Origin of the sequence: Photobacterium carnosum, assembly GCF_021236965.1 — a bacterium.
Classification (GTDB): domain Bacteria; phylum Pseudomonadota; class Gammaproteobacteria; order Enterobacterales; family Vibrionaceae; genus Photobacterium; species Photobacterium carnosum.
In genome coordinates, this window is sequence record NZ_WMDN01000005.1 from 1 (window position 1) to 57671 (window position 57671).

Below are 57671 nucleotides of genomic sequence, written 5' to 3' on the forward strand. Positions count from 1 at the left end.
CCGATAATGATTGATATGCCAATTATGTTAATTGCTGCACCCATTATATTATCCTCAGTGAGTTTATGTTTAAAGCATTGAATGTTTAATTGAACAATAGTGTTATTTAGACATCAATGAATTAGTCATAACGAAAAGACAAACATCTTCTGAATGACGAATCATCAAATACAGTGTGCTCAATAATAATGATCAATAAACGACCAAATGTCGCATTTTTGATTTTATTTTGTTAATTTTAAGATGTTCCATCTATAAAACAGTGTTACATCTTGTTTTTACAAATAATTACATACTCTGTAGGTTAAAAAGAGTAGTTTAAGATAGTTGGTATAATGAACAATAAATAAACAGCAATGTGCGGTTAATCCACAGATGTGACGATGTTTGTTTCTGTTTTCTGTAAATTCCGCTAAATTACTCATAACATAAGCCGTGAAAGGTGTGCCTATTAAGGCTGAAATATGCTATATTATTGCACCTTGCACGTATAAAAATACGACAGAAATTACCTGAGGGATATTGGCTCCATGAGCGATCTTGCAAAAGAGATCACGCCCATAAATATTGAAGATGAGCTGAAAAGCTCTTATCTCGACTATGCGATGTCAGTTATCGTTGGTCGTGCTCTTCCTGATGTGCGTGATGGCCTTAAGCCTGTGCACCGCCGCGTTTTATTCGCGATGAATGTGCTAGGCAATGACTGGAATAAAGCATATAAGAAATCTGCCCGTGTGGTAGGTGATGTTATCGGTAAATATCACCCTCATGGTGATAGTGCTGTATACGATACTATTGTACGTATGGCGCAACCGTTCTCCCTACGCTACATGCTCGTAGATGGCCAAGGTAACTTCGGTTCAATCGATGGCGACTCTGCCGCTGCGATGCGTTATACCGAAGTTCGTATGTCTAAAATTGCGCATGAACTACTCGCAGATTTAGACAAAGAAACGGTTGACTTTGTTCCTAACTATGACGGAACCGAGCAGATACCTGCAGTATTACCAACGAAGATTCCTAACCTATTGGTGAATGGTTCTTCTGGTATTGCTGTTGGTATGGCAACGAATATACCACCCCATAACCTTGGCGAAGTGATTGACGGCTGTTTAGCGTATATCAATGATGAGAGCATCACTATTGATCAGCTAATGGAATATATTCCAGGCCCTGACTTCCCAACAGCTGCGATGATCAATGGCCGTAAAGGTATCATTGATGCTTATCATACTGGTCGCGGTAAAGTTTACATGCGTGCCAAAGCTGAAATCGAAACTGAAAAGAATGGTCGTGAAACTATTCTGGTTCATGAGATTCCATATCAAGTTAACAAAGCCCGTTTGATCGAAAAAATTGCCGAGCTTGTTAAAGATAAGAAAGTTGAAGGTATTAGTGCATTACGTGATGAGTCAGATAAAGACGGCATGCGTATTGTTATCGAATGTAAGCGTGATGCGGTTGGCGAAGTTGTTCTGAACAATCTTTATGCCCAAACGCAGTTACAAACAACATTTGGTATCAACATGGTTGCGCTTGATAACGGCCAACCAAAGATCTTTAACCTTAAAGAAATGATTAAGTGCTTCGTTAATCACCGCCGTGAAGTGGTGACGCGTCGTACTATTTTTGAATTGCGTAAAGCACGCGATCGCGCTCATATTCTTGAAGGTCTAGCACTTGCACTTGCAAATATTGATGAAATTATTGAGTTAGTTCGTCAGGCAAATACACCAGCAGAAGCTAAAGCAGCATTAGTTGCTCGTGGCTGGCAGCTAGGTAATGTTGCAGCAATGCTTGAGCGTGCTGGTACTGATGCTGCACGTCCAGATTGGCTAGAAGAGCAATTTGGTATTCGTGACAATCTATACCACTTAACAGAACAACAAGCGCAAGCTATTCTTGATCTTCGTTTACATAAGTTAACCGGTCTTGAACACGGTAAAATTCTTGAAGAATATAAGCAACTTCTTGAAGAAATCGCTGAACTAATGTTCATCCTATCAAGCTCTGAGCGTTTGATGGAAGTGATACGTGAAGAATTAGAGCTAGTAAAAGAACAGTTCAACGATGAACGTCGTACTGAAATCACAGCAGCAAGCAATGATATTGATTTAGAAGATCTAATCCCTAGAGAAGATGTTGTTGTTACGCTTTCTCATGAAGGTTACGTTAAGTACCAAATTCTGAGTGACTATGAAGCGCAACGTCGTGGTGGTAAAGGTAAAGCAGCAACGCGCATGAAGCAAGAAGACTTCATTGAACGTTTGTTGGTTGCTAATACCCATGACACGATTTTATGTTTCTCAAGTCGCGGTCGTATGTACTGGCTGAAAGTGTACCAATTACCACTAGCGAGCCGTACTGCTCGTGGTAAGCCTATTGTGAATATTTTACCACTAGAAGAAAATGAGCGTATTACTGCTATTCTTCCTGTGCGTGAATACACAGAAGATAAGTTTGTCTTTATGGCAACGGCTGATGGTACTGTGAAGAAAACACCATTAACTGACTTTAGTCGTCCTCGTAGTGCCGGTATTATTGCCGTTAACTTACGTGAAGGCGATTCATTGATTGGTGTTGATGTTACTGATGGTGACTGCGATATCATGCTGTTCTCAGCATACGGTAAAGTAGTCCGTTTCTACGAAAGCCCAGTTGTTATTGACGACGAAGGCAATACCAAAGGTGGCGTTCGCGGCATGGGTCGTACTGCGGCTGGTGTTCGTGGTATTAAACTTGCTGAAGGCGATAAAGTTGTTTCGCTAATTGTTCCACACAATGAAGGCGATATTCTTACAGTAACTGAAAATGGTTATGGTAAGCGTACTGGCCTTGCTGAGTATCCGGCGAAGAGCCGTGCCACTCAGGGTGTAGTTTCAATTAAAGTCTCTGAGCGTAACGGTAGCGTTGTTGGTGCTGTTCAAGCTGAAGACGGCGACGAATTTATGATGATCACCAATGGTGGCACATTAGTTCGAACTCGTGTTGCTGAAGTTAGCCGTGTAGGTCGTAATACTCAAGGTGTTACACTTATTCGTACGACTGAAGGTGAAAAAGTTGTTGGTCTACAGCGTATTGATGAGCCAGCAGAAGTTGAATTAATTGAAGATGCTGAATTAGTTGATGGTGAAGCTGTTGAAAATACAGAACTACCAGCAACAGATGTAGAATCAGGTGATTCAACCGAGCAAGAGTAAGCCTTATAGTGCTTTATTCTAAATAAGACGCAGCCATTTGGCTGCGTTTTTTTTTGGCTTCATATTTATAACTAATGAATCGTTAATTAAATCTTTAAAGTTGCGCAATAAAGGTGTAGAAATAAATGAATGATATCTGTCACAATGTTGATATTTATCTTTACTGTCTGTTTTGTAATGCTAAAAGTAGTACTGATTGTGATGCTATTAGCTTTATGAAGCAGCAAATTTTTATTTTGTAACTCGAGCAGGAGCAAGTACCACATTATGGATAAGGTTTATAACTTTTGTGCCGGTCCGGCAATGATCCCCGCTGATGTTATGGCGCAAGCCCAACACGAATTAATTAATTGGCAGGGTTTAGGCACTTCCGTTATGGAAATCAGCCATCGTAGTAAAGAATTTCTTGCGGTTGCCGCTCAATCAGAACAAGATTTACGGGATTTACTGAATATTCCTGCTAATTACCATGTTTTATTTTGTCATGGTGGTGCACGTGGTCAATTTGCTGCTGTGCCGTTAAATTTATTGGGTGAAGCAACCACTGCCGATTATATGGATGGTGGTTTTTGGGCGCACAGTGCTGTTGAAGAAGCGTCTAAGTATTGTCAGCCTAATAATATTGATATTACCTGCGTAAAAGAAGGTAAGAAGGCTATTTTACCTGCCGCCGAATGGTCACTTTCTGACGAAGCTGCATTTGTGCATTTTTGTCCAAATGAAACTATTGACGGTATTGAAATTCGTGATTTACCGATAACGGATAAACCGATTGTCGCTGATATGTCATCGACTATTTTATCTCGTCAAATTGATGTGTCTAAATACGGTGTTATTTATGCGGGCGCTCAAAAAAACATTGGTCCAGCAGGATTAACAATTGTTATCGTACGTGATGATTTATTAGGTAAAGCTAAATCAATTTTACCGAGTATTTTAGACTATACGGTGTTAGTTGATAAAGACTCGATGTTTAATACACCACCAACATTTGCATGGTATTTAGCGGGTGAAGTGTTTAAATGGCTTAAAAGCGTCGGTGGGGTTACTGCAATGGAACAGCGCAACCTTGCAAAAGCTAAATTATTGTATGATTTTATTGATCACTCTAATTTCTATATTAATAATGTTCATGCGGATAACCGTTCAGTCATGAATGTACCATTTCAATTAAAAAATCCAGATTTAGATGCAGTGTTTTTAGCTCAAGCTGAAGTTGTCGGATTAAAAGCATTGAAAGGCCATCGTGTTGCTGGAGGTATGCGTGCCTCTATTTATAATGCGATGCCTTTAGACGGTGTTCAGGCTTTGGTCGACTTTATGCAGATGTTTGAAAAAAATAATGCGTAATGAATAACGACTGTTAATTAATAAAAAATACACACATCATGTGTGTATTTTTTTAGTTTTATTTTCGATACGAAATACCTAGTTACACTCTTTTAGCTTGAGCATTTATAATTGCTCTATATAATCCAGTGCCCTTTCTATCGACACTATGAATGTATGAACAAAAAATCAATATTAAAATCATATTACAACGATTATATCCGTGATATTTCTATTGTTTTTTTATTATTACTGCCGTTAATTATTTGTAATGCGATCACGTTATTTGTGGGGTATGCATTAAAATGGGTTGATTTTAGTGAATTAGCGAACTATTTTTTTTATTTTTCTAATTTATTAATTGGAATCTATCCGATTGCACTGTGCTTAATTACCAGTTACTACATTGCGACTAAGCATGGCGTTAATGCGATGGTGGTTGTGCCATATTCATTACTGTTATTAATTGCTGTGTCGGTGCCTAATGGTTTAGTTTCTGATCATAATGGGTTGCCTAATAACCCACTTGTGGCACTACTTTCAGCAATGATTGCTGCATCATGCTGTATTTCATTTCGTCTTTTTCCGCTCGATCCTTCTCGTTTAGATTTTGTTCGAACACTCTATAAACATGTATTGCATTTTTTTTGTTTTCTTTTGTTAGCCGTTGGGTTGGAGGAATTAACTAAAATTGTGATCGCGTTTAGTCAAAACATAGATAATTATATTGCTCCGAATCCACTCACTTTTTACGGTGGCTTAACCTATCAATTCATTTTGGGATTATTAGGTGCAATTGGCATTAATGGTCATAATTTTCTTTTCAGAACAAAGCAGCAATTATTTGAAGTTACTCAACAAAACATTGCTGATTGGCAAGCAGGAGAAGCCCCTTTAAATGTGCTAGGGCAGGGGTTTTATGATGCGTTCTTATCGATGGGTGGCTCTGGGAATATGATCAGTCTGCTGTTTTGTATTTTATTATTTTCAAAAGAAAGACGACATATCACATTAGCACTATCAGCATTACCGTTGGTGATTTTTAATATCAATGAACTATTACTGTTTGGTTTGCCGATTATTTTTAATCCAATATTAATTGTACCTTTTGTTTGCGTTCCTTTAGTGAGTTTTGTGGTTGTATATGGTGCGATCTCATCTGGATTAGTGCACCCAGTGACGACAATTGTGGATTGGATGACACCTCCTTTTCTTAGTGGTTATGTTGCCACTCAGCACAGTTTATCTGGGGTTATATTACAGATGATTGTAGTTGTTATAGGGATTGTTATTTATCGGCCATTTTATCTGCATTATGCGGGAAAAAGCCGATCTAATAATACATCGATAAGTCAGCAATATGAGCTTGGACGTAGCACACTTAAATCGTTTTTAGGTGATGTGAATCAAGCCATGACGAGCTATGTGAGTAAGCATGATATTAGCCGCCGTGTTAGTCGTATGTTGAATCATGGTGAGTTTGTGATGTTCTACCAACCTCAAATTAATTTAAGTCAGGGTAAAGGATTATCGTTTGAATCACTTGTTCGCTATAAAAATGTGGACGGTAAAATATTGCCACCATTATTTATTCAAGATTTTCAGCAATTAGGCGCAATGAAGCAGCTGGATAAAATGGTGATTGATTTGGTCCTAAAAGATATGCAAAAGATGCCACTTGATAATGGTTGTAAAATAGCAATTAATGTCTCAGCGGAGACAATTTCGGATAAACATATTGTTGCTTATCTTCTTGAAAGATTAAGTTTTTATTCTATTTCACCATTGAACTTAGAAATAGAGATCACAGAAGAAGCCATACTTGAAGATGATAAACTGGTATCAGAAAATATCGAGGTATTGCAAGGATTAGGAATAACGGTTGCGATTGATGATTTTGGTTCCGGTTATGCGTCTTTTCCTCATTTATTGAAGTTTAACTTTGATAAAGTAAAGTTAGATCGTACCTTATTACGTAATATTGAACATGATCGTGAGAAAAATTTATATCAGCTGTTGGCTAAAATAAGTGAAGTGACAGGCTGTATTTTGGTTGCTGAAGGCGTTGAAACAGAAGCAGAAAAACAGTTTGTGCAGCAGTGTGGTATTAATATCTGCCAAGGTTTTTATTTTGCTAAACCGATGGCATTTAATGATGCTTTAACGTGGTTTAAAAATGTTTAGCCCAATCATCTAGGTAAAACGTGATAATAGTACTTATCAATCTAAGCTTGCATTTGTTAAGTGGTAATTATGCTTTATGAGTAAAAATAAATAGTAGGATCTAAGGTGTTTGCTACCCTATAAGAATGTTATGGATCCTGTTATTTTTACCACGTGTCTACTGGTCTTTATTGGCATGTTTATGTCTGTAATTATTGCCTTGTCACAAGGTTTTCATCTTTTTAGTTAGGCATTATTGTTGTGGATAAATAAGCTTTTCGGTATCAAAGCCCGCCAGTTTAGCGCGATGAATATAACGTTCGAGTACTGCAGGATCGAGGGTTTTATCTCGTGATAATATCCATAAATAGTCGTAGTTATAGCTACTGATTAATGCCGCTGAATAATCATCTTCAAGAGCAAAGATAATATAGCTACCATAAAAAGGGCCAAAGAAAGAGACCTTGAGATGCCCAAGATTTGGCTGGTCAACAAATTTAGCTTTACCTTGCGCCTGTTGCCATTGTTGATTAACACTATTAAAACCACTGTTTATAACTTTAATTGTATTATTAGTTTCTAAACTATAAGTGGCGGTAACTTGATCTAAGTTTCGTTCAAAGCTGTGGTCTAACCTTGCTATTTCATACCATTGCCCTAAATAACGATTGATATCAAAATTAGTCACTGGTTGAACATTGTTGGGTTTTCCTGTTGTACAGCCTGCCGTTATGCTTAATAAGATAACGCCACAAAACCATTTTATATAAGTAAGCATCCATTCTTCCTTATTTAATTACACTGAAGGTAAAAAAACCACTTCAGCGGTAAAGGTAATATCATTATCTGTGACAGTAAATGCCCATTGCATTCGTTCACAAATACGTTGCACGATGACTAATCCACAGCCATAACCTTGATTATAAAGTTCATTGCCATCATGACGGTTGATGATCGTTAAGCGATCATGTGCTAATTTTATTTCGATGTCGCCAATACTATAACTAAACGCATTTTTTATTAGATTATTAATAATAATAGTAATAAAACTGAGTGGTGCATTAATCGTGGCTGAGTGGTTGATCTCAAGATAGTAGCTGGCATCTTGTTTTGCAAATAAGGGTTCCATTATTAATAACTGTTGGCGCAGTTCGAGTGCTAGATCACAGTGACTAAAATGATGGTTTTCAATTGATTCTTTACCTAATAATAAGAATGTTTCGGTTAAGATCCGCATATCATCACTGGCTTGATGTAATCGATTAATGGCTTTTTTTGCGACATTCGGTTGATTGGGGACTTTATTGAGTAAATCAGCTGAACCTTGAATGATCATTATCGGGGTGCGTAATTCATGGGATGCAAATCGGCTGAATTCTTTTTCACGTTGAAAAAATCCTGCAATGTGATTTTTACTGTCCAGTAATGCTTGTTCAATTTTTCGAGTTTCACGGTATTGTGTTTCGACTTCAAAAGTGGGTTGATCAGGCGGCATTTGGCGAATTTTCTGATCTATTTTTGCTAATGGTTGCGATAATGAGCGCACAAAATAGAAACTATAACTTCCCATCAGTAATGATAATAACAGCCCAAAAATGAAGGTAAAATAATGGAGGCTATCTTCATATTCATCAAGGTAATCATCAGCATCATCTTGATAGACAACGTACATTAACCCTCTACCTGAAGGATGATCAAACACTAAAAAATGCTTATCTTCAGTACCACGTAAATGCTCAAAAAAACCGGGTTGATTATATTTTTTTAACCAATCAGGTAATGAACGTTCACTCCAATAGCTCTTAAATTCACTATTATTGGGCAGCGGTGCATCATCATCCATTGTTTTATAGTCGATAACATATTGGCTTGATTCTTTGTCTAACCAATGATGAAGACTAATGACTTCAAGTTGATTTTCTGCGACATAAATAACTGCCCAGAATAAAATAAACATACCAAAGGTCATTAACCCAAAACTTAAACCGACTTTGCGATAAATACTGGGAAAGCTATGTGGTTTTGATGCGGTAACCTTGTCCATGAATAGTCTCTAATCGTGAAGTGGTAAAATCTTTATCAATAGCATTACGTAAACCATAAATATGACTACGCAAGGCATCACTAGAAGGGGATTCTTCGCCCCAAACGGCATCGATAACTTGCTGGCGCGTCACAATATTAGGGGCATGGTGCAATAAAACCTTAAGAATTTTAAATTGGATGCGGCTAAGCTTTATGGCTTTTCCATTCCGGCTGACTTCATCACTACGATTATTCATTATTAGATCTGCATATGTTAACAGACCAATATCTTGTCGATGACCACGATTAGATAATGCGCGAAGTCGTAAACACAATTCTTCCATCGCAAAAGGCTTTAATAAGTAATCATCGCCGCCGGCTTTAAATGCTGCCACTTTATCTTCAAGAGTATCTTTGGCGGTTAAGAATAGAATCGGCGTGCCACAATAGAGTTCATTACGTATTTTTTGAACCGCGGCAATACCATCTATTTTAGGCATCATGATATCCATAATAATGACGTCATAATGGTTATTTTCAATAAAGGTAAGTGCTGCTTGACCATGATAAGCACAATCAGCCGTCATACCTTCTAGTTCTAGATAATCTGCAATAGTTTCTACAATCTGATAGTTATCATCAACAATAAGAATTTTCATCTTTTCAATTAAGCTCTTCACGAATACTTCACGTTTGATGATCTAGTATACCTACCAATAAAACAATATTCATAATTTGTTAATCAAAAGGTTTGTATTCATGAAAAAAATCACATTAGCGACATTGATTGGTCTAGTTCTTACTGGTTGTGGCGGTGGCGGCGGTGATGATAGCACTGCACCTCAACCACCTGTTGAGACCAAGCCTCAAGCCGTCCAAGGTACGATTAATGCCGTTAATGTTCCAGCTAATACCATTGAAGTAAATGGTTATAGCTATGATGTTGCGTCAGTGGCATATGGTACTGATACACAGTTTTCTATTAAAGATCTTCAAGAAAATATGATGGTTGCTGTTTCTACTTCATCAAAAGCGGGTGCTTTAGTGCAGTTAGAACCTACTATGGTCGGTAAGGTTACTCACATTGATCGTGTTAACTCAACATTTGTCATTAATGGCGCGACATTAACCTTTAGTCTTGATCAAAACATTGAAGTTAATGATTGGGTGATGGTGTCATCATTACCACAAGCAACAGCAACGGGTCTGGGCTATAAAGTACTTTCCGTGGTGAAATTTGAGCATGAAGGCATTGCTAATCATTATGAGATTGAAGGACAAATTTCGAATCTAACGGATATACAATTTAAGCTTGGTGCAGGAATAAATGTTGATTATAGCAATGCTGTGATTGAAGATAATGCCCCATTACTAAATGGCCAGTGGGTTGAAGTTAAGGGCCAGATGAATCGTGATGACAAGATCTTTAGTGCTTCTGAAGTGGACATTGAAACCTACGATGCCTCAGATAATGATAACGAAATTGAAGGTGTTGTAACTTGGGTCAGTAATGATAAGTCTCAGTTTGAATTAAATGCCCGTGGTCGCTTTATGGTAACAGGTGCGACTCGTTTTGAAGATGGCTCTAAACTAAATCTTAATATTGGGGTAATGGTTGAAGTTATTGCTGTTAATGGTATTGCCCGTGAGATTGAATTTGAAAACGATTTCGATGGTGAGACAGGTAATCAGTGGCGTGAATTTGAAGATAAAGGCTTAGCAACAGTAAGCGATAATAATAATGGTATGTTTATTCTAGGTGATAAGCGTCAGATTCATATTGATGCTTACACTGAATTTGATGATGGCTTAACGAAAGATAATATTAATGGTCAGCATATCGAAGTTGAAGGTGTAATTATAGGTAGTCGTTATGTTGCACGTGAAATTGAACGTGATTAAATAATCTCGAATCTCGAATCTCGAATCTCGAACCAAAAGCGCCTATTATATTTGAGGCGCTTTTTGCGTTTTAGAACGTTTGGTTTATTTACAGTGATTACTCGTTAATACAAAACTGTTGTTCTAAGTAACATCGAATCGATTGCTCACTGGCATCAAATTGTGGCGAGGGAACGTGAGTTGGATCTACCCATTGCCATCCTTCACATTTATCGGGTTCTTTTAAGGTTAACTCACCACTGAACTCGGTAGCAAGCAGGGCGATACTGATATAATGCTTACCTGATTCTGAATAGGTGGCGAGGTTATTGGTCACTGCAATCACTTGGGGTTGATAAATAGTGAGTCCCGTTTCTTCTTTAACTTCACGAATGGCACATTGACTAAAGGTTTCGCCCAACTCCATATGACCACCTGGGATAGAATAGTAGGGGGCATGACTATTTTTACGTTTACCAATTAAGATCTCACCTTGTTGATTAACAATAATAATCCCAATTCCAACCATCGGTGTTACAGTGCTCATTCTTACTCCAAGATTTACTTCTGTCATTGATAACTACTCTACCGTAATTAGAGTGTAGATGCTGGTACTATATTAACGAGAAGCGACAAGATTTTAAAAAACTGGCGCTAGATAACTGCGACATTATTGGGTACTCTGCTAAATAAGAAAAATTAGGATTGGAAGAATAATCAATGGAAAGTTTAACCTTACAGCCGATTGCTAAAGTTAATGGTGTAGTGAATCTACCTGGTTCGAAAAGTGTCTCAAATCGTGCGTTATTATTAGCAGCATTGGCACAAGGGACAACACGGTTAACGAATTTGTTAGACAGTGATGATATTCGCCATATGCTTAATGGATTAAAGCAATTAGGTGTGAATTACCGCTTATCAGCAGATAAAACCGAATGTGAAATTGATGGTTTAGGTCATGCTTTTACTATGACAGAACCGCTTGAATTGTATTTAGGGAATGCGGGTACAGCAATGCGACCATTAGCGGCAGCGCTGTGTTTAGGTACTGGTGAATATACGCTTACGGGCGAGCCTCGAATGAAAGAGCGTCCAATTGGTCATCTTGTGGATGCACTGCGTAGTGCTGGTGCCAATGTTGAATATATAGAGAATGATAATTACCCACCGCTAAAAATTATTGGAACGGGGCTGTCTGGTGGCTGTGTTGAAATTGATGGTTCGATTTCAAGTCAGTTTTTAACGGCATTTTTGATGGCCGCACCATTGGCTAGTGCCGATACGGTTATTAGTATTAAAGGTGATTTGGTTTCAAAGCCTTATATTGATATTACATTGCATATTATGGCACAGTTTGGGGTTGAGGTTGAAAATCGTGATTACCAACAGTTTGTAGTTAAAGGTGGTCAACAGTATCAATCACCAGGCGAACTTTTAGTTGAAGGTGATGCTTCATCGGCCTCTTATTTTTTAGCCGCCGCTGCGATTAAAGGTGGCGCGATAAAAGTAACCGGAATTGGTAAAAATAGCATACAAGGTGATATTCAATTTGTAGATGCGCTTGCCAAAATGGGCGCCGATATTGAATGGGGTGATGATTATGTTATTGCTCGTGGTGGCGAGCTAACTGCGGTTGATATGGATTTTAATCATATTCCTGATGCTGCTATGACGATTGCAACAACAGCATTATTTGCTAAAGGTACAACGTCAATTCGCAATGTTTATAATTGGCGAGTAAAAGAAACTGATCGCCTTACTGCAATGGCAACAGAATTACGTAAAGTTGGTGCAATAGTGGAAGAGGGCGAAGATTACATTGTGATCACGCCGCCTGCTCAGTTAAAGCATGCTGAGATTAATACTTATGATGATCATCGAATGGCAATGTGTTTTTCATTGGTGGCATTAAGTGATACCGCTGTTACGATCAATGATCCTGGATGTACCTCTAAAACTTTTCCTGATTATTTCACTAAATTCCAAGGATTGAGTGTGTAGTTTTTAGATGCTGATTTTTAATATGTCAGTTTAGATTCATAGTTGGCTGATTATGATGACATCAGGCTTTTAAATTGGTATAAAAAGGAAAGAAAGAGAAAGGAATAACTATATGAATTTAAGTTTTTTTCTGTATAATGTGCCACCGTTTGATGGCTAACCTTAATTTGGGTTAAGTTCCCGCTATTACGGACACCTATTTGGAGAAAACTTATGTCTACTCATGCTCCAGTTATTACTGTTGATGGGCCTAGTGGTGCAGGTAAAGGCACACTATGTATGCTATTAGCGGAAAAGCTTGGTTGGAATCTGCTTGATTCTGGTGCGATTTATCGTGTTCTTGCACTTGCAGCACTTCATCATGGGGTAGATACTGAATCCGAAGATGCTTTAGTGCCTCTTGCTGCTCATCTCGATGTTCAGTTTGTTGCTGAAGGTGAATTGGTTCGAGTTATTCTTGAAGGCGAAGATGTTTCTGATACACTTCGTACTGAAAAAGTAGGCAATGCAGCATCAAAAGTAGCAGCGTTACCACGAGTGCGTGAAGCATTATTACGCCGTCAGCGTGCATTTAATGAGCAACCGGGTTTGGTTGCCGACGGTCGTGATATGGGCACAGTGGTGTTTACATCGGCAGAAGTGAAAATTTTCTTAGATGCTAGTGCTGAAGAACGTGCAACGCGTCGTATGAATCAGTTGCAAAAACAAGGCTTAGATGTTAGTTTTAGCCGCCTTCTAAGCGAAATTCAGGAACGAGACTACCGCGATCGCAATCGTGCTGTAGCGCCTTTACGTCCTGCTGATGACGCTTTATTACTTGATTCAACTGAAATGTCAATTGAACAAGTATTAGAAAAAGTCTTGGCATATGTTGATGCTAAGCTAAAATAAATGAATCCCTATTTAGTTGCGTAAGCAGCTAAATAACGTCGGTGTCATGGATGATAACTGACTTTATTATCAACCCCATGAGGTAGGATACCCATGGTTGTTTATCATATTGAAGATTAATTAAATGACTGAATCTTTTGCTCAACTCTTTGAAGAGTCGCTAAACCAAGTTGAAACTCGCCCAGGTGCCATCGTTAAAGGTACTGTAATCGCTATCGAAAACGGTTACGTATTAGTTGACGCAGGTCTAAAATCTGAGTCATCTATCCCTGCTGAAGAATTCAAGAACGCTGCTGGCGAACTTGAAGTAGCAGTTGGTGATCAGGTTGACGTTGCTCTTGACGCGATCGAAGATGGTTTTGGTGAAACTAAGCTTTCTCGTGAGAAAGCTAAGCGTCACGAAGCTTGGATCCAGCTTGAAAAAGCTTATGAAGATGCTGAAACAGTTGTTGGTATCATCAACGGTAAAGTTAAGGGCGGCTTCACAGTTGAACTTAACGGCATCCGTGCGTTCTTACCAGGTTCTCTAGTAGACGTACGTCCAGTTCGCGATACTGCTCACCTTGAAAACAAAGAACTTGAGTTCAAAGTAATTAAGCTTGACCAGAAGCGTAACAACGTAGTTGTTTCACGTCGCGCAGTTATCGAGTCTGAAAACAGTGTTGAACGTGATGAGCTACTTGCTTCTCTACAAGAAGGCATGGAAGTTAAAGGTATCGTTAAGAACCTTACTGACTACGGCGCATTCGTTGATCTTGGCGGTGTTGACGGTCTTCTACACATCACTGATATGGCTTGGAAGCGTGTTAAGCACCCTTCTGAAATCGTTAATGTTGGCGATGAAATCAACGTTAAAGTTCTTAAGTTCGACCGTGAGCGTACTCGCGTATCACTAGGTCTTAAGCAACTTGGCGAAGATCCATGGGTTGCTATCGCTAAGCGTTACCCAGAAAGCACTAAGCTTACTGGTCGCGTAACTAACCTTACTGACTACGGTTGCTTCGTTGAAATCGAAGAAGGCGTTGAAGGTCTTGTTCACGTTTCTGAAATGGATTGGACTAACAAAAACATCCACCCATCGAAAGTTGTTAACGTGGGCGACGAAGTTGAAGTTATGGTTCTTGATATCGACGAAGAACGTCGTCGTATCTCTCTAGGTCTTAAGCAGTGTAAAGCTAACCCATGGCAGTCATTTGCAGAAATGCAAGCTAAGGGCGATAAAGTAACTGGTAAGATCAAGTCAATCACTGATTTCGGTATCTTCATCGGTCTTGAAGGCGGCATCGACGGTCTTGTTCACCTATCTGACATTTCTTGGAATGTTTCTGGTGAAGATGCAGTTCGTGACTTCAAGAAAGGCGACGAAATTTCTGCAGTAGTTCTTGCAGTTGACGCAGAGCGTGAGCGTATCTCTCTAGGCGTTAAGCAAATCGAAGAAGACCCATTCAACAGCTTCGTAGCTGACACTAAGAAAGGCACTCTAATAACTGGTAAAGTTATTGCAGTTGACGCTAAAGGCGCAACTATTGAGCTTGCTGAAGGTGTTGAAGGTTACCTACGTGCTTCAGAAGCATCTGTAGACCGTGTTGAAGACGCAACTCTAATTCTTGCAGTTGGCGACTCTATTGAATCTAAATTCACTGGTGTTGACCGTAAGAACCGTGTAGTTAACCTTTCTGTACGTGCTAAAGACGTTGCTGAAGAGCAAGAAGCAATGGCTACACTAAACAAAGTTGATGATGCTGCGTTTGGTAATGCTATGGCTGATGCTTTCAAAGCTGCTAAAGGCGAATAATTGAGCGTAGAGGGAAATCGCTTTAGCTTTTTCCCTCTAAACGGCTATACTATTGAGAAACATACTAAAACGGAGTGTTTATGACAAAGTCTGAATTAATTGAAAGACTATGTAGTCAACAAACACATCTCTCTGCCAAACAGGTAGAAGATGCAATCAAGGATATCCTTGAACATATGGCGAACACACTTGCAGAAGGTGATCGCATTGAGATCCGTGGCTTTGGTAGCTTCTCTTTGCATTACCGTGCTCCTCGCGTTGGCCGTAATCCGAAGACAGGTGATAAAGTTGAGTTGGACGGCAAGTACGTTCCTCACTTTAAGCCAGGAAAAGAATTACGTGACCGTGTTAATGCATCAATAGCTGCTTAACCGCGAATAGAACAAAAAAACGGCATACTATCAGTATGCCGTTTTTTTATGTCTATAGATCATGGTTTGATCAGTAAAATTACTGCATAATCAGTAATTATAATTTAGATTTAGTGAGAGGATCCACGATGAAGATTTTAGGAATTATTGTTCTAGTAGCTGCCTTTTTGATCACTTTGGCCCTTGGTGCGCAAAATCAAATAATGGTTAGTTTTGATTATTTAATTGCCCAGGGTGAGTTTCAACTTTCTACATTATTAGGTACTGTCTTTGGTGCTGGTTTTGTTATTGGTTGGGTAATTTGTGGAACTTTATATCTTAAAGCTCGCTTTGCTAAAAATCGATTAATAAAGAAAGTAGCGAAGCAACAACAAGAACTTGATCAGCTTCGTGCTCAACCTATTAAGGAATAAAAATTAATGCTTGAGTTGTTGTTCTTACTTTTACCTATTGCTGCCGCTTATGGTTGGTATATGGGTAACAGGAGCGCAAGTAACCAAAAGCAAGAAAAGTCTGACCACTTATCTCGCCAATATGTAACAGGTCTTAATATGTTGTTATCAGATGAATCTGATAAAGCAGTAGACCTGTTCATTGAGTTGCTTCAGGTTGACAGTGAAACTATTGATACTCATCTTGCTCTTGGTAATTTATTCCGCAGCAGAGGAGAGGTTGATCGCGCTATTCGTATTCACCAAAATTTGATAGCAAGGCCTAATTTATCGATTGAACAACGTAACTTAGCTTTACAACAATTAGCAAAAGATTATATGGCAGCAGGTTTTTTTGATCGTGCTGAGCGTATTTTTGAGCAGTTGTTGGATGAGCCTGATTATCGAAAGTCTGCATTACAACAGTTATTAGCCATTTATCAACAAACGCGAGAATGGGAAAAAGCCATTGAAATGGCAACTCAGTTGGTGAAATTAGGTAAAACGAAACTAAAGCATAATATTGCTCATTACTGGTGTGAACTGTCTATGCTTGAACTGAGTGCTCAGAATCAAGATAAAGCTATGCAGTTACTCAAAAAAGCGCTGTCAGTGGATAAACACTGTGTTCGTGCCTCGATTGCAATGGCAAAAATACAAGTTAAACAACAAGAATATAAACAAGCTGCAAAAATTTTAGAGCGTATATCTGAACAAGATATTGAGTTTGTGGGTGAGGCTTTACCATTATTATTTGAATGTTATGAAGCAATGCATAATCAAACGGCATGGCTGAAATATTTACAACATTGTGTCGAACAAAAAGCAGGGGCGAGTGCTGAACTAATGCTTGCTGATGAAATTGCTAAGCATGATGGCGTAGTAACCGCACAGTCTTTTATGACACGCCAACTTCAACAAAATCCCACGATGAAAGGCTTTTATCAGTTGATGGAATACCATCTTGATGAGGCAGAGGAAGGTCGAGCTAAAGAAAGCTTAACCAGTTTGCGTCACTTAGTGGGTGAGCAACTTAAAGCGAAACCCCGCTATCGTTGTCGTCAATGTGGTTTTGCAACGCATGCTTTATATTGGCAATGTCCTTCTTGTAAGAGCTGGGGGCAAATCAAGCCAATTCGAGGACTTGATGGTGAATAATTATCACCGAGTATTTTTATATTATTAAAACCAGTGCAGTAATGTACTGGTTTTTTTGTAGTTGTAGTTATCAAATTTAATCAATTGATGTAAAATCCTGCCGGCGGTGGGATAACCGTTCAATGGATATATTTAGATATAATAGGAGACTCAATGCTAGACGCTAAAGTAACAGACCCTAAAGTAATCGTTGCCCTTGATTATGATAATCACCATGAGGCACTCGCTTTTGTCGATCGTATTGAGCCAGGAAGCTGCCGATTAAAAGTCGGTAAAGAGATGTTCACTTTTTTTGGTCCTGATTTTGTGCGCCAATTACATGCTCGCGGCCATTCAGTATTTCTAGACTTAAAATTTCATGATATTCCAAATACGTGTTCAAAAGCAGTAAGAGCGGCCGCGGAATTAGGGGTGTGGATGGTGAATGTACATGCTAGTGGTGGTGAGCGCATGATGACTGCTTCACGTGAAATTTTAGAACCTTATGGTAAAGATCGCCCATTATTAATTGGTGTGACGGTTTTAACCAGTATGGAAGCCAGTGATTTAGCCGGCGTCGGTATTTTGTGTCAACCACAACAACAGGTATTGAATTTAGCAACATTGACTAAAAATAGTGGTCTTGATGGTGTTGTCTGTTCTGCGCAAGAAGCCATTATATTAAAATCGAAATTGGGACAACCATTTAAGTTGGTAACCCCTGGTATTCGTCCTGTAGGCAGTGAAGCGGGTGATCAGCGTCGAGTGATGACGCCAGTTGAAGCGATTGAAGCTGGGTCTGATTACTTAGTGATTGGTCGTCCAATTACTCAAGCAAGTGATCCTGCGGCAGTATTAGCTGCAATTAATAAAACATTGGCTTAATTTTTAATAAATAAGCAAACGATAACGCCAGTGTTTTTATGTCAATGATGTAAAAATACTGGCGTTAATTTTTATATTAGTAGCTGATTTTAGGCGTACTATTAAGTATACGAGTACTTTTTTCTCGTGTTGGTATACTAAAGTGACTATCAAGTAGCTTTTGCGTTAATGAGTGCTTAGGGTTAGCAAAGACATTCGCAGTACGTCCTTTTTCGACGACTTCGCCATCGTGCATCACCATTACTTTGTCACTGAAATGTTTTACCACTCCCATATGTTGTGATACATACACATAAGACAATCCCATCTCTTCTTGCAATTCAAGTAACAGGTTTATCATTTGTGAGCGCATTGACATATCTAAACCATTTAAGGCTTCATCAGCGACAATAATACAAGGTTGCAAAATAAGCGCACGGGCAAGTGATACACGTTGTTTTTGTCCTGTTGCAAGCATCTGAGGGTAAAAATAAGCATGCTCTGGCAGTAAACCGACGCGTTTAAGTGTATCCATAATACGTCGCTCACGAGCTTGTGGGGTCATGTTCGTATTTTGTTTTAACGGTCCTTCAAGGATCCGTCCAATTTGAATCCGTGGATTTAACGCAGTATTAGGATCTTGGAAAATCATTCGAATCAATTTGCAGCGTGTTTGATAATCATGGTGATGAAGTTGTTCACCATTTACTCGCACAATACCTTCTGTTGGCGTGATCACCCCTGCCAGCATTTTTGCTAATGTTGATTTCCCTGAGCCATTTTCACCTAATAGCGCAATAGTTTCGCCTGCATTGAGTTGAAATGAAACCGGTTTTACTGCTTCAATGGTACGACGGCGGAATAAACCTGAACGGTAGTGATAATCTTTTTTTAGGTTTACAACTTCAAGTAGTGAACTCATTTGTTGTCATCCTTCATATTTAGCGGGAAATGACAGCTAAATTTATGGCCTTTGATTTTTCGGCGAGGAGGTACTTCTACACATTTTCGTTGTGCATAAGGACAACGAGGGCCTAACCTGCAGCCGATGGGTAAATGTTGGAGTGGGGGAATAGACCCCGGTAATGTTTCTAATTTAGATTTATGATTAATGCCAAGCGAAAAGTCAGGCATTGCCCGCATCAATGCTGCGGTATAAGGGTGGTGAGGAAGCTCAAGTAATTCTTTTGATGTGCCTGATTCAACTGATTGCCCACAATACATTACCGTGATCCTATCCGCCCATTGGGTTACGGTAGTGAGATCATGGCTAACGAGTAGAATGGTGGTGTTGCCTAATTGATTCATACGACTTAACAAGCGGAAAATTTGTGCTTGAGTAATAGGGTCAAGATCGTTAGTCGGTTCATCAGCAATCAATAGTCGTGGACGGTTAGCAATCGCCATTGCAATCATTACTTTTTGGCATTCACCATCAGTTAATTCATAAGGATAGCTACGCATGATCCGTTTATGTTCTTTAATACCGACTTTATGTAATAACGCAATGGCTTGTTTCTGACGCCAATGAAAACGCTGCCAAATTCGACCACTAAATGATGATGATGGAATAGCCTCTTCTAATTGTTCACCAATACGTTCAGAGGGATCAAGACAAGTTGATGGCTCTTGAAATATCATCGCGATTTCGCGGCTAACAATTTTACGACGTTGACGAGGGGATAATGCCAGTAAATCGACATCACCTAAACGCATTCGGTCAGCATTAACTCGCCAGTTATCTTTACATACACCTGCAATTGCTTTTGCTACTAAGCTTTTACCTGAGCCAGATTCTCCCACTAAACCACGAATTTCACTTTCGTTAATCGTAATACTCATGCGATCAACGGCTTTTACCATCCCTTGTGGCGTGTCAATTTCGATGGTTAAGTTACGTATATCAAGTAAAGGCATGTTAATCAATTCCCGCGTTAAGTGCTTGACGCATACCATCACCAACAAGGTTAATGACTAATACGCTAAACATAATCGCAAGCCCTGGCAGGGTAACTGTCCATGGCGCAAGATAAATAAGGTCAATCGAATCCCCAAGCATTGCACCCCATTCAGGTTGAGGTGCTTGTGCCCCTAAGCCTAAAAAGCCAAGTGCAGCAATATCCATAATCGCGACTGAAATGGCACGTGTCATTTCAGTGGTAATGGTAGTTAAAATGTTAGGTAATATCGAATTATAAAGAAGGTAAAAGTTATTTGCACCATCAAGACGAGCGGCAATAATATAGTCTTTAGCTACCTCAATGTGAACTGCGGTATAGACAGCACGAATGAACCGAGGAATTAAGGCCAGCCAAATGGCGAATAAAATGTGAGTTTCTCCTGGTCCCATATAGGCAACAACAATAATCGCGAGTAGCAATGATGGAATCGATAATACGGTATCTAATATATGATTAAGAAAACTCGATTTAAGGCCACTACTCATGCCCGCTAAAATACCAATTAGCAGTCCAATAATACTGGATGCAAATGCGATTAATAACGCATAACCAAAGGTTAATTGGCTGCCTATTAACAATCGCGATAAAATATCACGCCCGAGATCATCGGTACCAAAAAAGAACGAGACATGTCCTGAATTGTCCCATGATGGCGGCATCAGTAGTTCACCTACTTGCTCTACCGCAGAATAAGGGGCTAACCAGCGCGCATTAATGGTAATTAATAACAAGGCTAATAGACACCACAGGCCAAACATTGCTAATGAGTTAGCGCGAAAATTTTGCCATGAGCGTTCCCATTGGGTTGGGATAGTGGCTTCTTGGTAAACACTATTTGATGGCATACCATTCCTTTCTTACCAATGGATTAACAAGTGCGCCAATAACATCTGATAAGATATTGGCTAATAAAATAAAGCCGCCTACAGTAATAACCCCAGCTTGGATGGCGATATAGTTTTGTGCCGCAATAGCATTGAGTAACCAGCGACCAATACCGGGCCAGTTAAAAATAGATTCAGTCAACATCGCAAAGGTCATCATTGAGGCAAACTGCATTCCTAATTTTGGAATAATAGGTGGCAGCGCATTTTTCATACCATGGCGGCGTACAATCTCAAAGGTTGACAGGCCCTTGGTTTGAGCAACTTTGATGTAATTTTTGGTCATTACTTCGGCTATTGATGCACGTGTTAAACGAATAACCTCGGTTGTTGGGGCCATTGCTAGCACAATAGTCGGTAATATAAGGTGCTTAATTGCATCAAAGAAGGCTTCCATGCGGTAAGGCTTATCGGATAGTAGAATATCTACTAATGCAAAACCGGTAACATGGTTAAATTGGTATAATAAACTATAGCGCCCAGAAACAGGAAGCCATCCTAAGTTCAATGAAAACAATAAGATAAGCAACATTGCAAGCCAAAACAAAGGGATGGAATAACCTAATAATGTAATTGAACTAATGATGGTATCAATAGGGTAGCCTCGACGGACGCCGGCAATAGTACCTAACGGGATCCCAATCACTAAAGATAACAGAAAAGCAAAAAAACATAATTCTAATGTAGCAGGAAAGACTTTGAGTATCTCTGTACTCATCGGAATACCTGTCGAGCTAATACCTAAGTTACCTGAGAATAAATTTTGTAGGTAAATGAACCAACCTTGCCAAAAGGGTTCATAAGCCCATTGCAATTGGGTATCAAGTCTTAAAATGCTGAAACTGACAATGGTTAGAATGAGTAATGTAATAATAAATAGATTTAAGCGACGTATAATGTAGATAAACATACTTTACTCAGTCCGATAGACGCTGGAAAATGAATACGAGCCAAAAGGACTCATCTGTAGTCCGCCGAGTGTTTTATTGTGCGCTTGAAAACGCACACCATGAGCAAGAGGAATGATCGGCACTTGTTGATCAAGGATATCTTGTGCATGTTTGTAGTAGTTAACCCGTTGTTGGGTTTTATTAGTACGTAATGCTAACTCAAGTAAATTATCAAACTGAATATCACACCAATTAGCTACATTTAATCCCACATGCTTTGCATTACAAGACAGTAATGGACGCAAAAAATTATCAGGATCACCGTTATCGGCAATCCAACCTGCAAGCATCATATCGTACTTATTCATGTTATTGACACCTAAGCGACCGATATTATCTTGATGATAAATAATCACATTGATACCAATAGCTTTGAGATTAGCTTGAATCAGTTCTGCTGTTTTTTGTGGACTTGGGTTATAAGGTCGTGATTCTAAAGGAACCCACATCGTTAATATTTGATCAGTGTTATAGCCTGCTTGTTTAAGCAATGCCTTCGCTTTTTTAGGATTATAATTAATGGCTTTACTGTCATTATTATAAGCCCATGATGTTGGTGGCAATAAGCTTTTTGCTTTGGTTGCCGTGCCATAATAGACTGAATTAAGTAGTGTATTTCTGTTAATGGCGTAGCTGATAGCTTCTCGAACTTTGAGGTTGTTTAAGGGCTTTAGATCAGTATTTAATGCTAAAAATGATACGTTCATCCCAGTTTGTGCTAATAATTCATAATTATTATTGTCTGTGATCACTGGTAATTGACTGGCAACAGGCGAAGCTAAGACATCACATTCCGCGCTTAATAATTTGGTTAAATTGCCCATGCCTCGAGAAGAAATATCAAACACCACTTGTTCCATTGGCGCAGTACCTTGCCAATAACCTGTATGGTGCTTTAAACGAATAAGATCGTTAGGGATAAATTGATCAACATAAAAAGGTCCAGTCCCTATTGGGCGGCTATCCAATTTACCAATTTGGCCGGACTTTAATAATTGTTGACTATATTCAGCTGAATAAACAACAGCATAACTGGTGGCTAAATTAGATAAGAAAGAATTATCTGGGCGTCTTAATGTAAATTGAACCGTATGAGGATTCAGTGCTTTAATGCTCTCAACATCATTAGCAAATCCGAGACTTTCAAACCACGGATAGCGACCTCCAGAGATATGATGAAAAGGATTGTCGGGATTAATCACGCGCTCAAAACTGAATACAACATCATTAGCATTCATAGTACGTGTTGGCGTAAACCATGTGGTTGTTTGAAATTTCACGCCTTGGCGAAGAGTAAATGTATACACTAAACCGTCATCACTGATCGTCCAGCTTTTAGCGAGATCGGGTAGTGGTTTATAGCTAATGGGATCGAGTAATAGCAGACGGTCAAAAATTTGTGCCGAAAGGGTTTCTGCTGTTAGTCCACCGTCTGTTAACTGAGGATTAAGCGTTGTTGGTGTATCTTGACCACAATAGACAAACCCGCTTCGTAGGGTAATAGAATCTTTTGTTGGTTGTTTACAGCCACTAAAGGTTAATAAAACCAAACTAGCAATAAAAAGACGATAGTAAGCGCTCATATTTAATAGGCGTTATTTGAAATTAAGTTTTTAAATTTAACATTTTCCATCTCGCTCACCAAGTTATCCTGCTTGTTTTAAATTAAATTAGCGAAAAAGCGTCAATTATGTTGAATAGTAGTCTCAATTTGGTTGATTAATCACCATTAACATTGATGTCATATTTGCGAATTAATCCCCTTAGTTGATGGTAACTAAGGTTTAATAATTCGGCTGCTTTTGTTTGATTAAATTTAGCGAATGTTAAAGATTGTTTAATCCATATAATTTCTTGTTGTTGCAGTTGTTGGCGTAAATCTATAGGGAATGTCAATGTCGCCGTATCTTGTTTTTGTAATTGTACAATTGTCTGGGGCTGGGACAGAGATGGTTGAGTAGTTGCTATGTCAAGTTGCTCCCACGGCGTCGTAAAGGGGTCAATAATAATGGTATCTATAGCTTCATTTTCTATCGCATGACGAAATATCGAGCGTTCAACAACATTTTTTAATTCACGAATATTACCCGGCCATGTGTAGTTTAATAATTGTTGCTGGGCGTGATAACTAAAACCGGCAAAATAACTAAAGTTCATTTCACGACACATTCGAATCGCATAATGTTCGGCTAATGGTAAAATATCATCAGCCCGTGCTCTAAGTGGTGGTAAATGGATCACTTCAAACGCTAATCTATCTAATAAATCGGCTCTAAATTTTCCGTCTACGGCAAGCTGTGGTAAGTTTTGATTGGTGGCACAGATGAGTCGAACATTGGCTTGGCAGCTTTTATTGCCACCAACACGTTCATATTCACCGTATTCAATCACACGTAAGAGTTTTTCTTGAACGCCCATCGGTGCCGTTGCAAGTTCATCTAAAAAAAGTGTGCCATTTTCAGCACGTTCAAATCGCCCCTGATGTCGACCTTTTGCGCCTGTAAATGCGCCAGCTTCATGGCCAAACAGTTCAGAATCAATAACGCCTTCACTTAATGCTGCGCAATTTAAGCTAACAAGAGGTTGATCCCATCGGGTTGATAGATAGTGAATACGTTGTGCAATTAGTTCTTTACCTGTACCGCGTTCCCCTAAAATAAGCACGGGACGATTAAGTGTTGCTAACCGTGATGCGTGATCAAGTACGGCTAAAAAAACGTCTGATTCACCGATTAAATTTTCGGTTTTTCTCATTGGTCAATCTCACTAAAAGTTGGTTATATTCACTATATCATTGTTGGTTAATATACGGTGATATTTATTTAATTATTGTAAAACAGTCACTTAAAAGTTGGCACGCAAGTTGATATGTATATAGAAGAATTGCACCTCACATGACAATATATTGTGAGTTTGATGATATAAACCGTTTATTGTGTGAAATCCAATGCGGTTGACTAAGGAGTTTTATTATGGGTATTTTTTCTCGTTTTGCTGATATCGTAAATGCTAATGTCAATTCATTATTAGATAAAGCAGAAGATCCGCAAAAATTGATTCGTCTTATCATTCAAGAAATGGAAGATACATTGGTTGAAGTGCGTACTTCATCAGCGCGTGCATTAGCAGATAAAAAAGAGCTGCGTCGCCGTATTACAGCAATTGAAACACAATCAACAGATTGGCAACAAAAAGCCAGTTTAGCGATTCAAAAAGGCCGTGAAGATCTTGCTCGTGCCGCATTAATTGAAAAACAAAAGTTAGTTGATGTTGCGTTAACATTAAATGAAGAATATAAGTTAGTTGATGAAACGATTGAGAAATTATCGTTAGAAGTGGCTGAACTTGAGCGTAAATTATTAGAAACTCGTGCTCGTCAGCAAGCGTTAGTGACGCGTCATAAAGCTGCCGACACGCGCCGAGATGTACGTCGTCAACTTGATACCAGTAAAGTTGATGAAGCAATGTCGAAGTTTGAACAATACGAGCGTCGTATTGATGAAATGGAAGCAGAAGCGGATAGCTATAGTTTTGGTCGTGGAAAAAGCTTAGAGTCAGAATTTGCAGATCTTCAAGCACAAGACGATATTGAAAAAGAGCTTGAGAGTCTAAAAGCAAGCATGAATAATAAACAACAGTAATTGTAAGGTATTGCCTTTTCAATAATAGAAAAACAATAATAATGCTATTACCTTTGCGTGAAAGGAGAACAACAAATGTCGATGGGTTTTATTAGTATTCCGTTAGTGGTGTTTATGATTATTGTGGCGCCATTGTGGTTGATTCTTCATTACCGCAGTAAGCATAAATCAGGTGAGGGATTATCTGGTGAGGATCATCAAAAGTTAGAAACCTTAGTGGCACGCGCAGAGGTGATGCAAGAGCGAATTGTTACGCTTGAGCGAATTCTAGATGCTGATGTACCACAATGGAGGCAGAAATAGTGCGTAAAACATTATTCCGTGATCCTAAAAATGGTAAATTAGGCGGTGTTTGTGCAGGTTTAGCTGAATATTTCGGTGTTGAAATTTGGTTGATGCGTATCTTGGCTGTTACGGCTTTTTTATTAGGTGTTGGTTTTTTTGCAACTGTGGCTTATATCGCAGCGTGGTTAATTTTAGACAAAATGCCACCGCAACGGAAAGAACAACAGCATCAATATACCGAACATAACGTCAAGCAAAAACCATGGCAAACAGGGCAATCAGCGCAACAAATTTTACATAATGTTGAAACTGAACTTGGGCGTAGTGAAGCTAAAATTCAAAAAATGGAAGCTTATGTAACATCTTCTGCCTTTAAAGTTGATCGTGAATTTAATAAACTTTAGCGTAGAAATCTAAAGTGCTTGATATTATTTCGTAGATTAAGTTGATAAATACTATCAAGATGAAGCAGGTACTGATGATATCAGGCCTGCTTTTTTGTGGTTGGTTATAAAACCATATCGATGAATAGGGAACCGTGATGAATCGAATTAGCAATGAAGTGAATAAATGGGTTAACCGCAGCCTTGATCGCCATGTGCGTCTTGCGGTAACCGGTTTATCTCGCGCAGGAAAAACGGCCTTTATTACCTCACTGATTAACCAGTTATTACACGTCAGTACTAATCCTCGATTACCGATGTTTTCAGCGGTAAGAGAAGGCTATTTATTAGGTTCAAAAAGAGTACCTCAGCTGGATATGCATGTCCCTAAATTTGGCTATGATGATGGTATGAATGCGTTATTATCGGCTCCACCATCATGGCCTCAGCCAACCAGTGATGTTAGTCAAACGCGATTAGCATTGCGCTTTAAACCGCAAAAAGGGGCCTTGAAATTATTTCAAGATACGGCGACGTTGTATCTCGATATTATTGATTACCCTGGTGAGTGGTTATTAGATTTACCCTTACTTGACCTTGATTTTATGAATTGGTCGAAGCAACAAGCACAAGCATTAAAAGGTCAGCGGTTAGCATTAGCACAATCATGGTTATCAATGGGGGAGCTGTTTGATCCTTTTGCTCCTGCTGATGAAGCCTTGATTGAAACGATTTCTGCTTCGTTTACGGATTATTTACATCAATGTAAGGCCGAAGGTGGTTTACATTGGGTTCAGCCGGGGCGGTTTGTATTACCAGGGGAATTAGCGGGCGCGCCCGTATTACAGTTCTTTCCGATGGTCTGGACCAATAAATATACTGAGCAACAACTAGCAACAGCCACTGATGATAGTAACTTTGGGATGCTAAAAAAACGTTATAAGTATTATCAGCAACATGTCGTGAAAGCTTTTTATCGTGATCATTTCTCTAAGTTTGATCGACAAATTGTGCTGGTTGATTGCTTACAACCATTAAATGCAGGTCATGAGTCGTTTAATGATATGCGCCAAGCATTAGATCAATTGATGCAAAGTTTTAAATATGGTCGTAGTTCAATGTTACGACGGTTATTTGCACCACGGATTGATAAAGTGTTGTTTGCCGCGACAAAAGCGGATCATATAACCCCAGAGCAACACCCAAACTTAGTTGGCTTATTACAGCAATTGGTTAATGAAGCATGGCAAACTGCCTCGTTTGAAGGTATTAGCATGGATTGTGTTAGCTTGGCATCGATTCAAGCGAGTGAGCCTGGTTTTGTGAATTACCAAGGTAAACAAGTACCCGCATTACGTGGTACGGATATTTCTGGTAATGCACAAACTTTCTTTCCTGGTGATGTGCCGCGACGATTACCCAATCAAGATTTTTGGGATAAAAATGGATTCGATTTCATTAATTTACGCCCTTTACCACAACAAATAGATGAACCGTTACCGCATATTCGAATGGATAAAGCATTGGAATATCTTTTGGGAGATAAATTGCAATGACAGAGCCATTAAAAGCAAAAATAGTGTTTGATGAGGTTCAACAGCCGTTAAATGATCAACAACCGGATTTAACGATAAAAATGAACTTTGAACAACAAAGCGAATTTTTGCCTGATACAGTTGAGAGTACTGAAGTTGAGAGCGAACAAACGCTAGAACAAATTTTAGCCGCTAAGCCTAAACGTCGTTATCGTTGGTTCAAAGGGTTATTGGTTGCTGGTGCTGCTATGGTTGGCTGGCAAACCGTGGATCATGTCACAACAGCTTATCAAACCAGTAATTGGCTATCGTTAGGGTGGAGTGCCATTGTTGCAGGTATTGCTGTGGCGGGTATTGGTGCGTTAGGACGTGAGTTTATTAATTTACGCCGTTTAAAACAACGTCAAACTGAACGTGAGCAAGCGCAGTTATTATTAGTGGCTGATGGTATTGGGGCTGGTAAAGCTTTTTGCGTTAAATTAGCTAAATTAAGCCAAATTCCAACCGATAATCATGGTTATGATCGTTGGCTCCATGCATTAGCTGCAACCCATAATGATCGAGAAGTGTTGGCGCTTTATGATCAAATGGTGGTGAGTCAACAAGATAAATTAGCCCGACAGTTAGTGGCAAAATATTCTAGTGAAGCGGCATTAATGGTGGCATTGAGTCCGTTAGCGGTGGCTGATATGTTGTTAGTTGCTTGGCGTAATTTTCGTTTAATTGAACAAATTTCAGCAGTGTATGGTATTGAACTTAGTTATTGGTCACGGATTAAATTAGTCAAACTAGTGCTCGCGAATATGGCATTTGCTGGTGCATCTGAAGTGATTGCCGATTTAGGGATGGATATGTTGTCGATGGATCTTGCTGGAAGAATGTCAACCCGAGTAGCCCAAGGTGTTGGGGTCGGTTTATTAACAGGTCGATTAGGACTTAAAGCGATTAACCTTATGCGTCCATTACCATGGATGGAGGGTGAACAGCCTAAATTGAGTGAAATTCGTCGCGACCTATTAAGTCAATTAGGTAAGCAAGATAAGCGCTAACGATTGAATTAATACACAATAAAAAAGAGAACTTCGGTTCTCTTTTTTATTGTCGATAATATTTCTTTTTATATTTAATCTATGTATATGCGATCTCGTGGCTTGACTCATTAATGGGTTAGTCGCACACTGACACAACTGTCAGGAATAGTTGACAGTATTCACTTATGGATACTTTTAATTGTGTGGATTAAGTCTCTCAGGGGTAAAGCTTAACACCATGATTAATATTGGTATTGTTCAAGATTGTCCTAAATGGATAACTGTAATTAATTATACACAGAAGATAAATAACAATAAGGTGTAAACAATGAGATTACAGGTGTTTTGCGAAGATAGAGTAGGTATGACTCGTGAATTATTGGATATTTTAACGAGTCAAGATATTGATCTTCGTGGGATTGAAATTGATCGTATTGGTATTATTTATTTAAATTGTCCAGAAGTTGAGTTTGAGCAATTTAGTCAATTAATGTCACAGATTCGGCAGTTAGATGGCGTTACTGATGTGCGTAAAATTCAATTTATGCCTAGTGAACGCGAACATACCGAGTTATCTGCTTTATTACAGACGTTACCTGATCCATTTTTTACCATTAATTTAAATGGTAAAGTGGATTTTGCAAATCAAGCTGCTGAACAATTAATGGGTTATCAAAGTGACGACTTATTCAATGAAAATATTCATTCTTTACTTGGGTTCAATTTTTCTCGCTGGTTAGATAAAGATCAGGCGAAAAAACACAGTGAGATTGTAGTGATTTCGGGGCTAGATTATCAAATGGATATTATGCCAGTATTTGTAAGTGATGATGCACCTGAGCCTGTACTTGTTAGTGCTTTAATTTTATTGAAATCACTTTCTGAAGCTAAAATGCCGATGGTTATGCGTAGTATTCATGGTGACAGTGGTTTTGAGCATTTTATTGGTCATTCATCGCGGTTTAAGCACTTACTTGGCCAAGCAAAAAAGCTCGCATTGCTTGATGCACCGTTGCTTATTCAAGGCGAAACGGGGACGGGTAAAGAGATGTTAGCCCGAGCTTGTCATCAACGCTCAGTACATCGTGATAAGCCATTTTTAGTGGTTAATTGTATATCTATGCCGGATAATGCGGTAGAAACAGAGTTGTTTGGTTGCATTGGAAGTGTCAGTGAATCGGCTAAAAAAGGTATTTTTGAACAAGCGGCTGGTGGTACTGTTTTTCTGTATGAAATTGGTGAAATGTCAAAGCACTTACAGATTAAATTATTACGCTTTTTACAAGATGGTACTTTCCGTCGTGTAGGTAAAGAAGCGGAAATAAAAGTATCGGTACGGGTAATTTGTTCTACTCAAAAGAGATTACTTGATTTGGTTGCTGATGGCGCGTTTCGTGAGGATCTTTACTATCGCCTTAATGTGCTGGCTTTAGTGGTACCACCATTGCGAGAGCGTGCCGCCGATATTGTACCGTTAGCTGAATTATTCTTAACACAATTTTCTCAAGAGCTATACCAACCTAAACCTATATTATCTGAAGAATTAGCGCTTGCCCTTAAGCAATATGCTTGGCCTGGAAATATTCGTCAATTACGTAATGTTTTATTTCGTGCAATGACACAGGTAGAAGGGGCTGAAATGACGTCTGCTTATGTGCAATTACCCGAAAATGAATCGACGACTGTTCTTAGTGAAGAAATATTAACCGGTTCGTTAGATGAAATAATGAAACGTTATGAATCAGGCATTTTATCTAATTTATATCAGAGCTATCCATCAACCCGTAAACTCGCTAAACGGTTAGGGGTTTCTCATACCGCGGTGGCGAATAAGCTTCGTGAATATGGGCTTAGCAAACGTAACTGATCCTTAAGCGTAAAATAAAAGAGATAGCCATTATTGCTATCTCTTTATTTTTTATAACAAACAATAAAGCTATGGAATTAGTATTCGTCGTTTTGATGCTCTTCCAACAAGATAGTATCACCAGCTTCTAAGGCTAATAATAGTGCAACGATTTCTTCACCATAACGATAGCCGCATAATGAATTATGGCTATTTAATACTCGGTGGCAAGGGATCACAATGGGAATAGGGTTAACATTTTTAGCTATACCTATTGCTTGGGTTGCTTTGGTATTGCCAATATTTGCGGCTATTTGTTCGTAGGTAACTATTTCGCCATAAGGAACATCAGCAATGGCATGCCATATTTGCTGTTGAAATAGGGTGCCTTGAGGAGCGAGAGGAAAAGTGAATTTTTTTCGGGAGCCGATGAGGTATTCTTTGAGTTGTCTAATGAAGGGAGCCATAAACTCGGGGTTATGCTGCCATATTTCATTAGGGCTATAACTGGGACTCATAATCGATAGTTGTCGAAGACCTTGATGATCGGCCAGCAACATAATATTTCCCAGTTCTGTTTCAATACAATCGTAATACATCAATCACTCACTAAAGGCGTAATAATTAATAACATTGACTGCCGAAGAGTAACAGACAACGCTATGCTAATATATCGAATATTGAATGTGGCTTGTATTCAATATCATGTAAACTCATAAAATGTGCGTTATATCAATTAACACTGTCATATCGAGGTCGTACTTGTTTCATTCAATTATACATCGCTCATCAACTATTATACTTGATGATATAAAAATTCGCTTGATTGAAGCGCGAGATGCGGAACAAATTTCAGCATACTATCAACGTAACCGTCATTTTCTTGCGCCTTGGGAGCCATTACGGCATGAGGCTTTTTTTAGCCTTGCGGGTTGGCAACAACGTTTAGAACAAATAGCGACCCTACATCGTCATGAGATGGCTTTTTATTTTGTTATCGAGCATCGTGAAACGAACGCTATTATTGGCGTGATTAATTTTAGTAATTTAGTGAAGTCACCCTTTTACGCCTGCCATGTCGGTTATTCATTAGATCAAGAGCATCAGGGCAAAGCGGTGATGCGTCGTGCGCTAACGGCGGTATGTGAGTGGATCTTTATCGATAAACATTTTCACCGCGTTATGGCCGCGTATATGCCACATAATAATAAAAGTGGCGGTGTATTAACGGCGGTTGGTTTTGAGCAAGAAGGGTTAGCAAAAGATTATTTATTGATCAATGGTCAATGGCAAGATCATATTTTAACATCGTTAGTGAACCCTAATTGGTCACTGCCGATAAACTGAGTCTGTTTTAAAACCGAAAAAGGCTGAGAATACGATCTCAGCCTTTGTTATTCATTGTTTTTATTGCTATTAATGATACGTGTATAACGGCGCAGTTAAGAATTAATCAACCGTTAAAATACGCATATTATTGGTTGATCCCACCGTATCCATTTTATCACCTTGGGTGATAATGGTTAAATCGCCAGCTTGTACATATCCTGCTTCTTTTAGCACATTCAGAGCATGTTTTGCCGCTTCTAAACCTGCGTCACTATCACGATCAAAAAAGACGGGAGTAACGCCGCGATATAATGAAGCTTGGTTCAATGTCGTTTTATTTCTTGATAACGCAAAAATAGGCAATCCTGATGAAATACGAGACATTAAGCGGGGTGTACGGCCGGATTCTGTCATCACGACAATCGCTTTAATGCCCACCATATGATTAGCGGCATACATGGTTGCCATTGCAATAGTTTCTTCAGGATTTGAGAATTTACGATCTAAACGGTGATTGGAAATATTAATACTCGGTTCTTTTTCAGCGCCAAGACAAACACTCGCCATTATTGTCACGGTTTCAACAGGGAAATTACCTGCTGCTGTTTCTGCCGATAACATTACCGCATCAGTACCGTCTAATACCGCATTAGCAACGTCCATCACCTCAGCTCGCGTTGGCATTGGGCTAGTGATCATTGATTCCATCATTTGAGTTGCAGTGATAACGGTACGGTCTAAGCTACGTGCACGACGGATCAGCTTTTTTTGTACGCCAACAAGCTCAGGATCGCCAATCTCAACCCCTAAATCACCTCGGGCAACCATCACTACATCAGATGCTAGAATAATGTCATCCATCGTTTCAGTGGTTGCAACCGTTTCTGCTCGCTCTACTTTGGCGACTAATTTTGCTGTTAATCCCGCCTCTGTTGCTAATTGACGGGCGTAATGCATATCTGCACCATTGCGAGGAAAAGAAACTGCGAGGTAATCAACCTTCATGGCTGCGGCTGTAATAATGTCTGCTTTATCTTTTGCTGTTAATGCTGCCGCAGATAAGCCACCGCCTTTTTTATTTATGCCCTTGTTATTAGATAAAGGGCCAGCAACGGTAACGATAGTATGTACTTTATTGCCCGTTACTTCAGTAACTTGTAGTTGAACTCGACCATCATCAAGTAACAACACATCGCCTTTAATAACATCATTTGGCAGTTCTTTATAGTCAAGACCAACAGCATCTTGGTGACCTTCACCTTTGGGTAAGTCACTATCAAGCGTAAAGGTATCACCAATATTGAGCTGAATTTTACCTTCTTTAAAGGTTGATACACGAATTTTAGGGCCTTGAAGATCACCTAAAATCGCGACATGTTTACCTAAACGAGCTGCTATTTCTCGTACTTGTTGGGTGCGAAGGATATGATCTTCTGGGCTGCCATGGGAAAAGTTCATTCGAACCACATCAGCACCCGCAGCAATGATTTTTTCTAGGTTATTATCGCGATCAGTTGCAGGTCCAAGGGTGGTAACAATTTTAGTACGTCTTAGTTGTTCTGACATTATAAACTCCATGTAAATAAACGGACTTAATTTATCCAATATGTTCGCAGTATATAAATGGCTTTATACTGAATAAACAAGGCGGTGTATATGAGTACGGTTTAGTAATTTAAGATAAGAGTATGGTAGTTATTATCACATAAGGTGGGTAACTATGAGTGTGCAATAATCTTGATAGCGAAGCCGAAGCCTCGCTTAATGTTAGTTATTACAGCAAATGATATTCTTTAGAAAAACGGGAGTCTTTGAGTGAGTCTTTGACTCGTTTTAGATTATCACGAAAACTGGATCCGCGACGTAGTGTAAAGCCTGTTGCGAGAACATCAATCACTGTCATTTGTACAACGCGACTTGCCATTGGCATATAAATATCGGTATCTTCAGGAATATCAAGGCAAATCGACAATGAACATTCACGTTCTAATGGTGAATGCTTTGCGGTAATACCAATGACTGTCGCGCCATTTTCACGCGCCATTTGTGCGATTTCAACCAGACTTTTCGTACGCCCAGTGTGTGAAATAACTACCACAACATCACCATCACTGCAATTAATCACACTCATGCGTTGCATAATAATGTCATCAAAACACACAATCGGGATATTAAATCGAAAGAACTTATTTTGAGCATCATGCGCGACTGAAGCGGATGCACCTAGACCAAAAAAGGATATTTTTTTTGCTTGGGTGAGTAAATCAACAGCACGATTAATTTGCATAGGGTCGATGCTATTTTTAGCAACATCTAAGCAAGCCATGGTCGATTCAAATATTTTTGCAGTGTAGGCATCAGGACCATCATTTTCTTCGACATTACGATTTACATAAGGGGTACCATTTGCCAAACTTTGGGCTAAATGTAATTTAAAGTCAGGAAAGCCTTTGGTATCAAGTCGACGACAAAAACGGTTAACAGTCGGTTCACTCACATCGGCCATTTTAGCTAATGTTGCAATGCTTGAGTGAATCGCTGTTTGTGGCGAGGCTATAATAACTTCCGCTACTTTACGTTCAGATTTGCTGAAGTGTTCTAAGTTATTTTGTATTTTTTCTATGGTATTCATAGTTATTTATGCACTTCGTTATTGAATTTCATTTGTAGCATTCTTGTCATCAAGTTGCCCATATAATGAAACTATACTACTTAACTATTAACATGTTCTAGCTATTAACCGTGTTTTTTAGGGCGTTTTTATTAGATTTTGATCGCGATCGACTTTTTATTTTCAGAATTGAAATTTATAAAACAAATAATGTTATTTTTTGTTGTTTTATTTTACCAGTTATAAGTATTTGTTTTATAAATAAAGCGTTATTTTAAGCAATGAAATAAATAAGCATGATTCTATTGTGTAGGTTTTTAATTAAAGTAATTAAATGACAAGTTTGATTAAATGTAGATATAAATAAAAAGGAATATCAATGAACGTTAGTATTTGTGGCTGTGGATGGCTCGGATTACCGTTAGCATTATCATTAAAAAGCCAAGCGATTGAAGTATGGGGTTCTAAAACAACCATTGAGGGGGCAAATGTATTACAACAACAAGGTATTAATAGCTGTTTATTAACTCTGCCACTGATTGGGGATATTGATCCAGCAATAGTCCAATTTTTAACAACGGATGTACTGATAATTGCGATTCCACCGGGACGAAAAAATCTTGATCCACAGGATCATATTGAAAAGGTAATGTCATTAGCAACCGCAGCAAAGAAAGCAGGGTGTCAGCGGATTATTTTTATTAGTACTACTTCTGTATATGACCCATTGCAAGGGGAGGTATTAGAAACAACCCCGGTTAATCCTAGTTCGGCTTCTGGGCAATTACATTACGCATTAGAACAGCAGTTACGTCAGCAATGGCAACAACAACTGACAGTGTTACGTTTATCTGGATTAATTGGACCACAACGGCATCCTGTGACGTTTTTATCTGGTCGTCGACAGTTGAGTGCAGCTAAACAGCCTGTAAATCTAGTACATCTTGATGATTGTATTGGTGTGATCTCTGCCATTATTAAGCAGCATCCTTCAATGCCTATTATGCATTTAGCGGCAAGTACCCATCCTACTCGCGAGCAATATTATACAGCGATGGCGATAAAGTTACAGTTGCCACTTCCTGAGTTTGGTAATGATGATAATGGTATTAATGGTAAGGAAATCAATTCAAATCAGACAATTAGACATTTAGGTATTGTGTTACAGCATGATGATTTGCTGCAAGGCACGCCGCAGATTCGCTAAAAAAAGCAAAAAAAAACGCTGAAATAAATATTTCAGCGTAAACAAAAAATACAATTAGGATTTAAAGCAGTAGTAGCAATTTGAATTACAGATGTTATGTTTGACGGCCTGAAAAACAAAATAAGCATCTATAATTCCAATTCTTATATAATCAGACTGCACGATAATGAAAGAGTTCAATTTAATATAAAAAAGATGTCATTATTTTATTGAAGGTTGCTGTTTACTTCTCTTACATCGATGTCTGATAGAGCAGATGCCATGATTGTAGATAAAAAAATCCCGCTGACAAATATCAGCGGGATGGAGATTATCCAAAAAAAATACAATTAGGATTTAAAGCAGTAGTAGCAATTTGAATTACAGATGTTGTGTTTGACGGCCTGAAAAACAAAATAAGCATCTATAATTCCAATTCTTATATAATCAGACTGCACGTTAATGAAAGAGTTCAATTTAATATAAAAAAGATGTCACTATTTTATTGAAGGTTGCTGTTTACTTCTCTTACATCGATGTCTGATAGAGCAGATGCCATGATTGTAGATAAAAAAAATCCCGCTGACAAATATCAGCGGGATGGAGATTATCCAAAAAAATACAATTAGGATTTAAAGCAGTAGTAAATTAAACATTTCATAAAAGGCATTATTGCAGTGCAAAATAACCATTTATCAAATTGAATACTTATATAAGACTTACAATATTTGTAAAGGTTCCTAAAATAATTGTTTTTTTTACTTTAAAATGAGTATATTTATAACATTATGATTTAATTCATTTTTATTTTTTGTGTTGAATGTTTTAAGATCATTATATTATGCTGTTGCTTTTTTTGTGCGAGTTTGCATTACATTTGGTTCCGTTTGTGATTGCTTCTTTGGGTTTTTCGTGAAAAGAGAGAACACAAACGCGATAGCCATAATAATCGTTGAGTAGAAATAAGCTAATTGGTAATTACCTGTAGTGTCAACAGCACTTGCTGCAATGACAGGACCAATAAAACCACTAACGCCCCACGCGGTGTAAACCACACCATAGTTTGTACCATAGTTTTTGAGACCGTAGAAACCAGCAGTGAGTGATGGGAATACCGCAGGTAATGTACCATAGCATAGCCCCGCAATCGCCATACCAATAATTAGACTAATATGAGTACTGTAATGAGGGAACAACAGCATATTGGTAATCGATAGCACAAATGATAATGATAATGTTTTTAAGCCACCAATTTTATCGCAAAGCATACCCGCTAAAACACGGCCAGATGTGTTAAACAACGCTAAGATAACAACAAGATGTGCGGCGTCTGTCATATCTGCTTGTATTGCTGCGATTGACGTAATGTTACCGATGATCATCAAACCTGTTGATGACGCACATAGGTACATAATCCAAAGATTATAGAACTGTGATGTTTTAAGCATTGATGTCCAACACATTTCTGTTTGTGGAATAATTACTTCTTTTTCTGTTTTCTTTACTGCTGATGCTGAAGAAACAGGTACATAGTTTTCAGATGGATTAGTGATCGTAAATGCAAGTGGTGTTGCAATACACAATAAGGCAACGCCTAGAATATTAAAGCTATAATTAATACCATAGCTCGCAATTAATGATGTGATCAGTGGTGCTAGATAAACGCCCGCTAAGCCAAATCCCGCAGTGATTAAACCATTGACTAAGCCACGTTTTGACGGATGAAACCATTTCATTGCCGCTGGACTTAAACAAGCATAACTAAACCCAATACCGCCACCCGCTAAAATGCCAAAAGTAAAGATCAGTTGTGTGGAATTTGTTATATAACCTGATGCGATAAGGCCTAAACCTGCGAAAATAGTACCTGTAATTAATACTAGTTTAGGACCAAATTTGTCTTGCAGAATACCAGCTAAAAGAAGAGTTATAGAAAATGTAATTATAGCAACAGTATATGGAAGTGAAGCTTCAGAATTTGTCCAACCTAGATTAATAACAAGTGCTTTTTTAAATACACTCCAAGTAAATAAGATACCAATACATAAATTAATACAAAAGCCAGCAATAAGAATTTGTTTTGCTCTGTCAAACATGAAGTTTCTCTCTAATAATACTTATATGCTGGATGGTCATATAAATAGTTTGGCATAATATTAATTTGAAAATAAATATTACATGATTATTCTGTGAGGGGATTTTAATGATAATAATAATATTAGCAAGCTAAGTGATGAATAAAAAGTAATTAAATTAAACCTTTGATTTTAAATGTTTTTATTTAATTTTTCCAGTATAGGTAAACGTAATAAAAATAGTATTTGTATTATGTATTACAAATCAATTATAGATATTTTTTAATGTTTAAAATATATCTATAATTGATTTTAAGGCTAATTAATAGAACTAAAAATAACGGCATTTAAATAAGCATGTTATTTAAAAGTATATTTATAAGTAGGATTTAAAACTAAAAAATGAATGGTTTTTTGTAAATAAAAAATATCATTTACGGGTATTTACATTTGTAATAATAGGTTTCTATTTATATCTTTTGGTATTTGTTTACTAATAAGATAAGTCGTGATGTGAATAGGAATGGCGGCGATTAAAAGGATGGAAAATAGATGATAGATAAAGAAAAACCTACCTCAATGAACGAAGTAGGTTACGAAGAATATTCTTCAAGAAAAAAGCAGTAGTTTTTGTAAGACAAATTTTTTTATTATTGGTTCCTATAAAGAGGAAAATAAGTTTGATTGTCTTTGATTCAGTGACTCATGATGTGATTAACCGTGTCTTTCTTGTTATTTATTAAGAAATACAACACTGAATGGATATTTTATAGTGTGATGTAACTGGGTTGTTAAATTATGTTGTGTTATATATTATTTAAACAAGCATTTTATTCTAATGATAGATGTGATTTATCGGTCTATTTCTTATTAATTGGCTATCAAAATATTTCGTGACAAATATCTGAAATCAGTACACCACATAGTCATTGAATCACAAAAGGATATGCATTATGAGCTCGTTATCAACCATGCGTAAACGTTATGTAAGTGATCCTGTTTTTAGACGGTTTAAAACATTATTACCGCCACTGTCTAATACTGAAAAAGAAGCAATGGAAGCGGGTAGTGTGTGGTGGGATGGTGAGTTATTTGGTGGGGCTCCACAATGGCAAACATTGCTTGATTACCCTAAGCCGACATTGACGCAAGAAGAACAACATTTTATTGATACAACATTGCAGACCTTATTAGCAATGTTAAATGATTATCAAATTGTGCAGCAACAAAAAGATTTACCCGCTGAAGTTTGGCAATTTTTACGTAATGAAAAATTCTTTGCGTTAATTATCAGTAAACAATATGGCGGCCTTAATTTTTCAGCCCATGCTAATTCAACGATTGTGGCACAAATAGCGACCCGCAGTTTAAGTGCCGCAGTTTGTGTGATGGTGCCAAATTCACTTGGTCCCGGTGAATTACTTACCCATTACGGTACACCACAACAAAAAGAATATTGGTTACCTCGACTCGCTAATGGAGAAGATATTCCTTGTTTTGCATTAACAGGTCCAGAAGCAGGATCTGACGCTGGCAGCATTTCTGATGAGGGAATAGTTTGTTATGGGGAATATGATGGTGAGCAAGTTCTCGGCTTAAACCTCACATGGAATAAGCGTTATATTACGCTAGCACCTGTTGCGACGGTGCTTGGGTTGGCATTTAAAATGAAAGATCCCCAAGGTTTACTTGGCGATAAAGTCGATTTAGGTATTACTTGTGCGTTGATTCCGGCTGATCATGCTGGCGTTGATATTGGTGAGCGGCATGATCCACTTAATATGGCATTTATGAACGGTCCTACGCGCGGTCATAATGTGTTTATTCCATTAGACTGGATCATTGGCGGCCAAGATTATGCAGGAAAAGGCTGGCGAATGCTGGTGGAGTGTTTATCTGCGGGACGAGGCATATCATTGCCTGCTTTAGGAACGGCTGTTGGGCACTTAGCTGCCAAAACAACGGGAGCCTATGCTGTTGTACGTAAACAGTTTGGTATGCCGATTGGTGATTTTGAAGGGGTAGCACAAGCATTAGGTCGTATTGGTGGCTTTACTTATATGCTAGAAGCGGCTCGAACATTGACAACAACGGCATTAGATATGGGGCAAACACCAGGCATTGTGACAGCCATTGCTAAATACCATATGACAGAGATGTCTCGAACCGTTTTAAATGATGCGATGGATGTGCATGCTGGACGGGCTATTCAATTAGGGCCAATGAATTATTTGGGTCATCATTATTTTGGTATTCCAGTAGCAATAACCGTTGAGGGAGCAAATATAATCACCCGTAATTTAATGATCTTTGGTCAAGGCGCAACACGGTGTCATCCTTATGTACTTGATGAAATGGCAGCAGCAGCTAACCCAGATTCAGATCAAGGTCTGAACGATTTTGATAGCTTGTTGATGCAGCATATTGGTTTTGCGACCCGTAATGTAACCAAGTCGTTGTTAAACGCGGTGAGTGGCAGTTGTTTTAATCGAGCTCCTATTCGTGGAGAAATACGTCATTACTATCGCCATTTAAGCCGTATGTCAAAAGCGCTTGCCGTTTGTGCGGATATATCAATGTTGAGCTTAGGCGGTGAATTAAAACGTCGAGAGTTATTATCTGCTCGCTTAGGTGATGTGCTTAGTTATTTATATTTAGCGTCAGCAACATTGAAACGATTTGAAGACCAAGGTCGTCAGCAGCAAGATCTACCGCTAGTTGATTATGCATTACAGCATTGTTTGCATCAATGTGGCGTCGCATTTGATGAAGTGTTTACGAATTTTCCTCGTAAAGGGGTTGGACGCACATTACGATTATTAACATTTCCTTTAGGTATACATTATTCGGCACCTAAAGATGAAATTAGTATCAGTATTGCAGCATTATTAATGACACCGAGTGTACATCGCGATCGATTAACACATTTATGTTATGTCGGCGATAGAGAGGATGATCCCGTAGCAATTATGGAACGCGCATTTATTGCCGTGCATGAGATCAAACCTTTAGAGCGCAAATTAATGCAAGCAACACGCAATGGTGAGATCCCACGCAAAGCTTTATTAAATAAGAAGTTACAGTTAGCGTTGGATGCGGGAGTGGTCACAGAAGAGGAGGTAAAAAAAATAGAGAATGCTGAGCAACTAAGGCAGAAAGCGATTCAAGTCGATCATTTCTGTGCTAGCCATTTTAATAACTAAGTTTGCTACCAGGGAAGGCAGCTTAGGGTACTTAGTCTTTGATATATAAACCTGGATTCTCCCGTGTGCCACGCAAATGCGTGGCACTTTTTTTGACCAAAATTTAGCGTAACACCTCCAACCACTACGATTTTTGTTCATTTAGGACATAAATTTAATGCGTATCTGCCATTAACCTTTTATCCTATTCATAATTATGTAAGGGAAGCTGAAAATGATCATCAAACCTAAAACTCGTGGATTTATTTGTACAACAACGCATCCCGTTGGTTGTGAAGATAACGTAAAGCAGCAAATTGCTTACACTAAAGCTCAAGGTCCAATTGTAAATGCACCAAAGCGTGTCTTGGTTGTAGGGTCTTCTAGTGGTTACGGCTTGTCATCACGTATTGCTGCGGCATTCGGTGGCAGTGCTGCAACAATTGGTGTTTTCTTTGAAAAACCAGGTACAGAGAAAAAACCAGGTACTGCAGGTTGGTATAACTCAGCAGCATTTGACAAGTTTGCTAAAGCTGAAGGTCTTTACTCAAAAAGTCTAAATGGTGATGCGTTCTCTAACGAAGCAAAACAAAAAGTAGTTGATTTGATTAAACAAGATCTTGGTCAAATTGATATGGTTATTTACTCACTGGCATCACCAGTACGTAAATTGCCAGAGACTGGTGAAGTGATTCGTTCATGCCTAAAACCGATGGGTGAAACGTACACAACAACAGCCGTTGATACCAATAAAAACGTATTAATTGAAACCAGTATTGAACCTGCAACAGAACAAGAAGTTGAAGACACTGTTACTGTTATGGGTGGCCAAGATTGGGAGCTATGGATTGATGCGCTAGCAAATGCTGGTGTATTGGCTGATGGTTGTAAGACCGTAGCCTTTAGTTACATTGGTACTGAGCTAACATGGCCAATTTACTGGCATGGCGCGTTAGGCAAAGCGAAAATGGACCTAGATCGTGCCGCGAAAGAACTAAACACTCAGCTAAGTGCTACGGGTGGTTCTGCCAATGTTGCTGTATTAAAGAGTGTTGTTACACAAGCAAGCTCTGCGATTCCAGTTATGCCGTTGTACATTGCAATGGTCTTTAAGAAAATGCGTGAAGAAGGCGTACATGAAGGCTGCATGGAGCAGATCCTACGTATGTTTAAGCAGCGCTTATATAAAGAAGACGGTACGGCACCTGACGTTGATGCTGAAAATCGTCTTCGTTTAGATGACTGGGAATTGCGTGAAGATATTCAACAGCATTGTCGTGATCAATGGTTAACAGTAACCAATGACAACTTATATGATGTTGCTGATTACCAACAATACAAAGATGAATTCTTGAAGCTATTTGGCTTTGGTGTTGATGGCATTGATTACGATGCTGATGTGAATCCTGTGGTTGATTTTGATGTAGCAGACATCTAATAATCGCATCATAAAATAGATATTGAATAAACCGCCAGTGATGGCGGTTTTTTTATATTTGCTCTTTTTGCTATCTGTTAAGCGGATAGTTAATGACTTTTATTGGTGAGATTTGTAGATATATTAGTGAAAGATATTATTGGTTCACAACAGAGCATTTACTATGAGAACAACGTTTGATCGCATTCGCCATGCTATTGGTTTTGAGATTATTGGTCTGATATTGATGGTGGGTATTTTAAGTCAATTTGGGTTTGAACTTGGACATGTCGGTATTATGGGGATATTTTTTTCTATTGTAGCCACAGTATGGAATTATTTATATAACCTATGGTTTGATCGGTTAATGTATAAAAAATATAACGTGACTCAAAAAACAATGTCGCAACGGATAGTACATAGTTTAGGTTTTGAGGTTGGATTATTAATTTTCACTATTCCAGTTTTAGCATGGGTGCTGAATGTGAGTTTATGGCATGCGTTAGTGTTAGATATTAGTATGGTGATATTTTATTTATTCTACGCGTATGGATATAATTTGATTTATGATCGCATTTATCCTATTTATTCATAATGATTTTATATTTGTCAGGTATTAAAAAGCCAGCATAAAAGTGCTGGCTAATAAATCAGATAAAACGATTAAGCATTAGCTTTTTGGAAGCTCAATAATGAATGCTGCACCTTCAAGCTCTGAGTCTTCAACGTGAATCTTACCTTGGTAGCTATCAATAATTTCATTACATACAGAGAGGCCAATACCTTGCCCTGGATTGAGTTGATCTGCGCGCACACCACGTTGAAAAATAGCTTCACGTAATGCAGGTTTAACCCCTGGGCCATCGTCTTCAATGATAATAGTGAAAGAATCACTATTTTCAATAACGGATAATTTTACTTGGCTAATACAAAAGCGAAAACTGTTTTCGAGCATGTTGCCAAATAATTCCATTAAATCATCTTTATTGATGGGCAATTTTAAATTGTCATCAAAGTGATAATGCAATATCGCGTCTTTATCAGCATAAATTTTATTTAACATTCGATTTAGGCTGGTAATAATCGGTTTAAGCTCAACATTACTTTTTTGTAACCCTTGTTGACCGACCATAGCTCGTTTGAGTTGATATTGTACCAAATCATCCATCTGGCTGATTTGTTCCATGATACGTTGATTAAGCTCACGGCGATCTAAGGTTGAATCATCAAGCAGGGCATTGGTGGCGGCTAAACGTGTTTTTAAGCTATGAGCAAGGTCATCCATCGCATGACGATAGCGTCCTTGCTGGTCATTACTAATGCGGCTTAATCGATTAACCGCCATCGTTACTTCTTGTAACTCCATCGGATAATCATCATCTAGTTTCTCTCGTTTAGCTTCGGTCATTTGATCCAATTGCGATGCTAATTTTCGTAAAGGCTGAAATCCCCAATGGAAAGCAGCAATCAAAAAAGCAACGGCAATTAAGACAAATAGTCCTAAATAGAAAGCAGTACGTTTATGTAATTGCGCTAAAGAGTACTCATAGGCATTCGCAGAGCGAAGAACGACTAATTGATAAATTGTGCCATCTTCTTTATTACGACTGAGATTATATGCAATATAACCTTGATGATTTTTCATTTTAATCAACGTGGGTGTTGAAATATCTTCTGGCAAATAACGGCAAACATCACGTAAATTAGCTTTTGCAGCTTGACTTGATACCCAGGTTGTTTTATCACTTTGATCACAAACAACCGCAATATAATCAGTGTCAGAAGGATCGAGAGAATCAATCCATTTATCGACATCTTTAATTAATCCAGCTCGATTAAGTTGTGCGACAACCATTGGCATTTGAGCAACAAGTTCCGAGGAATATGATGCCATATAGCTTTGAGAGTAGAGCTTATTGATAACCGCAGCTAGCGCAGAAGTCACTAAGGCAATGATAGCGACTGATGTGATCAATACTCGTTGTCTTAATCGTGGCTGGAAAAAACGTTTCATTGTGCGCTGATTTCAAAAATATAGCCCTGACCACGAATGGTTGAAATAGGGTTGTTTTGTCCTGTTTTAGTGAATTTTTTACGTAGGCGGCTGATCATAACTTCAATCGTATTTGGATCACCTTCTTGGTCTTCATACAGCACATCAAGTAGTCGTTGTTTTGATACAACTTGGCGGCTATGGCGCATTAAATACTCTAATAAATCATATTCAAACGCAGTTAGTTCAAGTAGTTCGTCACAAACATAAACTTGCTTTGCGAGTAAATCGACGCGAATATCGCCAGCGGTCATTTCTGGTTTAACAAAGCCAGCACTGCGACGAACAAGGGCACTAAGACGAGCGACCATTTCTTCTTTTTGAAACGGTTTTACTAAATAATCATCAGCACCAGCTTCAAGACCTGTGACTTTATCTTGCCAATTAGAACGAGCGGTAAGGATCATGATTGGTAGACGTAAGCCTTTTTTACGCATGTCTTTAATTAGACTGATCCCGTCTCTATCAGGTAAGCCAATATCGACGATAGCGATATCATTAGGATAATTTTGTGCAAAAAATAGCCCTTCTTCGGCAGTGTTGGCACATTGAACTTGATTTCCTAATTCGCTGAGTTGCGATTTTAGGTGATGGCTAAGAATAGCATCGTCTTCGACAATAAGAATACGCATAGATTGGGCACCAGAGATAACGGATGGTATTGATAAGTCATGGTAAAGTATCAACTAATAAAGTGCATTAGTTATTGTTGCCGTAACTTCATGATAGGGTATGTAAATTAGCGTAAAAAGTAGGATAAAAAATAAAGTAATTGTCTTGCTAGTTACATTTTAACGCTAATAGGTAGTGTAAAGAGTCAGACTGAATAGAGACTGACTCATTAGTTAACTAATAAGTCAGTCTCTATAAAGATAATGGTTTTATTGGAAAATAAAGATCAGTGTACCTGCGATAGTCAGTAAGACATTGGCAATAGCATAAGTTCCCGCATAACCTAAAGCAGGAATAGTACTACGAGCATGCTCATTGATCATATCCATTGCCGGGGCACATGTTCGTGCACCAATGATGGCACCAAATAATAATGCTCGGTTCATTTTGAGTACGTAAGCACCAAATAAATAGGCTAATACGACAGGAATAACGCTGACCATTAAGCTGGTAATAAAGACGGTTAAACCTATATTGCCGATAGAAGCAAATAGATTAGAACCCGCACTTAAACCGATCCCCACCATGAATACCATTAAGCCTAAATCTTTAGCCATATTAAGTGCGCCCTGAGGCACATAACCAAAGGTTGGGTGGTTAGCACGTAAGAAACCTAATGTAATACCTGCGATCAATAATCCTGCAGCACTACCTAAACCAAAAGCAATATGACCAAATTTCATTGTGACTAAGCCCATTAATAGGCCAATAATAAAGAAACAACAGAAAGCGAGCAGATCAGCAATTTGACTGTGAATTGAGATGAAACCAATACGTTCAGCAAGTCCTAAAACACGGCTTTTTTCACCGCTAACTTGTAGAATATCGCCTTTATTTAGCAGGATACTATGATCCATTGGCATTTCAATTTGTGCACGAACTACACGGTTAAGAAAACAACCATATTCAGATAAATTCAATTCGGATAAGCGTTTACCTGCAATACCATCATTTTTAACTACAATTTCTTCTTCTACAATACGTAGATCAAGTAAATCGCGGTCAAACACTTCTTTACCATTACGGAAGCTAGGATCAAGACGTGCATGGCTATCAGGGTAACCAACTAACGCAATTTCATCACCTTCTTGTAAAATAGCGTCACCATCAGGGTTAGCTAAGATACCATTACGACGAACACGTTCAATATAGCAACCTGTTTGGCGGTAAATACCGAGCTCACGCAGATTACGACCATCAATCCAGTTGATAAGCTCAGGGCCTGCGCGGTAAGCACGAATAATGGGTAGATATACTTTACGTTGTGCAACTTCACCGATGCCACGTTCACGTGCAATTTGCTGTGATGATTCGGCAAGGTTTTGTTTTTGCAATTTAGGCATTAATTTGGCAAGGAAAATCAAGCTGACTAAGCCAACAAGATAAGACATAGCGTAGCCAACACTTAAACTTTCGCTTAATTGCTTAATGACTGCGGGATCAGTAATACCCGCTAGACCGTTATGAAGTGCATCTTTTGCACCCACAAGTACTGGCGTTGCTGTTAGTGAGCCAGCCATCAGGCCTGTTGCTAAACCTATATCCATGTGCAGATAACGTGCCATGGTCATCGTTATAGCGATTGATGACAACAAGACAACTAATGCAAGTAATAAATAGTGTTTACCATCACGGAAGAAGATGCCAAAAAAGTTTGGTCCAGCTTCTATACCCACACAGAAAATAAATAGCATAAAGCCAATATTTAGTGCGTCAGTGTCAAACGTAAAACCAGCATTACCAAATAATAAAGCAGTAAGTAGAACGCCAATAGAGTTACCTAGTGTCATTTTGGCAAAACGAATTTTACCGATACTTAAACCAACAGCAAGGACTACAAATAGCAATAAAATATCATTTTGGTGTAGAAGAGCGGCTACATCAATGTTCACGACGGATTTCCGAAATAATGGAAAGATAAAAGTGAGGTAAATTCTAGCTGATTTTGAACAGAGGTTATAGTTTATATTAGAAATAAATAACGAAAAGCCATTTTATAAACGAACTCTTCAATATAATTTGTATTTTTTTTGAAGGGTTGTTTAAAGGTGCGTCATACGTTAAAAAATAGTGTTTTAATAATGAATGATAATTATAAAATTATAAAAAAAGGCTGACAATGTCAGCCTTTTTGTTAATCAATAATAGGGTGTTTATTTATATAGAAGGTTATGTTCTTTTGCATAAGCTTCAAATTCAGTGCAGCCACCAATGTGATCTTGATCAACAAAAATCTGAGGTACCGTTTCAACGGGTTTACCAACGGTTTTTTCTAAATCAGCTTTACTGATACCTTCAGCGTGGATATCAACGTAACGGAAGTTAAAATCGTCACGTTCTTCTTTGATTTTTTCTGCTAATTCTTTTGCGCGAACACAAAATGGGCAACCTGGACGACCAAAAATAACAACGAACATAAATTTCTCCTGCATAATTTTTTATTACTATAACGCGGCAGTGGTAATAGAGAAAGCAGGTTTTTTCTGTTAAACCAATAGATAAAAGCGATGTAGTGAGTCTAACGTCAAATAGTATCAAAGCATAAAAAACCAAACACTGAGCCTGCTTAACTTAACTATATAGCCACTTAAATTAGCATCACCTAATTTACCATTGGCCTGTGAACGTTATGTAGCCTAACGACGTACTATTGCGCTTCTATTACGATAAGAAGTGACTTTTACTACATGTATTTTATTGTCGTAGTAATACTAAATGTGAGTCAGTATTGATATTAATGTTGTAGTAATTGAAATGTATAAAAACTTGTTTGTAATCAATATTAAATTAAGCCATCTAATAGAATCTAATTTTAGATAGCTTATAAATTAGTGAACCTTGATAAAAGACGTAGCGAAGGTTAAATACGAGGTTTCCATAGAATAAATATCATTTAAAACAGGATAAATAACTATGTTTCAGTTTATGACTTCAACACGGATAGTGTTTGGTGAAGGTGCTCTGCATGATTCTTTATCGCTGCTTAATCAATTTGGTTACAGTGTGCTATTGGTGACCGGGCAAGATCAGCAACGTTCACTGCCTCTGGAGCAATATTTCAAACAACAGAATATGCGTTATCAGCGATTAGTGATTAAAGGCGAACCTTTAATTGCAATGATGGAAGAGTTGGCTGCAATGGGGCGGACTTTTTGTCCTGATATGGTAATTGGTATCGGAGGGGGGAGTGTACTTGATGTGGCTAAATCTCTGGCGGCCTTAATTCCTAACCAAGGCAGTGTTTATGATTATGTCGATGTTGTCGGGCGCAATGTTCCTTTACAAGTTAAATCACTACCTTTTATCGCAATTCCAACCACGGCGGGTACTGGCGCTGAAGTCAGTAAAAGTGCTGTCTTACAATCTGCACAAGAACAAGTACAAGTGAATTTAAGTAATGTGGAGTTATTTCCTGATTTAGCCATTATTGATCCGACATTAACCTATGGTATGGATGCAGTGCTGTCAGGATATTGTGGCATGGATGCTTTTACTCATTTAATGGAAGCGTATGTGTGTGGCGAACAAAATCCATTGACCGACATGATTTGCGAGGAAGGATTAAAGCGTATTGCGATGTCAATTTTACCTGCTTGCAAAGATGATCATTATCCTTCTCGATGTGACATGGCTTTTGCTGCAATGCTTGGTGGTATGGCGCGTTCAAATGCTAAATTAGGTGCTGCTCATGGATTAGCATCAGCATTAAGTGGTCGCTTAGATGCTCCCCATGGATTGATTACTGCGCGACTCTCGCCTTACGTGATGAAAGAAAATATCTCTGTTGCAACAGAATTAGGCCGCAGCGATGTTCTGGCGCGTTATCGTAAATTGGCGGTTATATTAACGATGAATAATGAGGCTAATATTGAGGATAGTGTGCAATGGGTTGATAGCATGCTGATAAAATTACAGTTACCGTTATTATCTGATTATGGGTTATGCAACACCATGTTTGAAGAGGTTGCAGAGGACGCATTACGTACCTGTGTCATTAAAGGTAATCCGTTACCATTAAATCAGCAGCGATTAATCACAATTTTGAGGCAAGTTTGTCACAATGATTGCCATGCTTCAATGTCATAAGGTCAGTTATAAGAGAAAATAGTACTGATTCAATGAATGTATGATTATATTGATTTTTACTGGTTTTGTATGAAAAAGTGACTCAGGTTGCTTTTTTTTTAGCTCTACATTCGAGAAAAATCGATTTTTTAGCGACATTTCTTAAAATTTAATTTTAAATCATCAAATAAATGTAAGTTTAAAATAGATAGAACAATTTCCTTTTTTTGACGTAAAATTTAATTAAATGATTAAAATTAATAGGTTATATGCGCTTTATTTCTTGCTTGTAGGTAAAAAGGCAAGGGAACAGTAATTTAATAAAGGTAAATAAAATTACGTGTTCAGTATCATAAATCTTAGCTGTTAGTTTTATGCCTTAATAGGATGTATTTAATTTAGATGCTGATTTTAGTGATATAAGCATTGATCTGTTCCGCGGCTTACATTAAGATCCGCCGCGCATAAATATGCGCACATATTTTTAATTTTTATTATTTTTGTTGTAAATCCTGTAGGGGAATAAAATGTCTACAAAACTTGCTAATCCAGCACCATTAGGTCTAATGGGCTTTGGCATGACGACCATTGTCTTGAATATTCATAATGCTGGATTTTTTCCTCTAGACTCGATGATTCTAGCTATGGGTATTTTCTATGGCGGTTTAGGGCAAGTTCTTGTTGGTATGATGTGCTTTAAGCGTGGTGATACCTTCGGCACAACGGCATTTACTTCTTACGGCTTATTTTGGTTGTCATTAGTTGGTTTACTTATGTTGCCAAAACTTGGCTTTGCGGCAAGTCCAGCACCGTTCATGGCATGGTACTTACTACTATGGGGTGTATTTACAGCATTTATGTATGTTGGTTCTTTACGTTACCCACCAGCGAAGCAAGTTGTTTTCGGTTCTCTAACGATTCTATTCTTCTTGCTTGCGGCACGTGATTTTACGGGTAACGAAACGATTGGCTTTATTGCGGGTATCGAAGGTATTTTCTGTGGTTTAAGTGCTATTTATTTTGCAATGGCACAAGTATTAAATGCAGAGTACGGTCGTGTAATTCTACCTGTAGGTGTTGCGCCTAAAGATCGCGAGTTACAACAAGCTAACGCTGTAGCATAACTGGTTACGATTTGAAATTAGCCCTACTTATTGAAGTGGGGCTTTTTATATCTGCTTTTCATGGTGTATAAAAAAACCTCGCATTGACGAGGTTTTTTTATTGAATGATGGTTGCTAATGACATGCTTCTGGTAAATATTCAGTGTGATCTTTACAAGTAAAACAACCATCAGCATCCATATCATTTTCTTTTCTTGCACTGGTTCTAAATTGTGATGGTGTGACATTATATTTACGTTTAAATGCATCACAAAAATAAGCGGCACTACCAAAGCCTGAACGATTACCAATTTGCGATATTGAATAATTAGAAAAAGTTAAAAAATTAAGTGCAAGTCCCATTCGAACATCTAGTAATAACTGGCTAAATGAAACACCTTCTTTTGCTAAATGACGACGCAAGGTTGATTGCGTTGTAAATAGTGCTTTTGCCATATCATCAACACTCCATTTGCGTTGAGGATCTTGGGTGATTAATCGTGCAATTGTGCGCTCTTTAGGCTCGTCATAATTAAAACGATAAACATTGAAAACATCAATACCAGTATTATTCAGTGCTATTAAAATAAAGACTAAGCATTGGCTCAGCAAAGTTTGCTCCATTGTTGATCCACTAATGCTGGGCAATAGTTGATTAAATAATGCGAAATTTTTCTCAACAATTTCTGATGAATCAATGATATAAGTAGGTGAGCAATTTGAAGTTGCTAACGTTGGTTGCCTAAGTGCACTTATATATTTAAATGCTTCAGTAATTGACTCTTCATTGATCATTAATATTTGTAGTTCAATATTTTCTTGATTATTTAATTGATTAATTGAACAAGAAATATGACTAAATTTAGGTATAACTAAGATGCTATTATTTTTTATATCTATAACATGACCATTAATATGAATATTACCGTCTGCATTTGATAACTTCACAATTAAATGATGATCGACATAAAACTCTTTCAGAACAACATGGCTCTGCGAGAGGATACGCTTATATTTCATAGCAATATTGCTTCTCTATAAAGGGAATAAATCCTTCATTACATATCGAACATCAATGATGTAAAGGCGATATACGCATCCATGCTTACACTACATTAATGATAATGAGTATATGTAATTGAGTATAGGACGAAAAGAAACGAAAGAATAGATACAATTAGAGATATAAGAAGTAATGAACAAGAGTGATAGTTATATTGATATAATATGACTATATATCTAAATTTATAGGCGTTATGAGGTGATTAATAATGAATCATGTTGTATATATTTGTGGTTTTTAGATAAATATTTTGAGCGTAAAACAAAAAAACTACCCGAAGATAGTTTTTTAGTTAATTGCGCTAAATGTTCATTTTACATTAGCAAATGACTTTAATCGCCAAGCCACCTTGTGATGTTTCACGATATTTAGCATTCATATCTTTGCCTGTTTCAAGCATCGTTTCAATGACTTTATCAAGTGATACACGTGGTGCTGATGAACGACGAAGCGCCATTCGGGTTGCATTAATTGCTTTTACTGCTGCAATACCGTTACGTTCAATACAAGGTACTTGCACCTGTCCGGCTACTGGGTCACATGTTAAGCCTAGGTTATGCTCCATTGCGATCTCAGCAGCTATACAAACTTGCTCAGGACTTCCGCCCATTAGTTCTGCTAAACCTGCTGCAGCCATTGAACAAGCAACACCGACTTCACCTTGACAACCCACTTCAGCGCCAGAAATAGAAGCATTACGCTTATATAGACCACCAATAGCACCTGATGCTGCAAAATAGCGGATGTATTCTTTTGGTCCAACAGATTGTACGAACTTATCATAATAAGCGAGAACAGCTGGAATAATACCACATGCGCCATTTGTTGGTGCCGTTACTACTCGGCCACCAGCTGCGTTTTCTTCATTAACAGCAAATGCATACATGTTAACCCAATCAACAACTGTCATTGGATCATTATTTAATTTTTCTGTTGTAATCAGTTGTTGATGTAATGCTGCTGCACGACGAGGAACACGTAGTGGTCCAGGAAGAATACCTTCTTCATTCATACCGCGTTCCATACACTCACGCATGGTTTTCCAAATATTAGCAAAGTATGTGCTAATTTCGTCTTCTGCATTCATTGCGCGTTCGTTCGCCATAACGAGCCCACTAACAGAAAGGCCATGTAGATTACATTGTTCTAGCAATTCAGATGCGTAAGAGAATGGGTAAGGAACCTCAACAGTATTTGCTTGTTCTTTACCAAAGTTCTCTTCATCAACAATAAACCCGCCACCAATAGAGTAGTAAGTTTTAGAGAAAACGACCTTGTCATCTTGCCAAGCATGAATTGACATGCCATTTTCATGAAGAGATAGGTTAGTCGTATGGAAGTTCATACCGCCATCGCGTGGGAAATCAACAGTATGGCAGTGCATGCCAACAGGAAGACGTTCAGTTTCTTCTACGCGAGAGATAAACCCAGGAATGCTATCAATATCAACATGTTCAGGTGAATTTCCAGCAAGGCCCATAATGATAGCAATATCAGTGTGATGGCCTTTACCTGTAAGCGATAAAGAACCGTAAACATCAACGGTAATTTTTGTCACGTCACGTAATTGGCCTAACGCACGTAAGTCGTCGATGAACTCTTTACCTGCTTTCATTGGTCCAACAGTGTGTGAACTAGAAGGGCCTACACCAATTTTGAATATATCGAAAATACTGATCATGTTATTACCTCAGTCAAGGGGAAGCTGTTCTTGCCTCCGATGAAGACTGTCATTCGTTGATATCCTCGCTCCTTCCTTGGCGAGCGCACTTAAACTAAAAGAGTAAGGATGATTAAACATCTTTACTCTTAAGTATCGTCTATTTTACGTTATTTGTGCTAGTAAACACCATGAGTACTAGCACATATTTTTGCTTTTATATGATTAATTATTCGCAATCATCACATTTTTAATAGTTATATTAAAATGCGCCATAAATGACAGATGTGATAGCTGCAATACCGCATAAAATGGTAAAGATACGAGCAAAGACAGATGTTTTGTATTTAGCCATTGCAGGTACTGTTTGCATTGCGATAACAGGTAATAAGAATAAGATACCTGCAATCATTGGTGCGCCCATTGTTTCAATCATACCAAGAATACTTGGGTTAATGATTGCAACAATCCAGGTTGTGATCACAATGAAAGCTAGTGAGATTTTTTCAATTCGAGCAATTGGCATCTTAGTACGAGATTTAGTTAAGCCAACAAGACCTTCGTGGGCACCTAAGAAGTGACCGAAGTAGCTTGATGTAATTGCAGCAAATGCAACTAGTGGACCTAAGTAAGAAATTGCTGGTGAATCTTTTACGTTAGCTAGGTATGACAGTACTGAAATGTTTTGCTCTTGTGCCATGTTTAGTTGTTCTGGTGTCATTGAAAGTACAACAGAGAATACAAAGAACATAACAAAGCTCATTAGCATCATTGCAGCGCCACCAGTGATCATGTCAGTTTTCTTAACTGCTTCATCACCGTAAATACGACGTTGTTCTTTAGCAAATTGGCTGATAATTGGGCTGTGGTTAAATGAGAACACGATAATTGGAATAGCAAGCCAGATGATTGTTGGCATTGCAGACCAATCTACTTCTGTTTGTACCATTGACATGTTCCAATCAGGAATTAGGTACACAGAAAGAATCAAAAGAATAACAACTAATGGGTAAACCATGGCTGATGTTGCTTTCAACATCAGTTCTTTACCAAAGACTACACCTGCAGTCATCAGTGAAATTAAAACACCAGATAGTAGCCAGCGAGGTGCTGATTCCATACCTAGTTGGTTAACCATGAATGAATCAACAGTGTTTGTAATACCAACGCCGTAAATTAATACGATAGGGTAGATAGCAAAGAAGTAAGCGAAAGTAATTAAGTTAGCACCAGTTTTTCCGTAATGCTCTTCTACAGTGTCAGTAATATCAGCATGTGGGTTTTTTGATGATAATACAAAACGTGCTAAGCCTTTATGTGCAAACCATGTCATTGGTGCTGCAATAAGTGCCAAAATAACAAGAGGCCAGAAACCGCCCGCACCTGCTTTTATTGGTAAAAATAGAACGCCGGCACCTACTGCAGTACCAAATAGAGAAAGAGCCCATGTGAAATCTTTATAGGTCCATTTGGCTTTTGTCGCACCTGTTGCTGACGCTGACGATGTATTTTGCATACTATGATATCCAATAAAAAGGGAACGGAACGGAATATAGGAACGAGCGCATTGTCGCTATTTGTCAGGGGAAAACAAGGATAAAGATCCCGTTCTGTAATACGAAGTTTTTGTGATACAAATAAATTAGACGTACGTCACAAAAATGGGCTTGTAAGATGAAAATAAAACGTCTAATTGGTTATTTTTTATCTTCCCAAATTTGGTTAGATAACAGCTTAATTATCTGAGCTGTTGCGCCCCAGATGGAATAATTATGATAAGGGATGGCGTAAACTTGGTGGGATTCACCTCGAAGGCGAAACTGATGAGAGTGGATATTATTGGGGTTAAGCAGATAATTGAGCGGTACTTCAAAAATAGTATCAACCTCTCCCGGATCGGGTTTGGCTGCATAATTACTGCTAATTGTTGATATGAATGGTGTCACCATATAACCACTGATTGTTGCTAGTGGGGGTAATTGACCTATAACGTTATTACGTTGGCAAATAATACCGGTTTCTTCAAAGGTTTCACGTAATGCCGTGGTTATTAAATCATTATCAGAAGCTTCAAAACGTCCTCCAGGAAATGCAATTTGTCCTGGATGATGTTTTAAATGTTCAGCGCGACGAGTTAATACGACATTGAAACCTTGTTTTCTAGGAACTAATGGGATCAGAACAGCAGCGGGTTTGAAATATGTGTCATCAGTAAAGTGATGACTTATTCTACGCTTATGGCTGGCGTCATACTGTTGACTTGGTGCCATAAGAAACCGCGTTAAAATCTGCTGTTGTTCACCCATTAAAGCCTCCATTACACTGCTATCGCTATATTTAGCGTTATTATAAGGTTGGCAGAATTTTACTTAATTTGTCGAGAGTTTCTTGATATTCACTCTCAGCATCACTGTCCGCAATGATTCCACCGCCTGCCCATGCATATAAATTGTGTTGATAAGCAACTAATGTTCGAATCGTAATATTGGTGTCCATGGTGCCGCAACGGCTGATATAGCCAATGCTGCCACAATAAATACTGCGTCGATGAGGTTCTAGTTCTTCAATGATTTCCATTGCTCTTACTTTTGGTGCGCCAGTTATTGAGCCACCAGGGAAACAAGCCCGTAATAAATCTGTTGCTGAGTAATGACTGGATAATTGACCCGTTACGGTACTCACTAAGTGATGCACTGCGGGAAAGCTTTCAATGGCAAATAAAGCGGGTACACGAACACTGCCAGGTATTGCAACACGACCAATATCATTGCGCAGTAAATCCACGATCATTACGTTTTCTGCACGATCCTTCGGTGCTTGCTGGAGTGCTTGTGCGTTAGCATTATCTTCGATGGCATCTTTACTTCGTGGACGAGTGCCTTTAATCGGTTTTGTTTCAATATTACCTTGCTTTAATTGTAAAAAGCGTTCGGGTGATACAGAAAGAATGGCACAGTTATCCGTGCGAATAAAACTAGAAAAAGGCGCACCATTTGCGGTATCTAAGCGGCAATAAGCTTGCCATTCATCACCTTGATAGTTGGCTTTAAATCGTTGTGCCAGATTAATTTGATAGCAATCTCCAGATAATAGATATGATTGTATCGTGTTAAATTTGTTGCAGTAATCCTCTTTAGTCATATTTGATGACCAAGAAGATGTTAATTTAAATGTTTTATTCTGGTTGTTGGATTGTAGTGCTTGTGAGTGTTGTTGGGTTAACCATGCTAAACGGTGGCTATTTTTTGGTTCGATAAGTGATGTTTGTTGTAATTGATGATCAACAATGAGAGCCCAATCATAAATACCAACGGCCATTTCTGGTAAGTGAAGATCATGGCTCGCTGTTGTCGCAATTTTTTCTACTCGACGGCCTAAATCATAGCTGAAGTATCCCAATGCACCACCAAGGAATGGTAAGCCTAATAATGTGCTAAGTGACGGTAATAGCTCACTTTGTAGCACGTCAATTACTGAAAAAGGATCGTCAGTTGTGTTACGTTGGTCACCATTTGAAAATTTAATATAAGTGGTGTCAGATTGTGATTCAATTGTGGCTAAAGGATCAGCAACTAAAATATCGTAACGATTATCTGGATGCGTTTCTGCTGCCGAACGTAATATCATTGCCCATGGTAATCCCGATAATGGTGTAAACCATGAAAGTGCGGCATCTTTTGAGTAAGGCAATGAGGTAATACTTAATTCTGGGTGTGATTTACAAATCATTTTCTTTTTTGTGACAAGGGTTTGATTGGCGCATAGCGCAATGTTATGGGCAAGAGTATCATATTCGGCGAAAGACGCCCAAGATTGAACAGCATTATTTTGCCGATCAATACCCTACAATTTGGAAGATTCAAATAGGGCGCCATGGAATGATAATACTTAACGAGGGTAATTATGACCATCATCCGTAAACAAGATGTAATCAGTAGCGTGGCTGATGCTTTACAATATATTTCTTACTACCATCCTTTAGATTTTATTCAAGCATTAGAAAAAGCCTACAATAAAGAGCAAAGCCAAGCAGCAAAAGATGCTATTGCCCAAATTTTAATTAATTCTCGTATGTCAGCCGAAGGGCGACGACCTATTTGTCAAGATACAGGTATTGTTACCTGTTTTGTCAAAATTGGTATGAATGTACAGTGGGAGAGCGATTTAACTGTACAACAAATGATTGATGAAGGGGTTCGTCAAGCTTATACCAATGCGGATAACCCATTGCGAGCATCTGTAGTTACCGATCCTGCGGGAGCGCGTAAAAATACCCATGATAATGCGCCTGCGGTAGTGCATGTTGAAATGGTTGCTGGGAATAAAGTTGATATTCAAATTGCGGCTAAAGGCGGCGGTTCTGAAAACAAAACCAAAATGGTGATGCTTAATCCTTCTGATGATGTTGCTGAGTGGGTAGAAAAAACAGTACCACTTATGGGGGCGGGTTGGTGTCCTCCAGGTATGCTAGGTATTGGTATTGGTGGTACAGCAGAAAAGGCCGCTCTACTTGCTAAAGAATCATTGATGGAAGCGGTTGATATCCATGAGCTACAAGAACGTGGTGCAAAAACAACAGAAGAAGCATTACGGTTAGATATTTATGATCGTGTCAATCGTTTGGGTATTGGTGCCCAAGGCTTAGGCGGTT

48 protein-coding genes (1 of these 48 running past the window's edge) are annotated in these 57671 nt (G+C 38.4%); 25 read left to right on the forward strand and 23 right to left on the reverse strand.

All coding sequences use genetic code 11. The features are described 5' to 3' along the window. Positions 1–530: 530 nt before the first annotated feature. From gyrA to GLP24_RS06580, 3 genes are all read left to right on the forward strand, one after another. Positions 531–3200, forward strand: coding sequence for a DNA topoisomerase (ATP-hydrolyzing) subunit A (gene gyrA, locus GLP24_RS06570; RefSeq protein WP_101767066.1), 2670 nt, complete (start codon positions 531–533; stop codon positions 3198–3200). Positions 3201–3467: 267 nt separating this feature from the next. Continuing rightward, positions 3468–4550, forward strand: a complete 1083-nt coding sequence (gene serC, locus GLP24_RS06575; RefSeq protein WP_232574861.1) for a 3-phosphoserine/phosphohydroxythreonine transaminase — start codon at positions 3468–3470, stop codon at positions 4548–4550. Positions 4551–4706: 156 nt separating this feature from the next. Continuing rightward, a complete protein-coding gene (locus tag GLP24_RS06580; protein WP_232615744.1) occupies positions 4707–6713 on the forward strand; it encodes an EAL domain-containing protein in 2007 nt (668 codons plus the stop codon). Between the two features lie 232 nt (positions 6714–6945). Here the strand turns inward: GLP24_RS06580 and GLP24_RS06585 are convergent, their stop codons facing one another. The 3 genes from GLP24_RS06585 to GLP24_RS06595 are packed head-to-tail and all read right to left on the reverse strand — an operon-like array spanning position 6946 to position 9376. Next, a complete protein-coding gene (locus tag GLP24_RS06585; protein ID WP_221942621.1) occupies positions 6946–7470 on the reverse strand; it encodes a lipocalin family protein in 525 nt (174 codons plus the stop codon). 18 nt (positions 7471–7488) lie between these two features. Then, a complete protein-coding gene (locus GLP24_RS06590; protein WP_232615745.1) occupies positions 7489–8736 on the reverse strand; it encodes a sensor histidine kinase in 1248 nt (415 codons plus the stop codon). Next, complete coding sequence (locus GLP24_RS06595) at positions 8705–9376, reverse strand: response regulator transcription factor (RefSeq protein WP_101767061.1); 672 nt, start codon at positions 9374–9376, stop codon at positions 8705–8707. Before GLP24_RS06595 ends, GLP24_RS06590 begins: the two co-directional genes overlap by 32 nt. A gap of 100 nt (positions 9377–9476) precedes the next feature. On the opposite strand from GLP24_RS06595, the gene GLP24_RS06600 reads away from it, so the two are divergent. Next, a complete protein-coding gene (locus GLP24_RS06600; protein WP_232574864.1) occupies positions 9477–10619 on the forward strand; it encodes a DUF5666 domain-containing protein in 1143 nt (380 codons plus the stop codon). 97 nt (positions 10620–10716) lie between these two features. On the opposite strand, the gene GLP24_RS06605 is transcribed toward GLP24_RS06600, so the two are convergent. After that, a complete protein-coding gene (locus tag GLP24_RS06605; protein WP_221942616.1) occupies positions 10717–11145 on the reverse strand; it encodes a nucleotide triphosphate diphosphatase NUDT15 in 429 nt (142 codons plus the stop codon). Positions 11146–11318: 173 nt separating this feature from the next. Here GLP24_RS06605 and aroA point away from each other — a divergent pair, with 173 nt between their 5' ends. The 7 genes from aroA (at position 11319) to pyrF (ending at position 18109) form a co-directional block, all read left to right on the forward strand. Further along, a complete protein-coding gene (gene aroA, locus GLP24_RS06610) occupies positions 11319–12599 on the forward strand; it encodes a 3-phosphoshikimate 1-carboxyvinyltransferase (protein ID WP_232574865.1) in 1281 nt (426 codons plus the stop codon). 213 nt (positions 12600–12812) lie between these two features. Then, entirely contained in the window at positions 12813–13490 is a 678-nt protein-coding gene (gene cmk, locus GLP24_RS06615) for a (d)CMP kinase (protein ID WP_101767057.1), read from the forward strand. A gap of 124 nt (positions 13491–13614) precedes the next feature. Then, positions 13615–15285: a 30S ribosomal protein S1 gene (rpsA, locus tag GLP24_RS06620; protein ID WP_101767056.1), complete on the forward strand. Its 1671-nt coding sequence runs from the start codon at positions 13615–13617 to the stop codon at positions 15283–15285. Positions 15286–15365: 80 nt separating this feature from the next. Continuing rightward, positions 15366–15656: an integration host factor subunit beta gene (ihfB, locus tag GLP24_RS06625; protein ID WP_036795301.1), complete on the forward strand. Its 291-nt coding sequence runs from the start codon at positions 15366–15368 to the stop codon at positions 15654–15656. Between the two features lie 128 nt (positions 15657–15784). Further along, positions 15785–16069 carry a LapA family protein gene (locus GLP24_RS06630; protein WP_101767055.1) on the forward strand — a complete coding sequence of 95 codons (285 nt, stop codon included), beginning with the start codon at positions 15785–15787 and terminating at the stop codon, positions 16067–16069. A gap of 6 nt (positions 16070–16075) precedes the next feature. Beyond that, the gene (gene lapB, locus GLP24_RS06635) at positions 16076–17245 is read left to right on the forward strand and encodes a lipopolysaccharide assembly protein LapB (RefSeq protein WP_232615746.1); all 1170 of its coding nucleotides are present in this window, start codon (positions 16076–16078) and stop codon (positions 17243–17245) included. A gap of 153 nt (positions 17246–17398) precedes the next feature. Further along, on the forward strand, positions 17399–18109 hold the full coding sequence (pyrF, locus tag GLP24_RS06640; protein WP_232603545.1) for an orotidine-5'-phosphate decarboxylase: 711 nt from the start codon (positions 17399–17401) through the stop codon (positions 18107–18109). Positions 18110–18185: 76 nt separating this feature from the next. Here the strand turns inward: pyrF and GLP24_RS06645 are convergent, their stop codons facing one another. The 6 genes from GLP24_RS06645 to pspF all read right to left on the reverse strand — a co-directional run bounded on the left by GLP24_RS06645 (position 18186) and on the right by pspF (position 24637). Further along, positions 18186–19010, reverse strand: coding sequence for a peptide ABC transporter ATP-binding protein (locus GLP24_RS06645; protein ID WP_101767052.1), 825 nt, complete (start codon positions 19008–19010; stop codon positions 18186–18188). Continuing rightward, positions 19007–20005, reverse strand: coding sequence for a peptide ABC transporter ATP-binding protein (locus tag GLP24_RS06650; protein ID WP_101767051.1), 999 nt, complete (start codon positions 20003–20005; stop codon positions 19007–19009). Before GLP24_RS06650 ends, GLP24_RS06645 begins: the two co-directional genes overlap by 4 nt. Position 20006: 1 nt before the next feature. Then, positions 20007–20894, reverse strand: coding sequence for a putrescine export ABC transporter permease SapC (sapC, locus tag GLP24_RS06655; RefSeq protein ID WP_101767050.1), 888 nt, complete (start codon positions 20892–20894; stop codon positions 20007–20009). After that, entirely contained in the window at positions 20881–21843 is a 963-nt protein-coding gene (locus GLP24_RS06660; RefSeq protein WP_101767049.1) for an ABC transporter permease, read from the reverse strand. The genes sapC and GLP24_RS06660 overlap by 14 nt, the downstream gene beginning before the upstream one ends. Positions 21844–21846: 3 nt before the next feature. Then, positions 21847–23466 carry an ABC transporter substrate-binding protein SapA gene (sapA, locus tag GLP24_RS06665; RefSeq protein WP_232615747.1) on the reverse strand — a complete coding sequence of 540 codons (1620 nt, stop codon included), beginning with the start codon at positions 23464–23466 and terminating at the stop codon, positions 21847–21849. 136 nt (positions 23467–23602) lie between these two features. Then, positions 23603–24637, reverse strand: a complete 1035-nt coding sequence (pspF, locus tag GLP24_RS06670; RefSeq protein WP_232577133.1) for a phage shock protein operon transcriptional activator — start codon at positions 24635–24637, stop codon at positions 23603–23605. 218 nt (positions 24638–24855) lie between these two features. Between pspF and pspA the strand changes: the two genes are divergently transcribed. The 6 genes from pspA to tyrR all read left to right on the forward strand — a co-directional run bounded on the left by pspA (position 24856) and on the right by tyrR (position 30625). After that, positions 24856–25524, forward strand: a complete 669-nt coding sequence (gene pspA / locus GLP24_RS06675) for a phage shock protein PspA (protein WP_101767046.1) — start codon at positions 24856–24858, stop codon at positions 25522–25524. A gap of 75 nt (positions 25525–25599) precedes the next feature. Beyond that, the gene (gene pspB / locus GLP24_RS06680) at positions 25600–25827 is read left to right on the forward strand and encodes an envelope stress response membrane protein PspB (protein ID WP_101767045.1); all 228 of its coding nucleotides are present in this window, start codon (positions 25600–25602) and stop codon (positions 25825–25827) included. Continuing rightward, positions 25824–26213, forward strand: coding sequence for an envelope stress response membrane protein PspC (gene pspC, locus GLP24_RS06685; protein WP_227990252.1), 390 nt, complete (start codon positions 25824–25826; stop codon positions 26211–26213). The genes pspB and pspC overlap by 4 nt, the downstream gene beginning before the upstream one ends. Positions 26214–26350: 137 nt before the next feature. After that, on the forward strand, positions 26351–27748 hold the full coding sequence (locus tag GLP24_RS06690) for a YcjX family GTP-binding protein (protein ID WP_232574869.1): 1398 nt from the start codon (positions 26351–26353) through the stop codon (positions 27746–27748). Then, on the forward strand, positions 27745–28776 hold the full coding sequence (locus GLP24_RS06695; RefSeq protein ID WP_221942603.1) for a YcjF family protein: 1032 nt from the start codon (positions 27745–27747) through the stop codon (positions 28774–28776). The genes GLP24_RS06690 and GLP24_RS06695 overlap by 4 nt, the downstream gene beginning before the upstream one ends. 310 nt (positions 28777–29086) lie before the next feature. Further along, entirely contained in the window at positions 29087–30625 is a 1539-nt protein-coding gene (gene tyrR, locus GLP24_RS06700) for a transcriptional regulator TyrR (protein ID WP_232615748.1), read from the forward strand. A gap of 77 nt (positions 30626–30702) precedes the next feature. Here the strand turns inward: tyrR and GLP24_RS06705 are convergent, their stop codons facing one another. Continuing rightward, on the reverse strand, positions 30703–31164 hold the full coding sequence (locus GLP24_RS06705; protein ID WP_232615749.1) for a methylated-DNA--[protein]-cysteine S-methyltransferase: 462 nt from the start codon (positions 31162–31164) through the stop codon (positions 30703–30705). A 202-nt stretch (positions 31165–31366) separates the two neighbouring features. On the opposite strand from GLP24_RS06705, the gene rimJ reads away from it, so the two are divergent. After that, entirely contained in the window at positions 31367–31951 is a 585-nt protein-coding gene (gene rimJ, locus GLP24_RS06710) for a ribosomal protein S5-alanine N-acetyltransferase (protein WP_101767039.1), read from the forward strand. Between the two features lie 102 nt (positions 31952–32053). Here the strand turns inward: rimJ and pyk are convergent, their stop codons facing one another. Together pyk and GLP24_RS06720 are read right to left on the reverse strand one after the other, a co-directional pair. Beyond that, on the reverse strand, positions 32054–33499 hold the full coding sequence (gene pyk, locus GLP24_RS06715) for a pyruvate kinase (RefSeq protein ID WP_232615750.1): 1446 nt from the start codon (positions 33497–33499) through the stop codon (positions 32054–32056). A gap of 208 nt (positions 33500–33707) precedes the next feature. Beyond that, a complete protein-coding gene (locus GLP24_RS06720) occupies positions 33708–34565 on the reverse strand; it encodes a MurR/RpiR family transcriptional regulator (protein WP_101767037.1) in 858 nt (285 codons plus the stop codon). A 358-nt stretch (positions 34566–34923) separates the two neighbouring features. On the opposite strand from GLP24_RS06720, the gene GLP24_RS06725 reads away from it, so the two are divergent. Continuing rightward, positions 34924–35751, forward strand: a complete 828-nt coding sequence (locus GLP24_RS06725; protein WP_232615751.1) for an NAD-dependent epimerase/dehydratase family protein — start codon at positions 34924–34926, stop codon at positions 35749–35751. Positions 35752–36569: 818 nt separating this feature from the next. Here GLP24_RS06725 and GLP24_RS06730 read toward each other — a convergent pair. Further along, a complete protein-coding gene (locus GLP24_RS06730; RefSeq protein ID WP_232615752.1) occupies positions 36570–37826 on the reverse strand; it encodes an L-lactate MFS transporter in 1257 nt (418 codons plus the stop codon). 932 nt (positions 37827–38758) lie between these two features. On the opposite strand from GLP24_RS06730, the gene GLP24_RS06735 reads away from it, so the two are divergent. From GLP24_RS06735 to GLP24_RS06745, 3 genes are all read left to right on the forward strand, one after another. Beyond that, on the forward strand, positions 38759–41008 hold the full coding sequence (locus GLP24_RS06735) for an acyl-CoA dehydrogenase (protein WP_232574875.1): 2250 nt from the start codon (positions 38759–38761) through the stop codon (positions 41006–41008). Between the two features lie 214 nt (positions 41009–41222). Beyond that, positions 41223–42425: an enoyl-ACP reductase FabV gene (fabV, locus tag GLP24_RS06740; protein ID WP_232574876.1), complete on the forward strand. Its 1203-nt coding sequence runs from the start codon at positions 41223–41225 to the stop codon at positions 42423–42425. A 163-nt stretch (positions 42426–42588) separates the two neighbouring features. Next, positions 42589–42999 carry a PACE efflux transporter gene (locus tag GLP24_RS06745; RefSeq protein ID WP_232615753.1) on the forward strand — a complete coding sequence of 137 codons (411 nt, stop codon included), beginning with the start codon at positions 42589–42591 and terminating at the stop codon, positions 42997–42999. A 75-nt stretch (positions 43000–43074) separates the two neighbouring features. Here GLP24_RS06745 and GLP24_RS06750 read toward each other — a convergent pair whose 3' ends face one another. The 4 genes from GLP24_RS06750 to GLP24_RS06765 form a co-directional block, all read right to left on the reverse strand. Further along, entirely contained in the window at positions 43075–44418 is a 1344-nt protein-coding gene (locus GLP24_RS06750; protein ID WP_221942594.1) for an ATP-binding protein, read from the reverse strand. Then, on the reverse strand, positions 44415–45089 hold the full coding sequence (locus GLP24_RS06755) for a response regulator (RefSeq protein WP_045035601.1): 675 nt from the start codon (positions 45087–45089) through the stop codon (positions 44415–44417). The genes GLP24_RS06750 and GLP24_RS06755 overlap by 4 nt, the downstream gene beginning before the upstream one ends. 249 nt (positions 45090–45338) lie before the next feature. Continuing rightward, positions 45339–47021 (reverse strand): aspartate:alanine antiporter, encoded by a 1683-nt coding sequence (locus tag GLP24_RS06760; protein ID WP_101767030.1) that lies wholly within the window; start codon positions 47019–47021, stop codon positions 45339–45341. Positions 47022–47282: 261 nt separating this feature from the next. After that, positions 47283–47546, reverse strand: a complete 264-nt coding sequence (locus GLP24_RS06765; RefSeq protein WP_045035599.1) for a GrxA family glutaredoxin — start codon at positions 47544–47546, stop codon at positions 47283–47285. Positions 47547–48042: 496 nt separating this feature from the next. Between GLP24_RS06765 and GLP24_RS06770 the strand changes: the two genes are divergently transcribed. Both GLP24_RS06770 and GLP24_RS06775 read left to right on the forward strand, forming a co-directional pair. Then, entirely contained in the window at positions 48043–49215 is a 1173-nt protein-coding gene (locus GLP24_RS06770) for an iron-containing alcohol dehydrogenase (protein ID WP_232578414.1), read from the forward strand. A 506-nt stretch (positions 49216–49721) separates the two neighbouring features. Then, complete coding sequence (locus GLP24_RS06775) at positions 49722–50318, forward strand: acetate uptake transporter (protein ID WP_101767028.1); 597 nt, start codon at positions 49722–49724, stop codon at positions 50316–50318. Positions 50319–50432: 114 nt separating this feature from the next. Here the strand turns inward: GLP24_RS06775 and GLP24_RS06780 are convergent, their stop codons facing one another. From GLP24_RS06780 to pabB, 5 genes are all read right to left on the reverse strand, one after another. Beyond that, positions 50433–51317, reverse strand: a complete 885-nt coding sequence (locus tag GLP24_RS06780; protein ID WP_232615754.1) for a helix-turn-helix transcriptional regulator — start codon at positions 51315–51317, stop codon at positions 50433–50435. A gap of 362 nt (positions 51318–51679) precedes the next feature. Next, positions 51680–53041: an L-serine ammonia-lyase gene (locus GLP24_RS06785; RefSeq protein WP_232615755.1), complete on the reverse strand. Its 1362-nt coding sequence runs from the start codon at positions 53039–53041 to the stop codon at positions 51680–51682. Between the two features lie 241 nt (positions 53042–53282). Then, a complete protein-coding gene (locus GLP24_RS06790; RefSeq protein ID WP_221942589.1) occupies positions 53283–54536 on the reverse strand; it encodes an aromatic amino acid transport family protein in 1254 nt (417 codons plus the stop codon). 181 nt (positions 54537–54717) lie between these two features. After that, entirely contained in the window at positions 54718–55326 is a 609-nt protein-coding gene (locus tag GLP24_RS06795) for a CoA pyrophosphatase (protein ID WP_101767024.1), read from the reverse strand. A gap of 40 nt (positions 55327–55366) precedes the next feature. Beyond that, positions 55367–56749, reverse strand: a complete 1383-nt coding sequence (pabB, locus tag GLP24_RS06800; RefSeq protein WP_232615756.1) for an aminodeoxychorismate synthase component 1 — start codon at positions 56747–56749, stop codon at positions 55367–55369. A gap of 174 nt (positions 56750–56923) precedes the next feature. Here pabB and GLP24_RS06805 point away from each other — a divergent pair, with 174 nt between their 5' ends. Then, positions 56924–57671 carry the 5' end (the start) of a fumarate hydratase gene (locus GLP24_RS06805; RefSeq protein WP_152652826.1) on the forward strand. The gene runs 767 nt beyond the window's last position, so 748 of the gene's 1515 nt are visible here — the first part of the coding sequence; the start codon lies at positions 56924–56926; the stop codon falls past the right edge of the window.

What these genes read in the sequence shown, in the direction of transcription:
- gyrA (WP_101767066.1), top strand. Translation starts at nt 531, where the DNA reads ATGAGCGATCTTGCAAAAGAGATCACGCCCATAAATATTGAAGATGAG.
- serC (WP_232574861.1), top strand. Translation starts at nt 3,468, where the DNA reads ATGGATAAGGTTTATAACTTTTGTGCCGGTCCGGCAATGATCCCCGCT.
- GLP24_RS06580 (WP_232615744.1), top strand. Translation starts at nt 4,707, where the DNA reads ATGAACAAAAAATCAATATTAAAATCATATTACAACGATTATATCCGT.
- GLP24_RS06585 (WP_221942621.1), bottom strand. Translation starts at nt 7,470, where the DNA reads ATGCTTACTTATATAAAATGGTTTTGTGGCGTTATCTTATTAAGCATA.
- GLP24_RS06590 (WP_232615745.1), bottom strand. Translation starts at nt 8,736, where the DNA reads ATGGACAAGGTTACCGCATCAAAACCACATAGCTTTCCCAGTATTTAT.
- GLP24_RS06595 (WP_101767061.1), bottom strand. Translation starts at nt 9,376, where the DNA reads ATGAAAATTCTTATTGTTGATGATAACTATCAGATTGTAGAAACTATT.
- GLP24_RS06600 (WP_232574864.1), top strand. Translation starts at nt 9,477, where the DNA reads ATGAAAAAAATCACATTAGCGACATTGATTGGTCTAGTTCTTACTGGT.
- GLP24_RS06605 (WP_221942616.1), bottom strand. Translation starts at nt 11,145, where the DNA reads ATGAGCACTGTAACACCGATGGTTGGAATTGGGATTATTATTGTTAAT.
- aroA (WP_232574865.1), top strand. Translation starts at nt 11,319, where the DNA reads ATGGAAAGTTTAACCTTACAGCCGATTGCTAAAGTTAATGGTGTAGTG.
- cmk (WP_101767057.1), top strand. Translation starts at nt 12,813, where the DNA reads ATGTCTACTCATGCTCCAGTTATTACTGTTGATGGGCCTAGTGGTGCA.
- rpsA (WP_101767056.1), top strand. Translation starts at nt 13,615, where the DNA reads ATGACTGAATCTTTTGCTCAACTCTTTGAAGAGTCGCTAAACCAAGTT.
- ihfB (WP_036795301.1), top strand. Translation starts at nt 15,366, where the DNA reads ATGACAAAGTCTGAATTAATTGAAAGACTATGTAGTCAACAAACACAT.
- GLP24_RS06630 (WP_101767055.1), top strand. Translation starts at nt 15,785, where the DNA reads ATGAAGATTTTAGGAATTATTGTTCTAGTAGCTGCCTTTTTGATCACT.
- lapB (WP_232615746.1), top strand. Translation starts at nt 16,076, where the DNA reads ATGCTTGAGTTGTTGTTCTTACTTTTACCTATTGCTGCCGCTTATGGT.
- pyrF (WP_232603545.1), top strand. Translation starts at nt 17,399, where the DNA reads ATGCTAGACGCTAAAGTAACAGACCCTAAAGTAATCGTTGCCCTTGAT.
- GLP24_RS06645 (WP_101767052.1), bottom strand. Translation starts at nt 19,010, where the DNA reads ATGAGTTCACTACTTGAAGTTGTAAACCTAAAAAAAGATTATCACTAC.
- GLP24_RS06650 (WP_101767051.1), bottom strand. Translation starts at nt 20,005, where the DNA reads ATGCCTTTACTTGATATACGTAACTTAACCATCGAAATTGACACGCCA.
- sapC (WP_101767050.1), bottom strand. Translation starts at nt 20,894, where the DNA reads ATGCCATCAAATAGTGTTTACCAAGAAGCCACTATCCCAACCCAATGG.
- GLP24_RS06660 (WP_101767049.1), bottom strand. Translation starts at nt 21,843, where the DNA reads ATGTTTATCTACATTATACGTCGCTTAAATCTATTTATTATTACATTA.
- sapA (WP_232615747.1), bottom strand. Translation starts at nt 23,466, where the DNA reads ATGAGCGCTTACTATCGTCTTTTTATTGCTAGTTTGGTTTTATTAACC.
- pspF (WP_232577133.1), bottom strand. Translation starts at nt 24,637, where the DNA reads ATGAGAAAAACCGAAAATTTAATCGGTGAATCAGACGTTTTTTTAGCC.
- pspA (WP_101767046.1), top strand. Translation starts at nt 24,856, where the DNA reads ATGGGTATTTTTTCTCGTTTTGCTGATATCGTAAATGCTAATGTCAAT.
- pspB (WP_101767045.1), top strand. Translation starts at nt 25,600, where the DNA reads ATGTCGATGGGTTTTATTAGTATTCCGTTAGTGGTGTTTATGATTATT.
- GLP24_RS06690 (WP_232574869.1), top strand. Translation starts at nt 26,351, where the DNA reads ATGAATCGAATTAGCAATGAAGTGAATAAATGGGTTAACCGCAGCCTT.
- GLP24_RS06695 (WP_221942603.1), top strand. Translation starts at nt 27,745, where the DNA reads ATGACAGAGCCATTAAAAGCAAAAATAGTGTTTGATGAGGTTCAACAG.
- tyrR (WP_232615748.1), top strand. Translation starts at nt 29,087, where the DNA reads ATGAGATTACAGGTGTTTTGCGAAGATAGAGTAGGTATGACTCGTGAA.
- GLP24_RS06705 (WP_232615749.1), bottom strand. Translation starts at nt 31,164, where the DNA reads ATGTTGCTGGCCGATCATCAAGGTCTTCGACAACTATCGATTATGAGT.
- pyk (WP_232615750.1), bottom strand. Translation starts at nt 33,499, where the DNA reads ATGTCAGAACAACTAAGACGTACTAAAATTGTTACCACCCTTGGACCT.
- GLP24_RS06720 (WP_101767037.1), bottom strand. Translation starts at nt 34,565, where the DNA reads ATGAATACCATAGAAAAAATACAAAATAACTTAGAACACTTCAGCAAA.
- GLP24_RS06725 (WP_232615751.1), top strand. Translation starts at nt 34,924, where the DNA reads ATGAACGTTAGTATTTGTGGCTGTGGATGGCTCGGATTACCGTTAGCA.
- GLP24_RS06730 (WP_232615752.1), bottom strand. Translation starts at nt 37,826, where the DNA reads ATGTTTGACAGAGCAAAACAAATTCTTATTGCTGGCTTTTGTATTAAT.
- GLP24_RS06735 (WP_232574875.1), top strand. Translation starts at nt 38,759, where the DNA reads ATGAGCTCGTTATCAACCATGCGTAAACGTTATGTAAGTGATCCTGTT.
- fabV (WP_232574876.1), top strand. Translation starts at nt 41,223, where the DNA reads ATGATCATCAAACCTAAAACTCGTGGATTTATTTGTACAACAACGCAT.
- GLP24_RS06745 (WP_232615753.1), top strand. Translation starts at nt 42,589, where the DNA reads ATGAGAACAACGTTTGATCGCATTCGCCATGCTATTGGTTTTGAGATT.
- GLP24_RS06750 (WP_221942594.1), bottom strand. Translation starts at nt 44,418, where the DNA reads ATGAAACGTTTTTTCCAGCCACGATTAAGACAACGAGTATTGATCACA.
- GLP24_RS06755 (WP_045035601.1), bottom strand. Translation starts at nt 45,089, where the DNA reads ATGCGTATTCTTATTGTCGAAGACGATGCTATTCTTAGCCATCACCTA.
- GLP24_RS06765 (WP_045035599.1), bottom strand. Translation starts at nt 47,546, where the DNA reads ATGTTCGTTGTTATTTTTGGTCGTCCAGGTTGCCCATTTTGTGTTCGC.
- GLP24_RS06770 (WP_232578414.1), top strand. Translation starts at nt 48,043, where the DNA reads ATGTTTCAGTTTATGACTTCAACACGGATAGTGTTTGGTGAAGGTGCT.
- GLP24_RS06775 (WP_101767028.1), top strand. Translation starts at nt 49,722, where the DNA reads ATGTCTACAAAACTTGCTAATCCAGCACCATTAGGTCTAATGGGCTTT.
- GLP24_RS06780 (WP_232615754.1), bottom strand. Translation starts at nt 51,317, where the DNA reads ATGAAATATAAGCGTATCCTCTCGCAGAGCCATGTTGTTCTGAAAGAG.
- GLP24_RS06785 (WP_232615755.1), bottom strand. Translation starts at nt 53,041, where the DNA reads ATGATCAGTATTTTCGATATATTCAAAATTGGTGTAGGCCCTTCTAGT.
- GLP24_RS06790 (WP_221942589.1), bottom strand. Translation starts at nt 54,536, where the DNA reads ATGCAAAATACATCGTCAGCGTCAGCAACAGGTGCGACAAAAGCCAAA.
- GLP24_RS06795 (WP_101767024.1), bottom strand. Translation starts at nt 55,326, where the DNA reads ATGGGTGAACAACAGCAGATTTTAACGCGGTTTCTTATGGCACCAAGT.
- pabB (WP_232615756.1), bottom strand. Translation starts at nt 56,749, where the DNA reads ATGATTTGTAAATCACACCCAGAATTAAGTATTACCTCATTGCCTTAC.